Source organism: Nostoc sp. (genome assembly GCF_036919815.1).
Taxonomy (GTDB): domain Bacteria; phylum Cyanobacteriota; class Cyanobacteriia; order Cyanobacteriales; family Nostocaceae; genus Nostoc.
Genome location: NZ_JBALCE010000041.1, coordinates 1 through 54,075 on the forward strand (window position 1 = coordinate 1; position 54,075 = coordinate 54,075).

General features: G+C 42.0%; 41 protein-coding genes. 19 read left to right on the plus strand and 22 right to left on the minus strand.

Features of this window, described 5'->3' with window-relative positions; translation table 11 throughout:
* The first annotated feature begins 194 nt into the window (after positions 1-194).
* Positions 195-3,011: a DUF3131 domain-containing protein gene (locus tag V7K15_RS11070; protein ID WP_334905549.1), complete on the plus strand. Its 2,817-nt coding sequence runs from the start codon at positions 195-197 to the stop codon at positions 3,009-3,011.
* Positions 3,012-3,255: 244 nt separating this feature from the next.
* On the opposite strand, the gene V7K15_RS11075 is transcribed toward V7K15_RS11070, so the two are convergent.
* Positions 3,256-4,596, minus strand: coding sequence for a DEAD/DEAH box helicase (locus V7K15_RS11075; RefSeq protein WP_334905550.1), 1,341 nt, complete (start codon positions 4,594-4,596; stop codon positions 3,256-3,258).
* Positions 4,597-4,863: 267 nt separating this feature from the next.
* Between V7K15_RS11075 and infC the strand changes: the two genes are divergently transcribed.
* Positions 4,864-5,331: a translation initiation factor IF-3 gene (infC, locus tag V7K15_RS11080; RefSeq protein ID WP_292793660.1), complete on the plus strand. Its 468-nt coding sequence runs from the start codon at positions 4,864-4,866 to the stop codon at positions 5,329-5,331.
* Positions 5,332-5,558: 227 nt separating this feature from the next.
* Here infC and V7K15_RS11085 read toward each other — a convergent pair whose 3' ends face one another.
* Positions 5,559-6,176, minus strand: coding sequence for a TetR/AcrR family transcriptional regulator (locus V7K15_RS11085; RefSeq protein ID WP_334905551.1), 618 nt, complete (start codon positions 6,174-6,176; stop codon positions 5,559-5,561).
* A 398-nt stretch (positions 6,177-6,574) separates the two neighbouring features.
* Between V7K15_RS11085 and V7K15_RS11090 the strand changes: the two genes are divergently transcribed.
* The 4 genes from V7K15_RS11090 to V7K15_RS11105 all read left to right on the plus strand — a co-directional run bounded on the left by V7K15_RS11090 (position 6,575) and on the right by V7K15_RS11105 (position 11,816).
* A complete protein-coding gene (locus V7K15_RS11090) occupies positions 6,575-7,882 on the plus strand; it encodes an ABC exporter membrane fusion protein (RefSeq protein WP_334905552.1) in 1,308 nt (435 codons plus the stop codon).
* Positions 7,879-9,054, plus strand: a complete 1,176-nt coding sequence (gene devC / locus V7K15_RS11095; RefSeq protein WP_334905553.1) for an ABC transporter permease DevC — start codon at positions 7,879-7,881, stop codon at positions 9,052-9,054. Before V7K15_RS11090 ends, devC begins: the two co-directional genes overlap by 4 nt.
* A 175-nt stretch (positions 9,055-9,229) precedes the next feature.
* Complete coding sequence (locus V7K15_RS11100; RefSeq protein ID WP_334905554.1) at positions 9,230-9,928, plus strand: DevA family ABC transporter ATP-binding protein; 699 nt, start codon at positions 9,230-9,232, stop codon at positions 9,926-9,928.
* Positions 9,929-10,286: 358 nt separating this feature from the next.
* The gene (locus tag V7K15_RS11105) at positions 10,287-11,816 is read left to right on the plus strand and encodes a YifB family Mg chelatase-like AAA ATPase (RefSeq protein ID WP_334905555.1); all 1,530 of its coding nucleotides are present in this window, start codon (positions 10,287-10,289) and stop codon (positions 11,814-11,816) included.
* Positions 11,817-11,894: 78 nt separating this feature from the next.
* Here V7K15_RS11105 and trpD read toward each other — a convergent pair whose 3' ends face one another.
* The 18 genes from trpD to V7K15_RS11195 form a co-directional block, all read right to left on the minus strand.
* A complete protein-coding gene (gene trpD, locus V7K15_RS11110; protein ID WP_334905556.1) occupies positions 11,895-13,010 on the minus strand; it encodes an anthranilate phosphoribosyltransferase in 1,116 nt (371 codons plus the stop codon).
* 133 nt (positions 13,011-13,143) lie between these two features.
* Entirely contained in the window at positions 13,144-14,382 is a 1,239-nt protein-coding gene (gene trpB / locus V7K15_RS11115; RefSeq protein WP_334905557.1) for a tryptophan synthase subunit beta, read from the minus strand.
* A gap of 50 nt (positions 14,383-14,432) precedes the next feature.
* The gene (locus V7K15_RS11120; protein ID WP_334905558.1) at positions 14,433-15,707 is read right to left on the minus strand and encodes a tyrosinase family protein; all 1,275 of its coding nucleotides are present in this window, start codon (positions 15,705-15,707) and stop codon (positions 14,433-14,435) included.
* Positions 15,708-15,838: 131 nt separating this feature from the next.
* Positions 15,839-16,672: a tryptophan synthase subunit alpha gene (gene trpA, locus V7K15_RS11125; RefSeq protein ID WP_334905559.1), complete on the minus strand. Its 834-nt coding sequence runs from the start codon at positions 16,670-16,672 to the stop codon at positions 15,839-15,841.
* 51 nt (positions 16,673-16,723) lie between these two features.
* Positions 16,724-17,161 (minus strand): hypothetical protein, encoded by a 438-nt coding sequence (locus V7K15_RS11130; RefSeq protein WP_334905560.1) that lies wholly within the window; start codon positions 17,159-17,161, stop codon positions 16,724-16,726.
* On the minus strand, positions 17,148-17,978 hold the full coding sequence (trpC, locus tag V7K15_RS11135; RefSeq protein ID WP_334905561.1) for an indole-3-glycerol phosphate synthase TrpC: 831 nt from the start codon (positions 17,976-17,978) through the stop codon (positions 17,148-17,150). The genes V7K15_RS11130 and trpC overlap by 14 nt, the downstream gene beginning before the upstream one ends.
* 193 nt (positions 17,979-18,171) lie before the next feature.
* Positions 18,172-20,376: an anthranilate synthase gene (locus V7K15_RS11140; RefSeq protein ID WP_334905562.1), complete on the minus strand. Its 2,205-nt coding sequence runs from the start codon at positions 20,374-20,376 to the stop codon at positions 18,172-18,174.
* A 380-nt stretch (positions 20,377-20,756) separates the two neighbouring features.
* Complete coding sequence (locus V7K15_RS11145) at positions 20,757-21,953, minus strand: 3-dehydroquinate synthase (protein WP_334905563.1); 1,197 nt, start codon at positions 21,951-21,953, stop codon at positions 20,757-20,759.
* Positions 21,950-22,594, minus strand: a complete 645-nt coding sequence (locus V7K15_RS11150) for a DsbA family oxidoreductase (RefSeq protein ID WP_334905564.1) — start codon at positions 22,592-22,594, stop codon at positions 21,950-21,952. The genes V7K15_RS11145 and V7K15_RS11150 overlap by 4 nt, the downstream gene beginning before the upstream one ends.
* Before the next feature lie 139 nt (positions 22,595-22,733).
* A complete protein-coding gene (gene tyrA, locus V7K15_RS11155) occupies positions 22,734-23,801 on the minus strand; it encodes a bifunctional chorismate mutase/prephenate dehydrogenase (RefSeq protein WP_334905565.1) in 1,068 nt (355 codons plus the stop codon).
* Between the two features lie 18 nt (positions 23,802-23,819).
* Complete coding sequence (locus V7K15_RS11160) at positions 23,820-25,109, minus strand: glycosyltransferase family 4 protein (RefSeq protein ID WP_334905566.1); 1,290 nt, start codon at positions 25,107-25,109, stop codon at positions 23,820-23,822.
* 215 nt (positions 25,110-25,324) lie between these two features.
* Positions 25,325-26,467 (minus strand): scytonemin biosynthesis PEP-CTERM protein ScyF, encoded by a 1,143-nt coding sequence (gene scyF, locus V7K15_RS11165; protein ID WP_334905567.1) that lies wholly within the window; start codon positions 26,465-26,467, stop codon positions 25,325-25,327.
* Between the two features lie 174 nt (positions 26,468-26,641).
* Positions 26,642-27,991: a ScyD/ScyE family protein gene (locus tag V7K15_RS11170; RefSeq protein ID WP_334905568.1), complete on the minus strand. Its 1,350-nt coding sequence runs from the start codon at positions 27,989-27,991 to the stop codon at positions 26,642-26,644.
* Between the two features lie 18 nt (positions 27,992-28,009).
* Complete coding sequence (locus V7K15_RS11175; RefSeq protein ID WP_334905569.1) at positions 28,010-29,335, minus strand: ScyD/ScyE family protein; 1,326 nt, start codon at positions 29,333-29,335, stop codon at positions 28,010-28,012.
* Positions 29,336-29,484: 149 nt separating this feature from the next.
* Positions 29,485-30,453, minus strand: coding sequence for a scytonemin biosynthesis cyclase/decarboxylase ScyC (gene scyC, locus V7K15_RS11180; protein ID WP_334905570.1), 969 nt, complete (start codon positions 30,451-30,453; stop codon positions 29,485-29,487).
* 25 nt (positions 30,454-30,478) lie between these two features.
* Positions 30,479-31,540 (minus strand): tryptophan dehydrogenase ScyB, encoded by a 1,062-nt coding sequence (gene scyB / locus V7K15_RS11185; RefSeq protein ID WP_334905571.1) that lies wholly within the window; start codon positions 31,538-31,540, stop codon positions 30,479-30,481.
* Positions 31,541-31,845: 305 nt separating this feature from the next.
* Entirely contained in the window at positions 31,846-33,726 is a 1,881-nt protein-coding gene (gene scyA, locus V7K15_RS11190; protein WP_334905572.1) for a scytonemin biosynthesis protein ScyA, read from the minus strand.
* A 105-nt stretch (positions 33,727-33,831) separates the two neighbouring features.
* On the minus strand, positions 33,832-34,086 hold the full coding sequence (locus V7K15_RS11195; RefSeq protein ID WP_334905573.1) for a hypothetical protein: 255 nt from the start codon (positions 34,084-34,086) through the stop codon (positions 33,832-33,834).
* A gap of 1,410 nt (positions 34,087-35,496) precedes the next feature.
* On the opposite strand from V7K15_RS11195, the gene V7K15_RS11200 reads away from it, so the two are divergent.
* The 7 genes from V7K15_RS11200 (at position 35,497) to V7K15_RS11230 (ending at position 45,027) form a co-directional block, all read left to right on the plus strand.
* Positions 35,497-37,473 (plus strand): scytonemin biosynthesis sensor histidine kinase, encoded by a 1,977-nt coding sequence (locus tag V7K15_RS11200; RefSeq protein WP_334905586.1) that lies wholly within the window; start codon positions 35,497-35,499, stop codon positions 37,471-37,473.
* A gap of 138 nt (positions 37,474-37,611) precedes the next feature.
* Positions 37,612-38,511 (plus strand): response regulator transcription factor, encoded by a 900-nt coding sequence (locus tag V7K15_RS11205; protein ID WP_334905574.1) that lies wholly within the window; start codon positions 37,612-37,614, stop codon positions 38,509-38,511.
* Between the two features lie 129 nt (positions 38,512-38,640).
* Positions 38,641-39,531 (plus strand): EboA family metabolite traffic protein, encoded by an 891-nt coding sequence (locus V7K15_RS11210; protein WP_334905575.1) that lies wholly within the window; start codon positions 38,641-38,643, stop codon positions 39,529-39,531.
* A gap of 139 nt (positions 39,532-39,670) precedes the next feature.
* On the plus strand, positions 39,671-40,579 hold the full coding sequence (locus V7K15_RS11215) for a TatD family hydrolase (RefSeq protein WP_334905576.1): 909 nt from the start codon (positions 39,671-39,673) through the stop codon (positions 40,577-40,579).
* Between the two features lie 117 nt (positions 40,580-40,696).
* Entirely contained in the window at positions 40,697-41,629 is a 933-nt protein-coding gene (gene eboC / locus V7K15_RS11220; protein ID WP_334905577.1) for a UbiA-like protein EboC, read from the plus strand.
* Between the two features lie 700 nt (positions 41,630-42,329).
* Positions 42,330-43,556 carry a metabolite traffic protein EboE gene (gene eboE, locus V7K15_RS11225; protein ID WP_334905578.1) on the plus strand — a complete coding sequence of 409 codons (1,227 nt, stop codon included), beginning with the start codon at positions 42,330-42,332 and terminating at the stop codon, positions 43,554-43,556.
* A 100-nt stretch (positions 43,557-43,656) separates the two neighbouring features.
* Positions 43,657-45,027 carry an alkaline phosphatase family protein gene (locus V7K15_RS11230; protein ID WP_334905579.1) on the plus strand — a complete coding sequence of 457 codons (1,371 nt, stop codon included), beginning with the start codon at positions 43,657-43,659 and terminating at the stop codon, positions 45,025-45,027.
* Positions 45,028-45,193: 166 nt separating this feature from the next.
* Here the strand turns inward: V7K15_RS11230 and V7K15_RS11235 are convergent, their stop codons facing one another.
* Positions 45,194-45,649: a hypothetical protein gene (locus tag V7K15_RS11235; RefSeq protein ID WP_334905580.1), complete on the minus strand. Its 456-nt coding sequence runs from the start codon at positions 45,647-45,649 to the stop codon at positions 45,194-45,196.
* Between the two features lie 113 nt (positions 45,650-45,762).
* On the opposite strand from V7K15_RS11235, the gene V7K15_RS11240 reads away from it, so the two are divergent.
* The 4 genes from V7K15_RS11240 to V7K15_RS11250 all read left to right on the plus strand — a co-directional run bounded on the left by V7K15_RS11240 (position 45,763) and on the right by V7K15_RS11250 (position 48,438).
* Positions 45,763-46,122, plus strand: coding sequence for a VOC family protein (locus V7K15_RS11240; RefSeq protein ID WP_334905581.1), 360 nt, complete (start codon positions 45,763-45,765; stop codon positions 46,120-46,122).
* A 6-nt stretch (positions 46,123-46,128) separates the two neighbouring features.
* The gene (locus V7K15_RS29965) at positions 46,129-46,371 is read left to right on the plus strand and encodes a hypothetical protein (RefSeq protein WP_442949664.1); all 243 of its coding nucleotides are present in this window, start codon (positions 46,129-46,131) and stop codon (positions 46,369-46,371) included.
* 36 nt (positions 46,372-46,407) lie between these two features.
* Positions 46,408-46,866, plus strand: coding sequence for a Uma2 family endonuclease (locus V7K15_RS11245; protein WP_442949665.1), 459 nt, complete (start codon positions 46,408-46,410; stop codon positions 46,864-46,866).
* Between the two features lie 210 nt (positions 46,867-47,076).
* On the plus strand, positions 47,077-48,438 hold the full coding sequence (locus V7K15_RS11250; RefSeq protein WP_334905582.1) for a recombinase family protein: 1,362 nt from the start codon (positions 47,077-47,079) through the stop codon (positions 48,436-48,438).
* A 384-nt stretch (positions 48,439-48,822) separates the two neighbouring features.
* On the opposite strand, the gene V7K15_RS11255 is transcribed toward V7K15_RS11250, so the two are convergent.
* Positions 48,823-50,004, minus strand: coding sequence for a hypothetical protein (locus V7K15_RS11255; RefSeq protein ID WP_334905583.1), 1,182 nt, complete (start codon positions 50,002-50,004; stop codon positions 48,823-48,825).
* A gap of 731 nt (positions 50,005-50,735) precedes the next feature.
* Between V7K15_RS11255 and V7K15_RS11260 the strand changes: the two genes are divergently transcribed.
* Positions 50,736-52,355, plus strand: a complete 1,620-nt coding sequence (locus V7K15_RS11260) for an ArnT family glycosyltransferase (protein WP_334905584.1) — start codon at positions 50,736-50,738, stop codon at positions 52,353-52,355.
* Positions 52,356-53,758: 1,403 nt separating this feature from the next.
* Positions 53,759-54,075, plus strand: a 317-nt coding sequence (locus tag V7K15_RS11265) for an AAA family ATPase (RefSeq protein ID WP_334905585.1), incomplete at its 3' end; no start/stop codon positions are given.

Genomic DNA, 54,075 nt, shown 5'->3' on the forward strand with positions numbered 1-54,075 from the left:
AAATGCTCTAAATTGGTTTAATCATTGTGGTCTGTTTTTTGAGCCTATTAGATAGCTCTTCTTGTGGTGAATTTGATCGCAAACTGCTGTAATTACGCCTACCTACTTACCAAAAGAATAGACCTGATAAAGCTCGATTTATGAATTATAACTGTACAGACGGGCTATAACGCTCCTAACTCTTTCTTTGCAATATGATATACAAACCCCCTCAACAAAAGCTGTTGAGATGGATTGCATTGTTCCTAGTAGGGACATTTCTGCAATTGTTGTTCTACATTCCGATACCAGTTTTATCCCAATCCAATAGCTGTAGCAATATTACAGCCCCGCTCACACCAGAGGAACAAACTTATGCTCGTGCTGCTTGGCAGTATTTTGTGAAAAATTATCAGCCAGCAACGGGATTTACCAATTCTACCGGGGGTTATCCTTCGGGTACACTCTGGGATATGGGGAATTACCTAATGGCATTGAATGCTGCACGATGGTTGAATTTTACTGACCAAGCAGACTTTGATGTTCGCCTGAATAAGTTTTTGACGACTCTTAACAGCTTGAAGTTATTTGAAGATACTTTGCCCAATAAAGTCTATAACGCAGCCACCGCACAGATGGTTGATTATGGCAATAATCCATTGGAGCGGGGTATTGGTTGGTCTGCTTTGGATGTCGGGCGAATACTGGCGGCGTTTGATGTCATCCGCACCTGTCATCCTCAATATAATGATTGGCTCAAAGGAATTGTAACAAAGTGGCAAGTAGCGCGATCGCTCAAAGATGGACAACTTTTTGGCGCGACTGTTCTCCCAGACAACAAAACCTTACTGGTGCAGGAAGGACGACTTGGCTATGAAGAATACGGCGCTAGAGGTTATCAACTTTGGGGTTTTTCTGCACCCAAAGCTATTTCCCTAGAACCGTTTAAGTTAGTTGAAATTAATGGTGTACAAATTCCTGTTGATACGCGTGACTTTAAAAGCACCAATGCTAATAATTATGTTGTAAGTGAGTCTTATATCCTTGATGGGATTGAATTTGGTTTGCAAGGTGAGTTAGCTGATTTTGCTGCCAGAGTCTTAGATGTGCAAAAACGGCGTTTTGATACCACAGGCCAGTTGACTGCCGTTACAGAAGATAATATTGACCAAACACCCTATTTTCTTTACAACACTGTCTACGCTAACGGTGCAACCTGGGCAACAATCACCGATGCTAATCAACCTTATCCACAGTTTCGCAGCATCAGTACAAAAGCTGCTTTTGGTTGGCGTTACCTTTTTCCAGATAATGCCTATGCCCAAAAAGTTTTTGATGCAGTTAAGGATCTCCGCAGTCCTGATGATGGTGGTTATTATGCTGGGATCTATGAAGAATCAAAACAACCCAATAAAGCTTTGACAGGTAATACTAATGGGTTAATTTTAGAGATTTTATACTACAAAGCTAGGGGAAATCACCCTTTAATTGCTTCCACTTCTGCAAGTGTGTCTACTAGTAAGCCCAGCGAAAATGCTTCTCCTGCAACACCTGCAAATCAACCAAATTCTCCTGGTAAGCCCAGTGAAAAAACTTCTCCTGCAACACCTGCAAATCAACCAAATTCTCCTGTTACACCTCCGATCGCAGCCCCTGCGAACAATTCTAAAGTTATAGAAGTGACCGTTGCACCTATTCCACCAGTGGATAGTCCCCAGTCATCATCTAACCTGAAACTAGATCGATCGCTGACGATTATTGAACGGCGCTATGCAGATGCGGCTTGGGGATACTTTCAAGCAAATTATCATTCTAAGAGTGGGCTGATAGACGATCGCAGTGATTTCAAAGGTGCAACTCTCTGGGGATTAGGAGATTATCTGGCAGCACTCCATGCAGTGCGATCGCTCGATATAATTACCCCGAAAGAATTTGACGGGCGTACCCGACATCTTTTGGCAGCCTTGACAAAGTTACCGTTATTTGCTGGTGAATTGCCAAGTCGGGGTTATGATACGCGATCGCTCCAACCAATAGATTATGGTGGAAATCCAGTTCCAGAAGGAAACGGTTGGTCAGCTTTAGATTTAGGTAGAATGCTGGCAGCGCTTTACAACTTAAAAATCTGTCATCCAGAATACACGGCTGCCGTCGATAAAATTGTGCTGGATTGGTCATACTTGCGTGTAGTGCGTGAAGGTATTCTCTCTAGTGCTACAACCGCCAAAGATCAAGATGGGCGAGTTCGGATCCGCGTTAACCCCGAAACCCGCTTAGGATATGAGGAATATGCAGCTCGTGGTTTTCAATTATGGGGATTTAATGTTGAGCATTCTGCTGTTGGTGGTGAATATCAAACTGCCTCAGTAGAGGGGGTGAAAATTCCAATCCAACGCCATCGCACCGATACTAACTCCAAAGTTAACCAATACACAGTTAGCAATCCTTTCTTACTCTATGCATTGGAGTTTGGACTAGATCCACAAATGCGATCGCTCTTTGAACCAATTTTTCAGGCGCAAGCTGAACGTTACCGTCGCACCGGCATCTTCACAGCCTCAGCCACCACTTTAATTGATCGTAAACCTTACACTATTCACAGCTCAATTAGTCAGTCTTGGGTGGCTTTAGGAGATGACGGGAAACCTGTACTAAAGGGGCGATTAGTAAGTACAGCAGTAGCTTTTGCCTATCATGCTTTGCTTCCAGAAAACAAGTACAGTCAAGAGTTACTGCAAGGAACGACTGACTTATATAATCCATTAATTGGATTTTATGAGGGCTTCTATGAAACCACGGGTAAAACAGCAATTGGTTTCACCAGCAGCACCAACAGTATGATTTTACAATCCTTGCTTTATGAAGTGACGAATCGACAACCCTTAATTCGTCCGACTACCACCATGAAATCTCCTTGGTGGCAAGAAGTTACTAAGGGAGATTCTGGGCGAGGTTTACCTAACACTGCCAGACAACAAACCAAGTTAATTTCTGATAGTTCTGGAAATTACTGGGTTTCAGGTAGAAGTTAGCTCACAACTATACTTTTCCCTCAAAACTATACCTATCAACCGTTTCAGTCTTATTTTAAGTATGTTGTCTATTTGTTAAGAAAGATCCGGGTAATGGATAGCCCTACAAGGGAAGGGGGAAAATTCAAAGTCTCTAACTTTTCTTGTGGGGTGGGCGACACGAGAGCCCGTGACCAAAGGCAGACAAGATGTCCACCCCACAAGATTGGGTAATTTATTTCTTAGTAATCCCTAAGAACAAAGATCAGCGATCGCGTTTAGCAGAACGGCGCGATGTGGACGAACGACCACCAGGCTGATCGCCATTCGTTGCAGGTGGCGCTGGCTTACGTTTTGCGGAAGTCGGTGGTGACAGTTTAGCAGTACGAGCCGGACGCTTGTCACCTCCGGGTTGGGGTCTGTGTTGGCGTCCATTTGGGATTGGTACTGGCTCAGTGTCGGGGTTGAGCGCAAAGCCAGCGACCACTTCCTTCGGCAAGCGCTGCTCGATCAGTTTTTCAATATCTGCTAATAGAGGGTATTCATCGATGCAGACCAGTGATACTGCTTCACCTGACGCGCCAGCGCGACCAGTGCGACCAATGCGATGAACATAATCCTCCGGTACATTGGGCAGATCGAAGTTGACTACATGCGGTAGTTCGCTGATGTCAAGACCCCTAGCAGCAATGTCTGTCGCCACCAATACTTGTAAGCTGCCATTCTTGAACTTTGCCAGAGCGTTGGTACGCGCCGGCTGGCTCTTATTACCGTGGATTGCCAGTGCTTGAATCCGGTCTTCAGCCAACTGTTTAACCAAACGGTCAGCGCCATACTTAGTGCGAGTGAACACTAGCACTTGATACCAATTATCTCGCCGAATTAGGTGAGCTAGTAATTGGCGTTTTTTGTCACGGTCTACCTGATAAACTTTTTGGGCTATTGTGTCGGCGGTAACGTTGCGACGTGCCACCTCAATCATCGTTGGGTGATTTAGCAGTCCGGCGGCGAGGGTTTTAATTTTGTCGGAGAAAGTAGCGAAAAATAGTAAATTCTGTCGCTGTTTGGGCAGAAGTGAGAGAATGCGGCGAATATCATGAATAAAGCCCATGTCCAGCATTCGATCTGCTTCATCCAACACCAAAACCTCAATATGTGACAGCTTCAGCGTGCCCTGGTGTACGTGGTCTAGCAGTCGCCCTGGAGTAGCGACCAGAATATCCACTCGGCCTTTCAAACGCTGTTTTTGGAGATGAATACTGACTCCGCCGAATATCACCATTGAGTTTAGGTTCAAATACTTGCCGTACTCGCGCACGCTTTCTTCCACCTGTGCGGCGAGTTCACGAGTCGGGGTGAGAATCAGCGCCCGGATCGGCGGATATCCATTAGACGTACCTTTGCTCTTGTCGGACGACAACCGATGCAGAAGCGGCAGGGTAAAACTAGCGGTCTTTCCAGTCCCAGTTTGTGCCCCAGCTAGCAAATCGCTACCCGACAATACAGCAGGGATCGCCTGCATCTGAATTGGCGTGGGTTCGGTGTACCCTCGCTCGGTAACGGCGCGGATAATTTCATTGGACAAGCCGAGAGTAGAAAAAGACATAAGACTCCAAAAATAACATCGGCCTGTCGCCAATGCTGGCGTTAGTCTTAGGCGGACGGATAAACTATCATTGAAAGGCTGGATGGGCAGTAGCGCCAAGACTCAGAGCGTGTGCCGCAATTTTGCATTCTAACAGATTGCAATCGATTGTGTCGTTAAAGTTGCTCTGATTCAGTGTTGTGTTAAATTAGCATTAGCATTACTTGCTTGCAAAGTAAAGTGTTGAACAACTAGGAGAAATTCATTATCGCAATCCAAAAGCAACTGATTAATTCGCAAATCAAGTCACCTCACGTCTTCTTGATTGACCATGAGAATAACAATCGTGGTCTGATCGACACCAAGGAGGCCCTACAGCTAGCCGAAAGTTTAGAGCTTGACTTAGTTGTAGTCTCCGAAGGCAAAGACGCTCCAATCGCCAAGATTCTCAACTATGGCAAGCTTCAGTATCAAAAGAAAAAACGTCAGAGTCAGAGTGCTAGACCCACGGTAAAGGAAGTTCGGTTCGGGCTAAACGTGGGTGTAGCTGATTACAATTTACGTATTGAGAAAGCTGTTCAGTGGTTGAGTAAAGGCGATTCGGTGAAGTTTGCCATTCGTTTACGAGGTCGAGAACATCAATATCGTGACCAAGCTGGAGAACTACTAGACCGGATTGCAAACGATCTCAGTCAAGTAGGTAAAATCCAGTCGTTGGATAAACGCTCACTAATTGTTCAAGTTATTCCTGCCTAGTTAATCTAGCGATCGCCAGAGGATGCATTTGACCAAATAATTACTAATTCATAATTCTTAATTAAACACACTGTACAGCAGCCCAGACTAAATCAAAAATTTAGTGGTCAACAAGACAGTGGAGAGTAGTCAGCAACCACTGATTCTAATTATGAATTATTAATTATCAATTATGAATTATTTTGACCTTGCGACTGAACAAGCGCCAAGCGCCGATATATAACCAATCAATCGGCGCAATTGGTGATTAAATGTGTCAAGGCATCAATCAAGCGATCGCTTTCCATTGGTATAATATCTTTCCCATGCATCACATTCTGAGTAATATGAAAATTAACTAATGTCCCTAAAATAATCCTCGCTGTTGCCTCTGGATCACTAATATTCAGTTCCGGGTGAGCAGCCAAGTATTGAGTGATCGTTTCCAACATTGGTTTAATCATCGCCCGAACACAAATCTGAGTTAATTCTGGAAAACGACCAGATTCCCCAATTAGCACTCGCATAAATGCACTGTGTTCCTGGTCGTTATTCATCTGTTCTAATAATTTGGTTCCGAATTGGCGCAGTACGATTTTTGGTTCTCCCTCCATAGGTTCGGTGTCAAACAGAGAGCTAAACTTCTGATTTGCCAATTGCTCTATCAGTACTTTAAAAAGTCCTTCTTTATCTTGAAAGTGGCTATAGACTGTGGCTTTAGAAACACTCGCTGCTACTGCTACCCGATCCATACTTGTGCCAGCATAGCCATTTTGCAGGAACTCCTGCATTGCCCCTTGCAGAATTTGCTCTACTTTATCAACGGAATTATCTCGAGCAACTTCGTCAGCTTTGATGCGTACCATTTTTAATCATCCTCTCTTATAAAGAATTTTAATAAACCACGTCTATCTTGAAACCTGTAGTTCTTCGGTGATGAAAAGGATTTGCCCTCATCCCCCAACCCCTTCTCCCAAATATGGGAGAAGGGGAGCCAGAATTTCAAAGTCCCTCTCCCAAGTAGGGAGAGGGATTTAGGGTGAGGGCGAAAACTACGGTTCTCAATTTAGATGAGGTTTAGCTGCGGCAATTTACCCTACGCCATTAATCCCAGTTGTGGCAAGCATTCTGGTGCATAACTCCGGGCAAACTGATTAAATTGAGAATTTTCGCTTTTTACTCTTGACTAAACTACTCCGTTTAGTTTAGCATAAATTGAACTGAACAGTTTAGTACAAGTTGTGAATGGGAAAAGGTGAACACTATGGTATCGAACTGGAAATTAGAGGATTTAAAATCTTCTCAAAATCTTTGGCGATCACCCACAACACTAGCAATAATTGCATCTTTGGCAATAGGTGGAGCTAGTGTTTATACGGTGCTAAAGTTTCAGGCTACGGCTAATGAAAAGCAAGCAGCGCCAGTAGTTGTTCAACCAGTAGTAAAAACAGTTACAGCATTGGGACGCTTAGAACCAAATGGAGAAGTGGTAAAACTGTCTGCAACTTCTTCGACTGAGGGGAGTTTGCTTGAGAAACTATTGGTGAAAGAAGGCGATCGCGTCAAAGCTGGACAGGTAATAGCAATTATGGACAGTCGCGATCGCTTGCAAGCAAGTTTGGTTGAAGCCCAAAAACAAGTTCAAGTTGCCAAATCCAGCCTTGACAAGGTAAAATCGGGAGCAAAACAGGGAGAAATTGGAGCAAAACAAGCTGCTGTAAACCGTCTGCAAGTCGAACTAGAGGGAAATATCAAAACTCAACAAGCCACAATTGATCGTCTAGAAGCGGAATTGCAAGGACAACAACAGAGTTTACAAGCAACTGTGGCTCGCGTAGCAGCCGAAAAGCGGAACGCTGAAGTAGATGTGCAACGCTATGACGCTTTATACAAAGCAGGGGCAATTTCCAGTCAGTCAGCTGATCAAAAACGGTTGAGTGCAGAAACTTCTACTCAGCAGGTAATCGAAAACCAAGCCAACAAAACAAGAACTGTAGCGACTTTAGAACAGCAGATCAAGGAAGCCAAAGCTAACCGCAACCAAACCCTCGCTAGCTTGCAACAGCAGATTAACGAAGCTAAAGCCACCCTCAACCAAACGGCTGAAGTCCGTCCTACAGATGTTGCAAACGCCCAAGCAGAGGTAGATAGCGCTCAAGCTACTGTGCAAAAAATGCAAGCACAACTGGATCAAGCATACGTCCGCGCACCTGAAGCGGGGCAAATTATGAAGATTAATACACGAGCCGGAGAAACTGTTTCTAATGACGGGATTGTGGAATTAGGTCGAACCGACCAGATGTATGCAGTTGCAGAAGTTTACCAAAGTGATATTAACAAAGTGCGATCGGGGCAACGAGTCAAGGTAATTAGTGATTCCCTCCCCGGAGAATTACAGGGAACCGTCGATTGGCTGGGGATGCAGGTGCAGCGACAAAATCTGATCAACAGTGACCCCTCCAGCAATATTGACGGCAGAGTAGTGGAAGTTCATGTGCGACTAAATCAGGCTTCTAGCATCAAAGCTGCCAAGTTTACCAATCTGCAAGTCAAGGCGGTAATTGAACTATGATTGGATTTATTCAACAACTGCGGCAGCGAACCCCCTTGGGATGGCTGCAACTAAGTCATCAAAAAAGCCGTCTTTTGGTGGCATTGTCCGGCATTGCTTTCGCTGATGTTCTGATGTTCATGCAACTAGGGTTTCAGACCGCTTTATTTGAAAGTAATACTAAGCTCCATCATAGTATGCAGGCTGACATTTTCCTACTTAGTCCTCAAGCGCGTAACGTGTTAAATCTGTCCACCTTTACGCGGCGGCGGCTGTATCAAGCAATGGATGTACAGGGGGTGAAGTCAGCAGAAGCAATGTATATTAACATTGTCGATTGGAAGAATCCTCAAACACACGAAAAGACATCTGTGCTAGTTATCGGGATCAATCCTGAAAAGCAAGCGTTTGATTTGGCGGATGTGAACAGCCAGATAGATCAGGTGAAGCTACCAGATACCGTCCTGTTTGATCGCGCCTCCAGAGGAGATTATAAAGAAGCGATCGCTCAAGTTGCACAAGGGAAACCTGTGACGACTGAAATTGACCGTCGGACGATTACTATTAGCGGCTTATTTTCAATTGGAGCATCCTTTGGGGCTGATGGCAACCTAATTACCAGCGACCAGAATTTCTTGCGGCTATTTCCCAAGCGAGAAGCCAGCAGTGTTAGTTTAGGTATGGTTCAACTACAACCAGGCTATGATCCAAAACAGGTGAAAACAGCTTTAGAATCTCATTTAGATCATGATGTTAAAGTGTTTACGAAAGCAGAATTTATCGAATTTGAAATAAATTACTGGAAAACAAATACAGCCATCGGGTTTATCTTCAGCCTGGGTGTAGCAATGGGGTTTATGGTAGGCGTGATTATCGTCTATCAAGTTCTTTCTACAGATGTGAATTCTCATATCAAAGAATACGCCACATTCAAAGCAATGGGGTATAACAATCTCTATTTATTAGGTGTGGTATTTGAAGAGGCGATAATTTTGGCAGTGTTGGGCTTTATCCCAGGAGCGATCGCACCTTTAGGACTTTATTATTTAACTCGTAATGCCACCAATTTACCAGTTTACATGACTTTAGCACGAGCCTTAACGGTATTAGCGCTGACTATGATTATGTGTATAATTTCTGGTGCGATCGCCACTCGGAAATTACAGTCCGCCGACCCCGCAGATATGTTTTAGAAAATGGGCATTGGGCATTGGGCATTGGGCATTGAGCAAAACAGTTCCGAGTTCCGAGTAAAGAAGTGAGATTCCCCACTCAGCACTCACAACTCAGCACTGATCAGGGGCATTGGGCATTGGGCAATTATTCAATTCCTAATCCAAAATCTAAAATCTAAAATCTAAAATTAGTATGCCTCCTGTAATCTCTGTTAAAAATCTCAACCATTACTTCGGTCATGGTCAACTCCGCAAGCAAGTTCTGTTTGATATCAACCTGGATATTAACGCCGGCGAAATTATTATTATGACTGGGCCTTCTGGTTCTGGTAAAACTACACTTCTCACCTTATCAGGGGGCTTGCGTTCTGCTCAATCTGGGAGTTTACAGATATTGGGAGAAGAACTTTGTGGTGCTAATACAGCAAAACTTACCCAGGTGCGACGCAATAACGGTTATATTTTCCAAGCGCACAACTTGCACGCTAGCCTGACAGTACTCCAGAATGTCAGAATGGGCTTGGAAGTGCATAATAATATTTCGTCGGCAGAAATGAAAACCCGGTCAGCCCAGATGTTAGAAGAGGTAGGATTAGGCGATCGCCTGAATTATTATCCTGATGATTTATCTGGGGGACAAAAACAAAGAGTTGCGATCGCTCGTGCTTTAGTTGGTCGTCCTAAAATTGTCTTAGCAGATGAACCCACCGCCGCCCTTGACAGTAAATCGGGACGAGATGTGGTCAACCTGATGCAAAAACTAGCTAAAGAACACGACTGTACCATTCTCTTGGTTACTCATGACAATCGCATTCTAGATATTGCCGATCGCATCGTCTACATGGAAGATGGCAAGTTAGTAAATGACCGTGCTGTTGTTGCAAGCACTTAGGAATCGGTGCAAAAATCCCACATTTTTAAGCATAGCAACTTAGCTCGACTTTATCCATTTTTTGGCAACGCTTTAGCTGACGCTGAAAGCTTTGTATGACCGTAGTTTTACTTTTTAGTTTTCACCTAAAATCAGTGATATGGAAAAAGTTTTTGCCAAAAAGCTAGGGTTTTGCCGATACCAGAGATCCAAGTTATTAATTTTGGATAAAGTCGAGCTTAGTACAACACTTCATTAATATCATAGCGAATTCTCTGCGTGCCTCTGGGTTTAAATTGAAATCGTCTGTGTAGTTTCACCAATGCCAATCTACCGACTTATCTGCTAGAGATTTGAAAGGTTTACTATTATATAATAAATGCTTGCTAGAGTCTGGAGTGCATCAATTGTAGGCATCGATGCCGTCAAAGTAGGCGTAGAAGTCGATGTGTCAGGGGGATTACCGGGAATTGTTGTCTTAGGACTGCCAGATTCAGCAATTCAAGAATCAAGGGAAAGAGTCAAAGCAACGCTGAAGAATGCCGGGTTTGCCTTTCCCATGCGAAAAATTGTGATCAATTTAACTCCGGCAGATTTACGCAAAGAAGGCCCGTGTTTCGATTTGCCTATTAGTGTAGGAATTTTGGCGGCTTCTGAGCAAGTTAGCGCTGATTTGTTGGGAGATTATCTATTTTTGGGCGAAGTCTCTCTGGATGGCAGTTTGCGTCCGGTGGCTGGTGTCTTGCCGATCGCAGCAGCAGCCCAAAAGATGGGAATTGCAGGTTTAGTTATCCCTGCTGATAATGCTCAAGAAGCCGCAGTGGTTGAAGGCTTGGCTGTTTACGGCTGCAAACATCTGTCTGATGTGGTGGATTTTTTAAATAATCCGGGGCGTTACAAACCTGTGCAGATGGATGTCACAAGGGAGATAGCAACATTATCCTACCCTGGTGCAGATTTGCATGATGTCAAAGGACAGGCTCACGCGCGTCGGGCTTTAGAAATTGCTGCTGCTGGTGGGCATAATTTAATTTTTGTTGGGCCGCCTGGTAGCGGGAAAACCATGTTAGCACGGCGCTTACCAGGAATTTTGCCGCCTCTGAGTTTTGCCGAATCTTTAGAAGTGACTCGCATCCATTCGGTGGCTGGTTTATTGAAAAATCGTGGTTCGTTGGTACGCGATCGCCCTTTTCGCAGTCCCCATCACTCGGCATCTGGGCCTTCTCTTGTGGGTGGCGGTAGTTTCCCTCGTCCTGGAGAAATTTCATTATCTCACAGAGGGGTACTTTTTTTGGATGAACTTACAGAATTTAAACGAGATGTTTTAGAATTCCTACGTCAACCTTTGGAAGATGGCTACGTGACGATTTCCCGCACCAAACTATCAGTAACGTTTCCCGCACAATTTACTTTGGTGGCGAGTACTAATCCTTGTCCTTGCGGTTACTATGGCGATACCATCCAACAATGTACTTGTTCTCCCCGTCAACGTGAGCAATATTGGGCAAAACTTTCTGGGCCGTTGATGGATCGGATTGATTTACAAGTTGCAGTGAATCGCTTAAAACCAGAAGAAATTACCCAACAGCCTACTGGAGAAGCATCAACATCAGTACGGGAACGGGTGCAACAAGCAAGCGATCGCGCAATTACCCGCTTCCAAGAAGAACCAAGTCTGCGTTGCAATGCCCATATGCAAAGTCGCCATCTTCAGAAATGGTGCAAGTTAGATGATCCTAGTCGCAATTTATTAGAAGTAGCAATTAGAAAATTAGGTTTATCGGCAAGAGCAAGCGATCGCATTCTCAAAGTAGCACGAACTATTGCAGATTTAGCCGGAGAGGATGAGCTAAAAACCAATCATGTAGCGGAAGCGATTCAGTATCGCACAATCGATAGAATGCAGTAGTAATAGCTATTTTTCCAATTTTGAGCAAATAAGTCGCGCTGTGCCAGTTGCCTAAGTCCTGATTCCTTTGCAAGTCCCTTAACGCAAAAATTCAGCAAGTTGTTCAAGTTTTGTCCAAGCCGCACCGCTTTGGAGAATTTCCTTAGCAAGGGCAATACCTTTAATACAACCTGTTAAAACATCAGTTTCCCGATGAATGGCTTCACCAACTTGCAGTGCCAGGGCTGTATTTAAAGCGACCACATCCTGCTGCGCTTGAGTGCCTTTCCCTTGGAGAACTGCCTTCAAGATTTCAGTATTTTCTTGGACATCTCCACCGTGCAGTGCCGTAGTGGGTGCAAAACTTAAACCAAGTTCTTGAGGATTCAGCGTTAGAGAACGGACTTTTTTATCTTGGAGTACAGCCAAGTCAGTGACATCTGCTAAACCAGCCTCATCTAAACGTTCCCGTCCATGAAGTGCGATCGCTTGCTGACATCCTAATTGGGATAAAGCTTGAACAATCTCCTCTAATAAAAGCGGGTCATTCACGCCAATAATTTGCCCTGTTGGTCGCATGGGATTTACTAGCGGTCCGAGTAAATTAAAAACAGTCCGCACTTTCAAAGTTTTTCGCAAAGTAGCGATCGCTTTAAGTCCAGGATGCCAGCCGGGAGCAAACAAAAAGGTAATTCCCACCTCACCCACTGCGGCTTGTACTTTCTCAGGAGTGGCGTTGAGATTTATACCCAAAGCTTCCAACACATCAGCCGATCCAGTTTTGCTGGATGCGGAACGATTGCCATGTTTGGCAACTTTTACCCCGGCGGCGGCGGCAACAAAAGCGACAGCAGTGGAGATATTAAAGGTTGAAGCGCCATCTCCACCAGTTCCACAGGTGTCAATTAGGGGTACTGGGGACTGGGGACACTTCGACAAGCTCAGTGCATCGCTGGTGACTGGGGACTGGGATTGCAAGACGGTGGCCATGCCAACTAATTCTTCGGCGGATACGCCTTTGGCTTGAATTGCGGCTAAAATCGCTCCTGATAGGACATGAGGAATGGTATCTGTGAGCCAACCTTGCATTAAATCCCCAGCTTGGAAAACCGTCAACGATTGTCGATTCAGCAACTGTTGCAATAAAGCAGGCCAGTTATAGAACTCAGAAGAGATGAAGATATTATCAGGTGGGGTTTGCGTTACAGCGATCATATTCGTTATTTATTATTATTGGACTAGTGGTTTGTTTCATTAGTTCTGAAGGGAAAATAAGTTTGTAGTCAGGACTTTAGTCCGGGATTTTTAGGCAATAAAGTGCTTACTACAAACTCATTAACATGAATCACTAGGGAATAAGAACTTTTGCTACAGTTTGTACATCCTTGTCACCTCTACCAGAGCAATTGATGACGATGCGGGGATTGCCTTCTAACTGGGGACAAAGGGTTTCTAAATATGCGATCGCATGAGCCGTTTCTAAGGCTGGAATAATCCCTTCTAGTTGTGAAAGTCTTTGAAATGCATCCAACGCCTGTTTATCAGTAACACTGTAATATTCGGCGCGACCAAGATCCTTTAAATAACTATGCTCAGGGCCAACGCCGGGATAGTCTAATCCGGCACTAATTGAATGGGCTTCGATGACTTGACCATCATCATCTTGCAGTAAATAGCTCATTGCACCGTGCAACACACCTATTTTTCCTTTTGTCAAGGTAGCAGCGTGCTTTTCTGTATTTACACCTTCACCCGCCGCCTCAACTCCAATTAGCCGCACCGAAGGTTCATGCATAAACTCATGGAACAATCCAATTGCATTGGAACCTCCACCCACGCAAGCCAGTAAAATATCTGGTAATCCTCCCCATTTCTCCTGAGATTGAGCGCGAGTTTCTACACCAATTACCGCGTGGAAGTCACGTACAATCATTGGGTAGGGATGGGGACCAGCAACAGAACCGAGGATGTAATGGGTTGTTTCCACATTCGTCACCCAATCCCGAATTGCTTCAGAAGTCGCATCTTTGAGAGTTCCCGTACCTGCCTCGACTGGACGAACTTCTGCCCCCATCAACTTCATCCGAAACACATTCAGAGATTGGCGTCCCATATCGTGAACGCCCATGTAAATCACACATTTCAAACCAAACCGCGCACACACAGTTGCAGTCGCTACACCATGTTGACCTGCACCTGTCTCTGCAATAACCCGTTGCTTACCCATGCGTTTAGCTAGCAACACCTGAGCTAAAGCATTATTAATTTTGTGAGCGCCTGTATGATTTAAATCTTCACGCTTTAAATAGATTTGCGGCCCTGTGCCATCTGGTCGAGCATAGTTTGTTGTCAGGCGTTCAGCAAAATATAATGGGCTGGGTCGTCCTACATAGTCACGCAGTAAATTTTGCAGTTCTGCTTGGAAACTCGCCTCGTTGCGATATTGATCAAACGCTGCTTCCAATTCAGTTAATGCAGGCATTAAGGTTTCGGGGACGTACTTACCGCCGAACCTTCCAAACCTGCCTAAAGAATCTGGTTGGATTGCAGATGAAATCCTAGTGTTAATGTCTTGTATACTTACCATTGGTTAAAATCCTTTTACGTTCAAGTATTTTTTACTCTCGTTCTAAAAAGTTAGAACTTATGCCACTGTTGAAAAAACTTATGCCACATCTGAAAATTTCTTGGCGTTTGATTTTCAGAGGTTTCGTAGGTATAGCCCAGTTTTCTGTGATTCAAAACGTCTATAGGCCGTACCAAATCGTCGAAGTCAAAATTTGGTAATAGGGATACTAAATCTCCTAACAGCGTGGCTTTAGGGGTAGACATACCGCCGTCCCAAGGCCACATTAGGTCTTTAAGATTGTGTCCGTAAGGCTGACTATGACCATCGGGAGGATAAAAATCGCTACCTTTATGACCGTTTTCTTGCCATTCAGCCCAGAGGCGGTCTACGTTCGCATGATGCAACCAAAATACTGGGTCATAAGGCGAACTTGGTATATTGCTCATAGTACCCAAGCCCTTAAATTTTACGGGTCTTGTGCTTGCGTCTATCTGTACCCCACCAACTAAACCATGAATGTAGTTGTGTATAAATCCTCCTGGGGTGACTTTACCCTGCTCATCTACAGAGATAAATCCTTCCAAAGCAGGGCGAAATAGAGAATAGTTATTAAGAGCCAGGGCACGCTCAATATCTTTTTTGGGCACAGGGTAATCACTGCCAGGAGGTAGTCTTAGAAAGCGGACAAGTGATGTACCTAATGATGTTCCGGTATCTAGATCAATGTTTAATGCTGGATTCATAACCCAGCCATTTGCAGCAGAAAAAGCCCCAGGCACAGGGCCGCCTGTAAAATTTCCCTGATTTGGAATTTTGATGGTTACTCCTTGACCGTTAGAACCAAGAAAGTCATCGTTAAAAACCACATCAAGTGATTTGGGGTCTGTCCAATCCCAGTATGGGAGAGTAACAGTTGGGTCTACTGCTTGCAGAGCTTGTTCAAATCTGCGAATATATTCTCGATGCCAAGGGAAAAATGCGGCATTTTCATGAGCAAGTTCTTGAACGGAACCATTGGAATGGCCTTTATGGTTATGAATCAAGCGTGTTGCCCCTATATGTATGGCAACGAATTGGTCGTAAATACTGACCTTGCTACCTGCCGGAATTACAGTTTTTAAGGTTTTGATAGCCTTGACAAATGCAGTTTTCTCTGCCGGGGTCAGGTCAGTTACGTTCTTTCTGACAGCTAGGTGAGCCTGTTGTCGTGGAAAATTGTAATCCCAATGGTATTTGTATTGTCTGTGGTCAGTGCGATTATGGGCGAAGACTGTAAGCGCACAGGCGCTAACTAGAAGGACGCTATAAATTAATATTTTGACGGATTTCAGCAGGAGTTTCATTGTCTTAGGGATTTGCAAGAAATAAATTATCCAAGAAAACGAACCACAGAGGCGCAGAGGGCACGGAGAAAGGAGGAAGAGAGAGAAATGAAGAAGTCAGGAGTCAGAACTCCCTAAGTTGGGGGGTGAATTTATCTCACCTCTTGAAGAGATGGAGTTTCGCGCGGACTTTCTGTAATGGCTGTTTTAAGTTCTTGACAAAGTTTTTCTAGTGCTTGCAGTCCTTGAGTTGGGCTACCTTCAGCTAACCGTTTAACAAAGGCACTACCAACAATCACTGCATCTGCACCCCATTCTCTTACCTGATGTGCTTGTTCTGGATCTGAGATGCCAAAACCAACGCCAATGGGTTTATCGGTAACGCTTCGCAAATCTGTAATTAAATGTTTTACGCGGTTTTGGAGTTGAGAACGTATACCTGTAACTCCTGTAACGCTCACTAGGTAGATAAAACCCTGAGATTGACGAGCGATCGCTTTAATCCTATCTTGAGAACTGGTGGGAGCTACGAGTAAAATTACCTCAATTCCGAAAGATGCAGCAGTCTGGATTAATTCTTCTGCTTCTTCTAAGGGTAAGTCTGGCACTACAAGCCCTTGCACCCCAACTGCGGCAATTTGCGCCAAAAATGACTTAATACCCCGGTACAAAATGGGATTGTAGTAAGTAAATAGAATTATCGGCGCTTTTAGGCTAGGACTGACAGTTTGCAACATCTCTAGCACTTGTTCTAATTTAGTGCCTTTTTGCAAAGCGCGGGTTGCTGCTGCTTGAATCACAGGCCCATCTGCCAGAGGATCGGAGTAGGGAATGCCCAACTCGATAAAGTCAGCACCATTGCGATCTAAGATGCGTAAAGCCTCGGCAGTGGTTTCTAAGTTAGGATCGCCTGCTGTGATAAAAGGGATTAAAGCACACTGTTGGCGATCGCGTAAAGTTTGAAAGGAATCGGAGATAGAAGTCATACTGAAAAATAGTTAATGATTAGTTAATATTTCTGAAAGAATCAACAAGTCTCAATTAACGATAGTCACGCTACATTTTTTGTCATCGAGTCTTTGATACTCGTAAACGAGTCTTTTAACTCCGTGAATGAGTCTTTTAGCTCCGTTCATCCACCTTTGATACTCGTGAATGAGCCTTTTAACTCCGTTCATCCACCTTTTATACTCGTGAATGAGCCTTTTAACTCCGTTCATCCACCTTTGATACTCGTGAATGAGTCTTTTAGCTCCGTTCATCCACCTTTGATACTCGTGAATGAGTCTTTTAACTCCGTTCATCCACCTTTGATACTCGTGAATGAGCCTTTTAACTCCGTTCATCCACCTTTGATACTCGTGAATGAGCCTTTTAACTCCGTTCATCCACCTTTGATACTCGTGAATGAGTCTTTTAGCTCCATTAATGAGTATCAGAGCTTCATTTTTTAAGCTCTTATCAGGACTCAGCACTCAAAAGATTACGCACAGCTTGTTCTACATCGCTTTGTTTAATTAAAGACTCTCCGACTAAAACTGCACGGACACCAGCCTCAGCAACAAGAGATAAATCAGCAGGTGTATATAATCCAGACTCACTGACAACGGTGATATCCAAACTTTGTAATTGTTGTTGACGCTGTGCTAAAAGTTGCTGTGTTGTTCCTAAATCAAGGGTAAAATCTTCTAAGTTGCGATTGTTGATTCCTACTAAATGTAAGTCGTCAAGCTTTAGCACTCGATCCAGTTCAGCCAAAGTATGAACTTCCACCAGTGCATTCATGCCTAAGTCATGAATTACTCGCAGAAAATCTTGAAGTTCTCGATCTGATAAAATAGCCGCAATTAATAATACTGCATCTGCACCCGCAGTCCGTGCTAAATAAATTTGATAAGGATTAATGATGAACTCCTTGCACAGTAAGGGTAATGAAACGTGCGATTGCACACCACGCAGATTGTCAAAACTGCCCTGAAAGAACTTATGATCAGTGAGGACTGATAGACAAGCTGCACCACCTCGTTCATAAGCTTGAGCGATCGCCACTGGGTCAAAATCTGCGCGGATAATCCCACGGCTAGGTGATGCTTTTTTTACCTCGGCAATTAAGCTCGGTTGGTTGGGATTTTCCTGTAAAGCAGTTAGGAAATTTCGCACAGTGGGGGCTGCATTTAACTGTTTTCGTAAGGAGGCTAAAGGCAGTTCTTGCTGCATTTGTGCAACTTCTTGCTTTTTATGCAACACAATTTCTTCGAGAATATGGCGGGAAGTAGCAACTTGGTTAGTCATAAACAGCTTAAGGGAGTGAGGAAATAACTAATTATTCTCGTATTCTCGTTTATTCTCGTTCCCAGATTCCATCTGGGAATGCATTATGTGCAGGCTCTGCCTGCCTGATATGACTAAAAACATTCTTAATTTGGTATGAGGCGGAGCCTCAAGGATCGCATTCCCATGCTCTGCATGGGAACGAGGCAAATGACTAATGACCAATGATTAATGACTCTTTGGTTTGCGTATATGCAGACACCACATTTTTAATGATTTCCAGACCAACTTCTCCGGCTAAAGTCATGATTGATTCTGGATGAAACTGAACGGCGGCGATGGGAAGTGTTTGATGTTCAATGCCCATAATTACGTCGTCATCAGAAATCGCTGTTACTTTTAGTTCTTTTGGCAAATGTTGCGGTAGGGCAAACAATGAGTGATATCTACCCACTGCAAAGGATTCTGGTAAGTTTTTGAAGGTTACAGAATCGGAATCAGTAACGAAAATCCGTGAGGATTTACCATGTTGAGGATAGTTGAGAACTCCCAACTCTCCACCAAAAGCTTCAACGATGCCTTGCAGTCCTAGACAAACTCCGAAAATGGGAATTTTGCGATAAAGAATAGCGCCAACAGTCTCTGGAACCCCAAAATCACTTGGTCTACCAGGTCCCGGAGATAAAACAACTAAGTCAGGTCGTTCTGTATCAAAAAGTGAATCAGAGAAACCGTGACGTAATGTGGTGACGATCGCACCAGTTTGGCGAATGTAATTGGCTAGGGTATGAACAAATGAGTCTTCATAGTCTATTAATAAGATGCGTTTGCCAGCTTCCGCACTTGGGAGGATTTTAGTTAATTTTATGGAACTGGACTCATCAACTTTCTGACTCGTTTGCTTAACACGCCGAATCGTCTCAAATAAAGCAGCAGCTTTGGTAATTGTTTCTTCTTCTTCTGCTTTTGGTATGGAGTCATAAAGGACAGTAGCACCAACTCGTACTTCAGCGATGCAGTCTTTTAATCGAATTGTCCGCAGAATTAATCCAGTATTTAAATTGCCATTGAAATTTAAATAGCCAACTGCTCCACCATACCAACGTCGAGCGCTCTTTTCATGCTGTTCAATGAAATTTATTGCGGCTTTTTTGGGTGCGCCGGTGACTGTAACTGCCCAAGTATGGCTCAAGAATGCATCTAAGGCATCAAATTGCGATCGCAGTATACCCTCAACATGATCTACTGTATGAATTAAATGGCTGTATAATTCAATTTGGCGACGGCCAATCACTCGTACTGAACCAGGTTCGCATATTCGGGATTTGTCATTGCGATCGACATCAGTACACATCGTCAACTCAGCTTCATCTTTGTGGGAGTTGAGTAACTGACGAATTTGCACGGCATCATCAAGAGCATCTTGTCCCCGGGTAATAGTGCCACTAATCGGACAAGTTTCTACTCGCCTACCTTCAACCCGCACAAACATTTCTGGAGATGCACCAATCAGATATTCTCCACCTAAATTAAAAATAAACCCATAAGGACTAGGATTTATTTCCTTTAAGGTTTCAAATAGTTTGCTGGGTTCCTGTTCATAACCTTCAAAAAAGTTTTGACTAGGAACAACTTCAAATAAATCACCTCGGCGGAAATAATCGAGTGCAACCTCAACTTTTTTGGCATATTCGCCTACTTGATGGTCAGCAGTTTGATTTGGGAGAAAATGTTTTCCGCGATAATCTACAGATTCACCTGTTCTAGGTAGATTCTTCGTGTTGCCGTGCGCTGTTTCAAATTCATATTGAAGACGAAATGCGCGTTGCTGATAATAGTCAACAACTATCAATTCATCAGGCAGATAAAGCACTAAATCACGCTGATCTGTAGGACGTTCCAGACGATGATTAATTGGTTCAAATTGAAAAACTAAGTCATAACCAAATGCGCCGTACAATCCTAAATGCTCGTCTTCTTGACTAGAAAAAGTATGTAGTATTTCGCGGACAACTGTAAATGCTGAAGGTTGTTTGCTACGTTCTTCTTCAGCAAATAATTTTTTTTCCGGTTTAACAAAGCCTACAATATGGCTATTATCTTGGGTAACTTTTTCAAGTTGTTTCGATTTTGATAAGCACTCTAGGAGTAATGGTAAAAGGACTTGACCGCGTTCATTTAGCGCTATCAAAGTGAAAGCATTCTCCTGTGTAGTCAATTCCAATGGTGGATTGACAAATCCGATCGCCCATCTTTTGTATCTGCCTGGATATTCGTAGCTACTCCTTAGCAAGCCTCCACGCTGAGAATTTAAGCGGAACAGAATATCTTCGAGGGCAGCGTCGATCTTAACTTCGGTGATCGAGCGAGAAACACTTACACCGCCAAGGGTTTTGTAAGAACGGGAATCAAAAATCATGGGTAATATCTCTATACTAATTATTAGTTAATCATTTTTGTTAACTTACTTTGAGTTATTCCTATTTAGTTAGGTATTTTTGGATGAACAAGAAATTTAGATGATTTATTGCCAATTTAAATCAACCTACTTTCATCAGCTTATTTTTTTCAAAATATGTAATTAAAACCTTTTTGCTTCTTATTTAAGAGTACTAGATATCAAGCAGATAATATATTGAACAATTTTTAGATTAGGTGTCAATTTATTCGCTTTTTATACTGCTTTTTTAGTACACTTGCTAAGAAAACTATTTGAAAACCTCCGCCTCCCTCAAAAGTAGTAGATCATCTGATCAAACATCAGGGTTACTCTACGCTTCCTTCAGCTACCTAGAGCGTTTAAAACTTAATTCTAAATTCGCGCAACAGCGATATTGCTTGCCGATACAAAAACAAATCAACCTTGTGAACCTCAATTCTTTTTCCAATCCCTTGTAACAGCGTCAAAGTTAACTCCCCTCCCAAATGTTCACGGAATTCAGTTAAACCTTGAAACAAACAATGAGGATCTTCTAGTTCTGATAAATTCTCAGCGAGTTCTGGCACATACAACGTAAAACCCAACGCCAAGAAAGTATTTAATATCCGTTGCCACTCTGAAAAATCTAGCAGTCCTACTAAATAAGAATAGGTGCTATCCAAAGCAATACCGATCGCAACGGCTTCGCCATGACGCAAGCGATAATTTGTCAAATGCTCCAGTTTATGAGCCGCCCAATGTCCAAAATCTAGGGGACGAGACGAACCCATTTCAAAAGGATCGCCGCTATTGGCAATATGTTCTAAATGCAACTGGGCGCAACGATAGATAACTTGTTGCATAGTATCCATGTCTCGTCGTCCAAGGGCTGCGGTGTGAGAATGGATAAAATCAAAAAATGAAGCATCCTTAATCAGCGCCACTTTGATTGCTTCTGCGATTCCAGAACGCCAATCGCGATCGTCTAGAGTTGTCAAAAAGGCAGAATCATTTATAACTGCATAAGGTGGCGCAAATGTGCCGAGAAAGTTCTTTTTACCAAAGGCATTGATGCTGTTTTTTACGCCAACCCCAGAATCATTTTGCCCCAATACCGTCGTCGGCACCCGAATTAGACGAATTCCCCGATGAGCAGTTGCAGCTGCATATCCTACCAAATCTAATACCGCCCCACCCCCGATCGCTAATATGTAAGAGTGGCGACATAATCCGGCTGCTTCAATGAGTTGATGGATTTGCTCTAATAAAGTGGGATCGTTTTTGGCAGCTTCTCCTCCCGAAATTATCATAGGTTCAGCTGCGATCGCTAGCACCTCTGCATAAAACTTGGTATACGCGACTAATTGGTTCACCAATTCTGGTTGATACTTTAATATTCCTGCGTCTACCACTGCAACTATTTTCTTCGGCTTTGTCTCCCCATCGGCTGGAATCACTTGCGCTAAAGTGGGATTTTTCAACTCAAATAAATTTTGGGTAAAGTAAACCTCGTAGTTAAAAGTAACCGAAACACGTTGATGAAGTAATCTACTTTTTTGCTTGATATCAACTATCATATTTTTGCAGGTATATCTAAAAGTGTAGTACGATTCAAAGTTTCCAGGAACACCTCTACGGAGTGAGAACCATTTACCTGGACTTTGTTATTGATGATCAAAAATGGCACGCTGTTGATCCCATTTAAGCGAGCAAATGTAGATTCAGCAACAACTACATCAACCACATTACGATCATTTAATTGTAACTTTAATTCGCTAGGATGCATCTGATATGCTGTACCAATGGCAACAATAACGTCAATATTTCCGATGTTCAAACCATCTTCAAAGTAAGCTTTATAAATAGCTTCTACGACATCGTTTTTTACCTTTGCAGGTGCAAGTGCAATCAGTTGATGAGAAAGCTTAGTATTAACAGCTAAACGGATTTTGTCAAAATCTAGCTTAACTCCAGCGGCCTCACCGGCTCGTTGGGTATAATCCAACAGATGTTTGATTTCTTCCGCTTTCATACCTTTTCTATTTTGCATAAAGCTCCGAAATTCATACCCGTCAGCAGGAACAGTATTGTCCAGAAGAAAGGGATGCCATCGGATATTTACTTCTTGTTCTTGCGATTGTGCCAGTGCATCAAATAGATGTTTTTTCCCAATCCTGCACCAAGGGCAAACGGTATCATGAAAGATGTCTATCAGCATGGTTTTTGTTACTCAAATGCTAATATTTGTGTGCATTTGTGGTTTAAAAAGAAAGAATTCAGAGTTAAATTTTGTGTGACTGGTGGATAGTGCAGTGGTAGCGAGTCAGACGCTACGCGAACGCTATCGAGCGTCTGAATTATTCTTTAAAATCTCCTTGGAAAGCCCTTGTATTTAAAGGCTGGATAAAAGTGTTAATTTTCTCTTCAAAAAAGCTTTGAGTATTTTCAAATTCTTTAATTAATGCGTCTCTATCTTTCCTGGCTACCAGTCTCGCCAAACGGCTGTAAGTCTTAGCTAAAAAGCTAATTGCATTACACCTCTCTTCTGTAGCTAACATAATATCAACACATAAATTAGGACTCTGAGAAAACAAACGTTTAACAATATCAATCTCTTGACGGTAGTTAGGAGTTGACATTGTTAAACTCTGCTCTATATCAATTATTGCTTCTGCTAAGAAAACGCCAAGACTAAATCTACAAAAATGTTGTGTTGCTTGAACAACAACCATTATTTTATCATGTTCTTCAGGCGTGGAAATAATTAACTCTCCACCTTGACTTTTAATCAAGTCTAATAACCATTGAAATGAATCATCGTTTCGGCCTGGACACACCACCACTTTTTCCCCAAAAAATGATTTAATATTTGGCCCGAACATTGGGTGTAAACCCATGACTGGGCCAGAATGGTGTTTGAGCATTGCTTGAGTTGGCTGTGCTTTAATACTTGTGATGTCACACAAAGCAGTATTTGGGGCGAGATATTTAGCTGCACGCTTGATAACATCAATTGTATATTCAATAGGAACGCTTACTAATACTAATTCTACCTGACTCAACAGTTTATCTGCATACTCCCAATCTTCGTGTTCGAGAACCCTAACATTGTGACCTACTACTGAAAGCTGTTCTTTAAATAATCTTCCCATCCTGCCCTGTCCACCGATGATCGTAATTTGTCGGGGGCTGACATGATTTGTGGGATATTTAGCAATTAGAGTAGCATGACAACTATTTAGCACACTTGCCCAAACGGACTCAGGAATACCAGCTTGAGCGAGTAGGGGAGCGACATCAGCCAGTTGTTCATCTAAAGAAGGTTGTTCTGATGCTGCTAATAATGATATGCGATCGCAAAGTAAGGCAATCAAGTTTTGGTCAGTTTTTTTAAGCCGATCTGAATAAGAGGATTTCAAAAGCATTTTTCCCGTCCCCAATTTTCAAATATCAACAAGTGATTCCTTAGAACTCATTTCCGGCAAGATATCCAAAGTTGTTGCTCGTTTAGTAATCACATCAGAAAATAATTCTTCATACCGATCTAGCGCTTGCTCAAAGGAATAGTTTTCTACCGCAAATTTTCTTCCTTTGCACCCTAATTGTGCTGCTAATTCCGGCTGATTATATAAATCCAATACCGCAGCAGCTAAAGCAGCTGCTGACTCTGGCTCAACGATAATACCACCGCCACTTTCTCGGATAGCTTTGGCAGCAGTACCCACAGAGGGAACTGAACCCACAATTGGGCGACCACTAGCTAACAACAGTGGTATTTTAGAAGGCATATTGAAGGAAATTATATTGCACTTTTGCACAATCAACCCGATATCGGCGGCTGCTAACATTTGCGGGAGTTTTTCTCGCGGTTGCAATGGTAAAAGCAAAACGTTATCTGCCCCACAAGCAAGACAGTGTTTTTGCAATCTTTTGAGAGCTTGGGATTCTCCGGCTACGACAAAGACAATTTCTTTTAGATGACGCAAGCGAGCTGCTGCTTCTATTACTGTTTCCAAACCTTGAGTGAGAGCAATATTACCTGAATAAAGCACTACAAATTTACCATCGAGTTGATGGTTAGCTCTCCAAGAGTTATTCTCTGGCGGTAAAGGGCGGATAAAATTTAGATTCACCCAATTTGGAATACAGGCAATTTTATTAGCGGGTACACCTTTATTTATTAAATTATCTACAAAGCCATCAGCAATCACGCTAATGCTATTTGCAGTTCGGTAGGCGAATTTCTCTAAAGCTTCTAGAGCGAGAATCATCAACTTATTTTTAATTAGCCCAACACGCACAGCAGCTTCCGGGAGGATATCTTGCACATTCAGCACAACTGGACAGTTGTATAGCCAAGCTATTAAAGTTGCAGGTAAGCAAACTAGTAACGGCGGTACTGTTAAGAGAATTAAATCAGGTCGCTCGCCCTTGAGAGCTTGTGGCAAACTTGTAAAGACAAAGCTCAACTCTAGGAGTAACCTATCTAGAAGGTTAGGTTTAGACTTAATCCGCAGGTAACTACGCTGAATGGTCACACCATTTTTCTGTTCAGTAACGTATAACTTACCCCGATAGCGATCGTAAATCTGACGCTGAGGATAGTTAGGCATACCTGTAATTACCCGCACTTGGTGCCCTCGCTTCACCAGCCCTTCTGCTAGTTCAGTCATCAAAGGTGCAATACCAATTGGCTCTGGATGGTAGTTGTATGAATAAATTAAAATTTGCATGAACCGTTAATGTCCTGAAAGCACCTTGATAATGTTGACCTTGTTGTGTTACCCAATTTTTATCTCCCTTGTTCGTCGGGGAGCCAATAGGGTGTGTTACCGCAAAGGGTAACGCACCGAAATTATTTAGATGGTGCGTTATACCCTTGGCTAACGCACCCTACAAAACTGTTATTCAAGCATCAGAACTTAGCACTGTTTTTGCAGTTTATTCTCTAAGCTGAAACTGACTTTTGTTGCCCACGTTTTCTCAATGTGACGGTAGCAGCCCCAAATCCAAGCAATGCTAAACCCAATGTTGAACTAGGTTCTGGCACTTGCCTTCTGTCCTCTACGTTTAAGACTTGAACGCGACCTTGAAAGAAATCGCCCACATAAAGCTTGCCATTTTTGTAGCTTGTGCCACCAGTCCAGTTAAATGTGCCTGGTGTGAGGTCGAGTGGGTTGCCAAAAGGTAGTTGACCTAGTTTTGGGGGTGTTGCGGCGGCAGGTTTACCAAATGCCGTCAGGAAGTTACCCTTTTTATCAAATACCTGGACGCGGCTGTTGATAGAATCAGCCACATAAATATTCTCAAATTCATCCACTTCTAAGCCGATGGGCTGATTAAACTCCCCATTTCCATTACCTTGTTTACCAAATGTCAAGATCGGTTTACCCTGTGGATCGAGTACTTGGACGCGGTTGTTAAACTGGTCACTAACATAAAAATTGCCACTGACTGGAGAAATTCTTAAACCTGCTGGTCCTTGAAACTGCCCAGGTTTAGTGCCAGAGGTGCCAATAGTGCCAATTAACTTGCCGTCTTTAGTGTATTTATTGATCTTGTCGCCGCTAAAATCACCAATATAGACATTGCCAGTTTTATCGAATGTCACACCAGATGGCCCAAAGAAAGCTCTACCCGGTATTAGACCGCCAAACTCACCAAAGGATTTAATAAACTTACCCTGAGGATCAAAGAGATTAATCCGGTTGTTGAAAACATCACCTACATAGAGATTCCCAGTTTGCGGATCGATTTCTAGAGCCGATGGTTCGTCAAATTGTCCAGCCCCTTTGCCGCCCTTGCCGATCGCTCCAATATAATTACCTTGAGGATTGAATACTTCAACCTTGTTACCGATGTTTGGGTTAAAAGTGCCGTCCGGGTTAAGACCGCGACCATTACTTATAAGGGTATTCCCAGAGCCATCCACGGTTATGCCTTGGGGGACAAATAGCTGCCCAGGACCAAAGCCGGCGCTACCAATAGTTCTGTCGTAAGTTAATGTTACAGCCTTGGCTTGAGCTACTGTTGCCAATACCATCAATCCAGTGCCGAGAATGCCGATTGAGAAATTTTTGACTAATCCCATGAGTTTTAAGTCCTGGTTGTATGGGTTATACTCGTTCCTAGACTAATTTCGTTCCTAGTCCCAGTTTGGGAACTCGGAAATTTAGGCTGCTGCCTCCTCTTTGAAATGCAACTTTCTATGTGAGGCAGCAGCCTATTCTGTAACCATTTCCTGACAGAGCCAGGTAACGAGGAATCAGACAGTGTGTGCTTTAGCTAATTCTTTACTGCCTTTACGTTTCAACATTGAAGTTGCACCTAAGATACCGACAGCTATCAGACCTATTGAAGAACTAGCTTCGGGAACTACTTTGGTATCCACTCGAACAACCTCACCTAGTCCTGGACCGACACCGCGATTGGTAATATAAATCTTGCCATCAGGACCAACAGCAATTCCATCAGCCGAATCTAGCCCTTGACCTGCTGCAACGAGTGTTGTGCGAGTGCCGTCAGGACTAACTTGGATCAGAGAACCAGGTAGATTTGTGATGTCACCCCCTAACTGGGACTTGTCGCTGAACTGTAAAACCAGCAAATTACCCTTCTTATCAAAGGTTAGGTCTGTGATGTGCGTAAACCCATCCAGAAAAACTTCTGGTTTTTCATCCTTACCGATGCGGAAAATCCGTGATTTACCTGCTGGATAAGGAAAACCCGTATATTCGCCAACGTATAAAGCTCCATCAGGACCAATTGTGCCACCTGTGGGTACTGCCTGAATTGCTATTTTTCCTCCTGGAAGCTCATCTAATAGCCCAGGAGGTAGTTTTAATCCTGGTGGTAAGACGGAGTTACTAACGATGGTTTTAGGAATTGCGATCGCCTGGGACTTACTTCCGTCAAGTTTAATTTTATAAGCAGTATTCCCACCCCCGTCAACAACATAAGCACTATCACCATTAACCGTTAGGTCATAGGGATTGGTAACTACATCCCCCTTGTCTGGATTTTTGGTGATTTCATACTTGGCAAAGTCAAAAATACTCTTGAGAGATCCCGTCTTCAAGTCAGCTTTGTATAGTTGTCCTAGTAACGGTGTATTCAAAACTTTATCGGCTGTTGATGGCGGGAAAGTAGCAAGTTGCTTTTGTGGGAGTGGGAATTGAGAAGCAAGGTTATGTGTTGCTAAATCACGGTTTCCGGGATAACCAGCAAACCCCGTCAAAAGATAAGCATTCCCTAGAGAATCGAATTGTATGTCTTCAATACCAGCGCCTTGGTTGCCAGTGGGTTGTTCTGCTAGAGATTCAAAGTTGGTAAGTAAACGCTGTTTGGTGCCGTCTGGTGTAACTTTGACCAGTGAACTAGTATTACCAGCACAGATAGGCTGAAACAGCGTACTCGGAGATGGTTGGCAATTTCCGTTTCCTCCAATACCAGGCTCGGCTACGTAGAGACTTCCGTCAGGGCCAAAGCTAACACCTCGTGCATTACTGATTCCATCGACAATTGTCGTTAGGGTTGCAGCTTGTACAGATGGTGCTCCACAAATAGCAGCAAAACAAAATGTAGCAGATGTAAGAACAAATGACTTGATTTTCATATTTTTGGAGATTGAGAATTAAATAATTTGTTTGTGGAAATTTTCCTCAAGAAAGAATTCAGAAGGAATTTTGTAGTACTGTTGAGCCAGTAAGGTTTTGGGGCTTCTCTTCTTGTGCAACCAACCAACGCTCAAAGCAGCGATCGCTAATACGCCTAAAACTGAATCAGGTTCAGGGACAGATTTGATATTTTCAATTCTGAGAACTTGTCCTTGACCTGGGCGATCGCCTCGGTTTGTGACGTATACTGCACCATCGGAACCAATAGTCAGGGCGCTAGCCGACTCTAATCCATTGCCACTCAGAAGAGTTGTGCGTGTTCCATCGGTAGCTATTTTGATTACAGAAGCATCAAGATTACCCTTCCAGGCTGACTGATTGGCATACTGCAAAGCATATAAATTACCCGCAGGATCAAATTGCAAGTCTGTGAGTTGGGTAAAACCATCTGCATAGACTGTTGACTTGCCATCAGCACCAACTCGATAGATTTTCGCTCCACCTTCTGGGAAGGGAAAACCAGTAAATTGGCTCACATAATAAGCGCCATCAGGGCCTTTGGTTACACTTGAGGGTACTGGTTGACTTGCAAACTGCGATCGCGCCATTTCACCTTGAGATGGCACCTGTGCCGGTTCATTGGATGGGGTATCAGAAGGTGGAAAGATGGGATTAGTCAATATGTCTTTGGAAAATCTGGTAATAGCTTGCAAATTCCTGCCATCAGTATTAACACTGAGCAAGTCGTTTGCACCTGCATCAACCGCAACAAAATGATTGCCATCTATTACAAAACCCAAGGGATTGCTATCTACATCACCACCATCAGGATTTTTGGCGAGTTCATAGTTAGCTAAATCGGCAATACTCGTCCAAGAATTGCTATTAAAGTCAGCAGCAATGATTTTACCGAGGTCAGTTTTACCTAACTTGCGATCGCGAAAGGCTGGATTAGCCCCATACCCAATCAGAACATAAGGCTTACCTGTCGCATCAAATTGGATATCACGAGGACCTGCGCCTCCAGTACCATCTGGTAATGCTAAGGAAGGAAGTCCTGTAAGTATCCGCTTGGTCTTACCATTTTCAATTTTGGTAACTGCACCACTTTTGCCATAGCATAGAGAGTTGCCTTGACCACTTGGTGGTGGAACACAAGCGCCACTTCCCCCTATTCCCGCCTCTGTAACATAGAGATTACCATCAGGGCCAAAGCTCAAACCACCGGCATTATATAGACCGTCGGCGATTACCGAAAAAGATGCAGCTGAGGCAGCTTTCATTCCCGAAAAAGCGGCAACACAAAAAGTGAGGAAAGTAATAGTAAGTTGTTTCTGTTTCATGTGTTGCAATTTCGCTTTTTAGTAGAGCTTAGCTTTGGGTAAAATCTTGGGGAATTGAGGGTTGAATTTTAAACGCAGAGGTAGACGTTCTGCGGCTTGCCGTTCGCGGAGCGTCCCTTCGGGAGGCTACGGTGAGGAACGCTAAGGTTTTAATTAGTAACTAGTGATTCTTGAACTTTTGGCAAATAGCTCATTCCCCGATCAAATGATTTGAGGTTGCCAGCTTTAGCTTCGAGCAAACGTTTGATGTTCATGCTCTCAGCCCCAAAATCTTCAATCTGAAGTTTGCCGTGGGTTACAGAACCATCTGCTTTCCAGAATGTAATCCGATGCAGAATAAAACCAGAAGCCTCTGGGTCAGCGAAAGCATAAGCGGTTGGAATAAGTAATGCTACAGAGCGCTGATAATATTCATAATCTGGATAAAAGTGTTCTTGTTCAAGCAAGTAGTATTTACTCAAACTATGAGAGCGCACAGATACTTTTACTTTCTGGTCATATTCATCTTTGAATTCACCTGATTCCGAAGTAATCTCACCATCTGGTCGCAGTAAATGCGCCCACTCATCTACGTTTTGTAAGTCTTTTAAGTATTCAATGCCAATTTCAATTGGAGCATCAACATAGATGGTGTCAGTATCGATGAAGTGGCTTCCTTTGGCTGCTGCGATCAGACCAGCCTTGCGTTCCAAGTTACCTTTTAGAGAACGACATTCCGAAGTGTGGACTGTATGAATTCCCTGCATAATCATCTGAGTCTGCCGTTTGGGATCGACAAAGCTCAACCAGTGAAAGTACACACCTTTTTCATCTGTCCCTGGCTGAATGTAGTCTGTAGGAAATAGCAAAACAGGATAAACCTGAAAATATTTTTGATACTCTAATCCACAGTGCCATTCAATGCCGTAGAAAAGCGGGTTTTCTAGTTTTTTAACGTGATAGTAAAGATTTTTGTGATAACCAGATGCAGTTCCGAGCCAAGTATCTTCGTCAATTTGCTCTTGCATTCGGCTATAAAGCGTCCATTCGTCCAAGTTTTTTAAACTACAAAGGTACTCAAAGGCGCTCTCTGGTGAAGTAGCAATATAAGCTGATGTAGCAAAAGTATTTTTTTCCACTGTTCACTCCTAAAGATAATAACAATTAAGCTGCGATCGCTTTAGTCTTGATTCGTTTACCGCTCTGAATCCGGTCTTCTGCTAATCGTCTAGCAGCATCGTTGGTAGTAATTCCCTGCTCTTGAGCAATATCAAAAATTGCTAATAGCGTGTCATAAATGTTATGCACTTGCTTGAAAGCTTTTACTTCGTCATAACCAATCATTTCGTTATAAACATTAATTAGCCCTCCGGCATTAATTACATAATCAGGGCTGTAAAGAATCCCTTTTTTTGCAAGCATTTGACTATGCAGTAGCTCATTTTCCAATTGATTATTAGCTGCACCGGCAATAATAGAAGCTCGTAGTAAAGGAATTGTCTGACTATTAAGAATTCCTCCTAAAGCGCAAGGAGCAAAGATATCTACATCAAGAGCGTAAATTTCGCTTGGTTCGACAATAGTTGCCCCAAAAAGCCGTTTTACTTCTTCGGTTTTGGCTGGATTTACATCGCTAACGTAAAGCTTGACATCATGCTCATGTAAATGGCGGCAAAGATTTTTGCCAACATTTCCTAAGCCTTGAACTGCAACTTTCATCCCATCAAGTCTTTTGCTTTGCCAACGAGATTCTACAGCAGCTTTAATTCCTAGAAAAACTCCTAGTGATGTTATGGGAGCAGGCCCGCCGGACTTTTCTGATACTCCAACAACATATTTAGTTTCTTGACTGATTGTTCGGACATCATCAGGGGTAATATTAACATCTTGTCCAGTAATAAAACGTCCATTCAGGCTATCAACAAAACGTCCGTAAGCTCTCAACAGATCATCTGTTTTATTTTCAGGATTAGCGATAATAACTGCTTTGCCGCCACCCGCCGGAATGTTCGCACAGGCAGCTTTATATGTCATTCCTCGACTTAGACGAAGCGCATCTTTTAAAGCAGCTTCCTCATTGATATAAGGCATGAGTCTTGTAGCTCCCATCGCTGGCCCCAAGCTAGTATCATGGATGGCAATAATTGCCTTAATATCGGGATTTTTACCATGACAAAATAAAACTTGTTCGTGACCCATTTCCCTAACAGTTTCAAATAGCAGCATCTTGACCTCAAAGTAATGAACATTACGAAATGTAAAGATATAGACACAAAACCAGTCTCGAATATTAAGATGGGATGAAGTTAAGAATAAAGTAGTGTTCAAAAATTAAAAGTTAAAGTTCCAGTTTTGGTGGGTAGTTATTGGCTGGAAGATAATTTTTGTCGCTTTTAGATTCGTACTTTATCCTTATCCTTTGGTGAGTAGACTAAGAGTGGAGATGTAACAATCAGAGATGTGTTACAAAGTCCGCTTAATTGTGGGTTTTAGTGTCTATAACAATTGAATGAAATTGCCAAGTTTTAGAATCAAACCATTGGAAATGAAACTTGCTTGCCTGAATTTTTAGCGGCACTTGATTTAACTCCTTGTGCAGCCAAACTTTTGTTACGTCCACCAGAAGGTGCTGGGCGGTCAGCGTCAATCACTACATCAATGAGAAAGGGAACAGTTGATGCGATCGCTTGTTCTAATGCGGCTTCAATATCCGACTCTCTGACGACTACGATCGCTTCTGCTCCCATACCACGAGCAATCATGGCGAAGTTTGTCGGTGGAATTGTTGCGTCTGCACCTTTTAACCCCAATATTTTCATCCCTTGATGACACATGTTGTAACGAGCATCGTTGAGTACAATCCAAATAGCAGGGATTTTGTATTTGACAGCTGTACTGATTTCGTTATTCATCAGCATTGCCCCATCGCCGACAATACCCACAGCCTTACTATTGTTCGCCAGCGCTGCACCCAACACTCCGGTCACGGCGTGACCCATTGCTCCAACTCCGGTGCTGACTCGGTACCGATTGGCTTGGACAAATTGGAGTAGATGAGTTGACCAAGTAAAGGAGTTACCGCACTCTGCCATGACTACGGCATTGCTACCCTCAACAATGATCTTTTGAATTGCTGCCATCAATACTTCTGGTCGTACTGGATAATCTACGTCTGTAGCAGGTTCGATTGCTTTATGTTCTGGACGAGGTAGGGACATTGTGGAATCAGGAGCATCTGGCAATTGCTGCAACAACTCTTGTACAAAGGCTTTGATATCAGATCGAACCCCAAAAGTTTCAGCGTGTGGATAGGCCACTCCAGGTACTTCCGGGTCAATATCTACGTGTACAAAACCTCCTTTTGGAACCAGTGCCGAATTCCAGAAGGAAGTCGGTTCACCAAGGCGGGTTCCCAATACAAGTGTGCGTAGTGGAGGTTGCTGTTCCATATAAGTGAAGACAGAAGCATGACCGCCTAAACCTGTAACACCCACAAACTGGGGATGATCTTCGGGGAAAATACCTTTACCACGGGGTGAGCAGATAACGGCGGCTCCAGTTTTTTCAGCGAGTTGGCGGATTTCGTCTGCTGCATCACGCGCACCGAAACCAACCCAGATGGCAAAGGGACCAGATGATAATAACTCTACAGATTTTGCGATCGCTTCTTTTGAAGCAGTCATCGGAAAGGGAGAAACATTAAGTTGGGGTAAAGCTATATCCTCAACTAAACTTGTTTGCACAGCAGTGGGAATGCTCAAATGGGCAACAAATCCGCCTGGTTGTGCCATAGCTAAAGCCAGTTTCCGAAAAATCTGTGGGAGTTGAGCCGCAGATTCAATAGTAATTGCATAGTTGAATAGCGCTCCTGAGGTAAAAATTCCTCCACTAGGCAAGGTGTAAGTGCTGGTTTCTTGAATAGCCCAACGTCCACGCTGCGGTGCTGAGGTGCAAGCCGACAACAAAATCACTTTTGCACCTTCACCACGAGCCGCAAATAATCCAGTGATCGCGTTGGTGATCCCCGGTCCTGCTGTGGTAAAAACTACAGTGGGGCGATTATTGGCAAAATATGCTTCTGTCGCTGCAAATGCGGCTCCTGCTTCATGGCGGAAGTTCAACACCTCTATACTGCTATTGGATAGGGCACCCCAAAGGCTGGCCATTGCACCACCCGCGACACCAAAAGCGTAGCTTACTCCCAAATTTTCCAACATCTGAGCGATCGCACCGGCGACTGAGAGCGTTGGGCTTATTTGGTCGTTTAAAAAAGGCTGAATTCCCTTGCTATTCTCCGATTCATCAAGCTGACGGGAGTCAGAGGTAGATTCTACATATCTGTTTGCTGGAAGTTCCTTGTATGGCTCAGTGGTGATCAGAGGAGAGTTTGAACCAGTATAGTTTTGACTCATTGGTTTCACTTAATTACAGAAAGTTACACAAAGGCTTTTTAGTTTACAATCACAGCGCTAGAAATATTTAATACAAACAACTCTGTTGTTTACTACAGCTATGACCTAGCTTGGTCGATAGTAGGGCTGATTGCTGCTGATTGATGCTTCTGAGCGCAGTACCAAAAAATTTTTACTGGAAGCACACAACAGATGGGGCTGTGCTTCTTGTAACCAGAATAAGGGAGACGAAGACGCTTGTGCAATCAAAAATCCTTTGATCTTGGGTGTCAAATTTTTCGCTTTTCTGGTGATGACTATAGTATTTACAGTAGATTGGCGGGCAAAAACTAAATTATCTAAAGGTGCATAAACTAGCAACTAACCCGAATTCAATCGTGTCTCAGAATCTTTACAAAGCTTAATATAACTAGCTTTCATAGAGCTGATGTACTTACTAAACTGCTTGGGGAAATTCTTAAGTTGTAATGGTGATGATCATGAAAGCCTAATTTGCAATGAAAAATATTTTGATTTAGGTGTCAATTCTTTCGCTTTTGTCGTGATTGCGAGATTTTGAACTTAGTCACTCTCAAAGATTGATCAGATGCGAAACCTTTCCTTCGGAACGCTAATGCAGAAGCGGCACATTACCAAATTTACAATAGAAAATCTTTTGATCTGCTTGTCAATTCTTTTGCTTTAGAACTTATACAACCTTTTATCCGAATTAAAGCATGAGGCAGGGGAATTATAACAGTTTGGCATATTACCAAAAATTCTTTGAGCCAATTATTTGTAACGATAAAGACATCGTTTTTTGACTTTTACCTTTAATTTGATAGATAACGATGGATTAAGTACGTAATTACTTGATAAAATATGTTTTATAAGACATAAAATTTAGCAGTGTGTACTTGGTATAAGATTGTGTTTCTTTATGAAAAAACAAACATAATATTATACTATACGTAAAAATATACCTATTCCCTTGATACAAATGTACTTCTTACGACGGATGACTAAGCATATTATTCTATAGTTAGATACCTGAGAGAGTAAGTTAAGATAAATTAAGCAAATAAGTTAATGAGTAAAATTTGTTCATTTGAAGTTAAGTAATGCACATCCGGTTTATGTTAAAAATCAAACAATTCTACATTAGTACAGCAAGGCGTAAATCCAGCTACTATCTCAATTAGCCAAACTTCCGCTACAGTAGTAGTCTGTCAAGTTGAAATTGATGAGTAAGGAAGTTCTTAGTAAGGACTTTAGTCGTTACTACAAACCCTCAAAATTAGCTTGACAAAGTACTAGTAGTTCGCCAAAGTTCTTGGCGAAGGAAAAGTTAAAGGATAAAAATCTTTATCCTTTAACTTTTCCCCAGTCAAAACCCAGCACTTTTAGATTGGTAAAGCATTCGTTAGTTCTGGTACAGGGCTAGTTTAAATTTCAAATATCTTTTCTACTTATAGATTAAGGGTTTTGAACTCTTATCTAATGAACTTTGTTGACTAATCTGCATTTGATTTGTCTCAATTTTGCGTTTTTATAAAAAGCTGTTGAAGTCAATAAAAAATTCTAAGTTTTTAGTTTTTTTCAGAAAATTTAGTTCGATTATTCAGTTTTATTGGTATGATAAGTTTTGTTAAGGTAATTAGGAATGTTTTCTAAAATCCTAACCAATTTTAGTTTTTAAGAGCAAACACTGCATCAAAGATTTTAGTAAGTTATGACTATTAACTCATTAATAGGTATTGTGCTGATTGATTACCAGGAGTAAAGATGAATATGAATTCTGGCGAATATACACTAACTAGATCAAACAATGAATGGGCACTACAACCAGAAATAGAGATGAAGTTTGCTCACTTCCTAATAAATCACGCTGTAGATGCTGCCTTCTGTTTAGGAGCAAACGCACAGTTTCTTTACGTTAATGATGCCACTTGCGTAATGACTGAGTATTCCCGTGAGGAATTACTTTCTATGGGGCTACATGATATAGATGTAGACTTTTCTCTACACAATTGGTCAGATATTAACTCACATTCCCTTACATTTAAATCTCGCTATCGCACAAAAACAGGTCGGATATTTCTGGTAGAAATATCCATGAACTATGTAAAACACCAGGATATGGAATTTGGCTGTGCCTTTGCTCGTGAGAAAACTGATGAAATAGTAGAACTGAGCGTGCAAAAGTGGACTGATGAATTAAGAGATACTAAAGACAATTTACAACAGGAATTTTCTCAATTAAAGACTAAAGAAGTAGAACTAGAAACATCTCTTTCTTTACTCCGTTCTACTCTCGAATCTACTGCTATTGGTATTGTTGCAGTTAACTTTGAGGGAGATATTCTGAGCTTGAATCAGAAATTTGTGGATATGTGGCAGATCCCGGAGTCGCTAATACTATCCAAGAAATGTCCTCGATGCAAAGCCTTTTTTGAGAACCAACTTAAAGATCCGCAAGCCTTTAGTCGGTTGATTTGGGAAGTGTCTAGCCAATCTGATTTTGAGAGCTACGACATACTAGAGTTGAAAGATGGGAGAGTTTTTGCACACTACTCTAAACCTCAGTGGCTTGAGGGCAAAATTATTGGTAGAGTATGGAGTATTTGGGACATTACTGAATCGAAACAGACCGAAGAAGCATTACGGCTAAACGCAGATAGATTTCGGACTTTAGCAGAAACGACAGATGCCAGCACTTTTCTGATTCAAGGCACGCGGCTTTGCTATATAAATCCGGCAGTAGAGGAACTCACTGGCTACACAAAAGAGGAACTGCTAGGAGGTTTTGATCTTCGCCGACTGATTAAGAGCAAAAAACGCAGGCAGGTACGACAGCAGGGTGAAGCGGCTAACTTTGAATACCAGGAAATGAATATTTTGACAAAAAACGGCACGGAGCGCTGGCTAGCCTGTGCAGTTGCCCAGCTTGATGGAGGGCTAGATTTTGGGGGAAACCCAGTCGAACTGATTGCAGGCATCGATATTACCGATTATAAATATGCAGAATTAGGTCTTAACCAAGCTTTAAAACAAGCAGAACAACTTAGCGAACTTAGAGCGCGTTTTCTTTCTATGGTTTGCCATCAATTCCGAACTCCACTGAATATTGTTTCATTTTCTAATAGTTTACTAAAGGAAGAAGTAGACAAACGTACACAAAAGAAAATACAACCACTACTTGATCACATTCAAAAAGCCACCGAACAACTGAGCCTGATGTTGGATGATATTTTGTTCTTCTCTAAGGCAGAAGCTGCAAAATTAAACTTTGAGCCAAAACAGCTTGAATTAGTTGATTTTTGTAAGGATTTGATTGCACAAATGCAGATGAGTATTAACCCAAACCCAATCAATTTTGTCAGTCAAGATAACTCTGTAAAAGCCTATATAGATAAAAAATTGCTAGAGCCGATTTTGAAGAATTTGCTTGATAACGCAATTAAGTATTCTCCTTCAAATCTGGCAATTAATTTAGAACTATATTGCCAAAATGAGAAATTAGTTTTCCAGGTAAAAGATCAGGGTATTGGTATCTCAATAGTAGATCAACAACGAATATTTGAGCCATTTTATCGTGGCAGTAATATTGATCATATACCTGGTACTGGATTAGGACTATCGATTCTTAAAACCCTTGTAGATTTACATCACGGTCAAGTATCTGTAGAAAGTGAAGTTGGTGTGGGCACTACGTTTACTGTAATGCTGCCATTAATAAAATCAGAGTTTAGCTGTTCTGAGTTATGAGTGTTGAAATGAAGATAGTTGTTAATTAAAACTCAACAATCATAACTCTCGGAATGAAGTAATTAATCTTAGACCTATTTAGATACTTACCCAAGAGTCTAGTAAACAACTTCTGCAAAAAGTTATGGTAATAGAATAATGATGTACGAATCGTCAAAGAAAATTCTCGTCATTGAAGATGATACCGTTACCCGCAATCTTTATTTGAAGGGTCTTGAGGCTAAAGGTTTTGATATGATCGGTGCTAATAACGGTCGTGTTGGTATCCAGCAAGCACAAAAGGACATACCCGACTTAGTAATTTGCGATATCACGATGCCTGATATGGATGGCTATAGCGTTTTAACTACGCTACGCCAAGATCCTCTGACAGCAATTATTCCTTTCATTTTTCTGACTGGCAGCAGTACCAAAGCAAATGTTCGCAAAGCTATGGAATTGGGAGCAGATGATTATCTTACCAAACCCTCGACACTAGATGAATTGCTCAGAGCGATCGCTATTCGTTTACAAAAGCAAGCTAGTCTCCAATACTGGTGTTCTATTCAAGTCGAGAAAGCTCCAAAATCAATATTTGTAGATCATATTACAGCGATCGCTGGAGGTGTTGCCGAAGGCGTTGCTGTTGGTGTTGGCGTTGGCGTTGGCGTTGGCGAAGCCTCTGGTAGAGAAGCCTCTGGTAGAGAAGCCATGATCCCTGATTCGTCAATCTTTCCTTACATACCCCAATTAAAAGAAGTTTTCGACTTTATCGAAGCCCATTATCATCAAGGAATTACTTTGTGTGATGTGGCTCTTGCTGTTGGTTACTCACCTGCTTACTTAACTAACCGAGTAGCAAAACAGACAGGAGAGACTGTAAACTGCTGGATTGTCAAACGCCGGATGGCGGGAGCTCGTTTTTTACTCCAAAATAATAATCAGACAGTCGAGAAGATAGCGAAAGCATTGGGCTATCAAGATGTGTCTCATTTCTCCCGCCAGTTTCGCCAACATCACGGTTTACCTCCCCAGGCTTGGCGCAAAGAACATGCTTAGTAAACCAAAAAGTTTTTCCCAAAAAGCGTTGGTGTTGGCCTTGGCGTTGGCGAAGCCTCTCGTAGAGAAGCCTCTCGTAGAGAAGCCTCTCGTAGAGAAGCCTCTCGTAGTAATGTACAGGTGCTGGTTATGTCACTTTTAATCATGAGTAAGGTAAAAAAATTACTGCATAACTGGCTGTTACAGTCTATTTCAGAAAAAGCTGCTGCTTGGCTGGAACAAAAGCAGACACAGATTGCTAGCGGTGCTTCTGAACAAGTGTTTTTTACCGCTTTTAGTGCTGTGCCGCGTTATCTAGGTAAACAGGATTTGCAGCTAACATTCGAGGACTTGGAAGCAGCACAGGATGTGATTCCCGGTTGGTATCCTGGTCATTGGAGTGTAGATCAAGCAGGTCGCACACTTTTGCTTTTAGCTTTACCCTACGATGATGCTGATCGGTATGTGCGATCGCTCGATCAAGTGTTTTCTACTGCCGATATGGGAGAATTAGTTGTACTTTATCAAAGTTTGCCTTTATTACCACATCTAGAGCTACATTGCCACCGTGCTGCTGAAGGAATTCGCAGCAATATGAGTAATGTGTTCCAAGCCATAGCACTACGTAACCCTTATCCGGCGGATTATTTAGATAACTCTGCTTGGAATCAGATGGTGTTGAAAGCTGTGTTTGTCGGCAGTTCGTTACATCTAATCTGGGGTCTGGAACGCCGTGCTAATCCAGAATTGGCGAGGATGTTGCTAGATTATGCCCATGAACGTTGGGCAGCTAAACGCTCAGTTACCCCTGAACTGTGGCGAGCTGTGGGACAGTTTGCCGATATTGCAATCATTGCAGATTTAGAAAAAGTGCTAGCAAAGGGAGGTCAAGCCGAACAAGAAGCAGCAGCCTTAGCTTGTGCTCAATCGCCTTTACCTGAAGCGCAAGTATTACTCTCCCTTTACCCAGATTTACAGTCATCCATTCAACAGGGTAAGCTGACTTGGAGCAGTTTGAGCCGCGATCGCCTACCAGTCTAAAAATAAAAGAGACTAGGGATTAGGGACTCGGTACTAGGGGAGATGAGGGAGTGGGAGAATAACCCAATGCCCAATGCCCAATGCCCAATGCCCAATGCCCAATGCCCAATGCCCAATGCCCAAATAATTAAACCACACCATGATGTTTATCGATCCTCACATTCATATGTGTTCCCGTACTACTTACGATTACCTAGTAATGCGGGAGTATGGCATTGTTGCCGTCATTGAACCAGCCTTTTGGTTAGGACAACCCCGAACCAGTGCTGGCACATTCAAAGACTACTTCAGCAGTCTTGTGGGATGGGAAAGGTTTCGTGCCAGTCAGTTTGGCATCCAACACTACTGCACAATCGGTCTAAATCCAAAAGAAGCTAACAACGAGGCGCTAGCAGCAGAAGTTATAGAACTGCTACCGCTTTATGCCTGTAAAGAGGGAGTTGTTGCTATTGGCGAAATTGGCTATGACGACATGACAGAAGCAGAGGATAAATACTTTTGTCAACAATTAGAATTAGCCAAAGAACTCGATATGCTAGTGTTGATTCATACCCCCCATCGGAATAAGAAGGCGGGTGCTAGTCGCAGCATGGATCGCTGCCTCGAATATGGCTTAGATCCCTCACAAGTAGTTATTGACCACAACAACGAAGAAACTGTTGAAGAAGTATTAGAACGGGGTTTCTGGGCAGCTTTCACGATTTACCCACAGACGAAGATGGGTAATGCCAGGATGGTGGAAATTGTCCGTCAATATGGATGTAACCGCATTATTGTGGATAGTAGTGCTGATTGGGGTATCAGTGATCCGTTAGCAGTTCCGAAAACGGCTCAGTTGATGTTAGACAGGGGCATTCCTGAAGAATATGTACGAGCTGTTTGTTACGAAAATGCTTTAGCTGCTTACAGTCAAACTGGGCAGATGCAAGCATCAGACTGGCTCAATTCCCAATCGACCGATCAGCGCGAGTTGTTCAGTGGGAATTCTGTATTGCGGGGACAGGAACCAGGAATCAAGTCAGTTTCAGACTATGTGCTGATTGAGTAGAAATTGGTAGTGGGAAGTAGGGAAGAGCTAATTCATAGATGTCTCTTGGATAAATATCTGATTCATCTGTGAATATGCAGTTTATTTTGAGAAATTACTAGGCAAGGAGGGAGATAAGTGAATATTGCAAACTTGAATTTTCAAAGCTGGCGGGGTTATCTGGAATTGATGCGCCCTGCTAATATTGTTACTGCTTGGGCAGATATTCTTGTTGGCTTTGCTGCTTCCGGCTCTGGGATTATTTTTGCTAAATTAATCAATGGACAAACAAATTTTGCCATTCTAATTCCATTAGCTTGGTTGTTATTGGCTACAACTGGTTTATATGGCGGTGGTATAGTTTTTAATGATGTTTTCGATGCGGAATTAGATGCAAAAGAGCGACCAAATAGAGCAATTCCTAGTGGTCGTGTATCTCTTCAAAATGCTACTTTATTGGGGAGTATACTGTTTGCGCTCGGCATCGGAGCCGCTTTTCAAGTATCCTGGTTAAGTGGTGCGATCGCTATATTCATCACTTTTACAGCGCTGTTATATGACTCACTCGCCAAACATCATTCTTTTTTTGGCCCACTTAATATGGGTTTGTGTCGTGGCAGTAACTTATTATTAGGCGTAAGTCTTGTACCAGCAATAGTGTGGGAACGTTGGTATTTAGCATTGATTCCTGTACTTTACATTGCTGCGATTACCGCAATTAGTCAGGGTGAAGTTCACGGAGGTAAGAAGATTACCGGAGTACTAGCACTACTTTTGATTGCATTAGTATTGACGGCAGTTTTAGCTTTAGGATTTTTAACAGAGTATAGAGCGATCGCAGCATTACCATTCGCGGCTTTATTAGCTATCCGAGTGTTACCTAATTTTATTCAGGCGGCGCGTGAACCAGTACCCGAAAAAATCCGAAATGCTGTCAAAGTAGGCGTGTTGTCTCTAATTGTCTTAGATGCAACTGTTGCATCTGGTTTTACTGGTTTGTCTTACGGTTTATCAGTTCTAATTTTGCTACCAATATCAATAAAATTAGCACAACTATTTGCTGTTACTTAAATTTAAATGTACATACCCAGTAATAAGCTGTTCCACATTTAACTTGCATAATTAGGGCGGGCTTTCCGACCCACCCCACAAGAGTTATGTTTAATTCGGTTATGCAAATTAGATGGTTTTCAGCTTACCATTTTAAAAAATCTTATCTTAACTACTTTGAGTCACCTGATTTTCTCACGATTCAATTAGCTCGACTTTATCCAAAATTAATAACTTGGATCTCTTGTATCGGCAAAACCCTAGCTTTTTGGCAAAAACTTTTTCCATATCACTGATTTTAGGTGAAAACTAAAAAGTAAAACTACGGTCATACAAAGCTTTCAGCGTCAGCTAAAGCGTTGCCAAAAAATGGATAAAGTCGAGATTAGAGGATGTTTGAAAAGTCATGATTGATGTATAAAATATTTTTTTACCCCACCCTAACCCTCCCCTTATAAAGGGGAGGGAACCGAATTTTTCTTGTTTCCTCCCAAGATATCGGGGGGATTAAGGGGGGTAACAATTCGATTAAAATCACAACATATCACTTTTCAAACAACCTCTTAGGATTACTATATGCTAATTTTCCTCACCTTTTCTCAGAATAAACTAAATTTATTCACGAGTAGGTATATTGATAAGGTACATCCCAGAATTATAAAAATCCCTAGTTCTTTTCGTAAAATGTGCTTGAAAACCTTATAAGGCAAAAAGCTAGAAAATGAAAATTATCACAAACAGCAACTTTCACTTAACTTATTGCAGTAATATTCATCCTGGCGAAAGTTGGCTAGAAGTTTTCGCTAATTTAGATAAATATATTCCCAAACTTAAGTCACGTTTATCACCTAAAGCACCTTTTGGCATTGGTTTAAGGTTAGCAGATGCCGCCGCAAAACAACTTTTAGAAAGTAATAATTTGGCGAAATTTCAAGCTTGGCTAACTCAAGAAAATTTATACGTTTTTACCTTAAATGGATTTCCTTATGGGGGATTTCATCGACAGGTGGTAAAAGACCACGTTTATACACCAGATTGGTCTACACAGGAACGGCTGAATTACACATTAAACTTGACAGAAATTTTAGCATCTCTGTTACCAGAAGGTCTGGATGGTGGAATTTCTACACTGCCATTATCTTATAAACCTTGGTGGGGAAAAGACCAAGCAATTTTATCGATAGTTCTGAATAAAAGTTGTTTTAACATAGCATCAGTTGTTGTAGAAATGATTCGCATCAGCGAAGAAACAGGAAAGTTACTCCATATTGATTTAGAACCTGAGCCTGATGGATTAATTGAGAAAACCTCAGAAGTAGTTGAGTTTTTTCAAAATTGGTTATTGCCAATTGGCGGGAAGTATTTATCAGAAAAATTAAATATTGAACAGAATTTAGCAGAGAGTAAATTATTAGAACACGTTCGTATTTGCTATGATACCTGCCATTTTTCTGTTGAATATGAAGATCCAAAATCTGTATTTGCCCGTTTAGAATCAGCAGGAATTAAGATTGGGAAGATTCAAATCAGCGCTGCAATTAAAGTAAACATACCTGCTGAAATTGAGAAACGTAGTTTGATAGTTGAGCGTCTACGTCCCTTTGCTGAATCTACCTATCTTCACCAAGTAATAGAACGTCGCAGTGATGGTACACTCCATCACTATCCTGACTTAATAACTGCATTACCACATTTAGAACAATCTCTAGCTGAAGAATGGCGTACTCACTTTCATGTGCCAATTTTTATTCATGATTATCAAATTTTGCAGTCTACGCAAGATGATATTGCTACTGTTTTGCATCTACTTCAGACCAATAATGCCTGCCAACATTTAGAAATTGAAACTTACACCTGGGATGTATTGCCATCAGAAATGAAGATAGATTTGCTGACTTCTATTCAAAGAGAATATGAGTGGGTATTAAAATTAATTCGTAATGAATAAATTAAGATTTAACCTGAGTTTTCTGTTTTAAATTTGTAGAGATGCGTTACGGTGCATTTCTAATTATTTCTTAAAATTGGTATAAGAGAGGATTAAGTTTATGGAGAAAACGGTTGTTCTAAATGTCGTGGGATTAACGCCCAGTTTACTAGGAGAAAACACACCCTTTTTATCTTCTTGGGCGGCTATTGGGCAAGTAGTCCCGATCGCAACAATTTTACCTGCTGTGACTTGTTCTGTTCAAGCTACTTACTTAACAGGAAAATTGCCTGATGAACATGGGATTGTCGGTAACGGTTGGTACTTCCGCGATGAGTGTGAAGTAAAGTTCTGGCGACAATCTAATAAACTAGTACAGGCTCCCAAAGTTTGGGAGATAGCTAAATCAATAGATTCAAGCTTCACTTGTGCCAACCTTTTTTGGTGGTACAATATGTATTCTTCAGTAGATTATGCGATTACGCCGCGCCCGATGTATCCCGCAGATGGCAGAAAATTACCTGATATTTATACCCATCCTGCTGATGTGCGATCGCAAATTCAATCTGATTTAGGTAACTTCCCTTTGTTCGATTTTTGGGGGCCAAAAACTTCAATTAGTTCTAGTCAATGGATTGCTAATTCAGCAAAATGGATTGAGGAACGCTACAACCCTACATTATCACTAGTTTATCTGCCGCATTTAGATTACTGTTTACAGCGATTTGGTGATAATGACAACCAGATTCAAGCAGATTTACAACAAATTGATGCTGTTTGTGGCGATTTGATTAAATATTATCAAGCACGTAATATTCAGGTAATTATTCTTTCTGAGTATGGCATTACCCCAGTCTCCAAAGCAGTGGATCTGAACCGCGTGCTACGGGAAAACGGTTTAATTACTGTGCGGGAAGAATTGGGGCGAGAACTGCTCGATTTTGGTGCTAGCATTGCCTTTGCTGTTGCTGATCACCAAATTGCTCATATATATGTGAATGATCCGGCGTACATCCCGAAAGTGCGATCGCTTATAGAAGCGACTGAAGGTGTAGCGCAGGTATTGGATGAAGAGGGTAAACAAGCCTATCACCTAGATCATCCTAGATCAGGAGAGTTAGTAGCGATCGCCGGGTCTGATGCTTGGTTTACCTATTATTATTGGCTTGATGATGCCAAAGCGCCTGATTTTGCTAGAACTGTAGATATCCACCGCAAACCTGGTTACGATCCTGTAGAACTTTTCCTTGATCCACAAATTAAATTTCCTCAAGGAAAAATTGCTCTCAAGCTACTTAAGAAACAACTGGGTTTTCGCTACCTCATGGATGTGATTCCTCTGGATGCTTCTCTGGTGCGTGGTTCTCACGGTAACATTACCACTTCTCCAGATGAAGGTCCCCTATTTATCACCCATCAAACTCACCTAGTTGATGGAAATCCAATTGAAGCAACAGATGTTTGCTCCTTGATTCTCAAACATTTAAGGTGATTTTTGAAAAAGAAATTACCAGCTAAAGTGGTTGAATCAATACATTTCATTCCCTTCCGTACAAGTAAATGGGGGTTTCAAAGCCTCTCTCTTTTTAGGAGAGAGATCAGAGTGTACGCCATATACAAAGCATCCAGAAAAAGGTAATGATTTGCAAGTTAGCACATCAGTTTCCTGGCGGTAGAGTTCCAGAATTGCCAACGGGTGGTTCAGTATATTCGCAAAAAATATTCAAGCCGATTTTGAGGATATATAAAATAATAACAGTTGCGATCGCTGGATCAATTGGTAAGCCGTGTGTCGCCGCTAGACCCACAAGAGAGATAATCAATCCTGTCAACAAAGGCGAACTCCCTGGATTTTTGGTGTATTCTTTGAGTTGACCGCGAAAACCATCATTGCCACAGACTTCCTCACGCAATACCTTTAATGTTACTTCCCAAAGTGATTTACTTTGCTGCCTGAACGGTTGCCCATTTTTCTCAATCCACAAATCCTCAAAAGCGCCTTCAACTTTGCCATTGTGTTTTTCCAAGTGATTCAAAGCGTGTTGTGCAGGGTCGTAATCTTGTAAAATCTCCCGTGCAACACTCATTTCTGTAAGACTTAATTGAGCATCCATTATTTATCCTCCTTTTTTAGTTTGTCATTTCTTATTAGTTATTCTCCCTTCACTCCCCATAAAGATTCAAACTACGTCAAAATTTAAATAAACGCGATCGCATCTTACCGACAATGCACATTACCCAAAGTCTCCATACAGCAATTCTTGTGACTGACTTAGAACGCTCGGAACAATTTTATGGCAAAGTATTGGGATTAGCCAAAATAGATCGTTCCCTAAACTACGCTGGTGCATGGTATAAAATCGGCGACTATCAAATTCACCTGATAGTTGCACCTACTGTCCCCACGGAAAACCCAAACGAAAAATGGGGACGCAATCCCCACATTGCTTTCTCCGTTGCTGACTTAGACACTGCTAAACAAGAGTTACTCAATTATAATTATCCCATTCAACCCAGCGCTTCCGGTCGCCCTGCTCTGTTTACCCAAGATCCTGATGGGAATATTATCGAGTTGAGTCAGCAGTGAAGGGGAGTGGGGAGTGGGGGAGAAGAACCAATAGACATTCTTCCTCCCGTTGCTGATAATAGTTTTAGAGCTAATTATTCAAGAGGTCTGATTGTGGTCTTTGCTCAAACGAGTCCCCCAGATGTAATAACAACTCGCCTCAGATTAGACGAGTATCGGGCTATGGAAGAAACCAACCCAGAACGCCATGAATACCGCAACGGAGAAATTATTACTATGTCGGGAGGTTCGGAAGCCCACAGTGCGTAGACGCGGAGCGGCTTGTCGTGAGACATCGCCAGCAACTTGTTAATTTACTTAGGGTTTTTGCTGAGAGACACCGATTTTCGTTTGTATAACAGCGACTTGCAAGTTTGGATTCCTGAATATCAGTGTGGTACTTATACCGATTTGATGGTTGTTAATGGCAAACCAGAGTTCAATGGTGAGCGTAATGATGAAATTCTCAATCCTTTACTCATTGTCGAAGTTCTATCGCCCTCTACCGAAGCTTATGATTCTCTTTCAGAGACGCTACGCGAACGAGGCGAAAAGTTCAGAAAATATCGCTCTCTTGGCAGCTTTTGTGAATATCTGCTTGTCAGCCAAAGTGAACCCTACATTGAGCAGTATCACAACAAAGATCGTAATAGTAATGATCGCTGGCTATGGCAAGTTCACTCTAACCTTGAACGGGCGATCGTCCTGCACAGTTTAAACGTAGAAATTCCCCTGACTGAAATCTATCGTCGTATTAATTTTTAAGGGTTGCTATAGCGGTTCTCAGTTGACTGAGGTACAAGAACCCCACCCCCAACCCCCTCCCCGCAAGCGATGAGGGGGCTATGATGTACCTCAGTAGACTAGGAAACGCTATAACTCTCTTACAATAATACCAAGTCAGCCGAGAAATGGCGCGTTACACGCACGTTTTCGCATGGTCATCTCACAAAATCGCATTGTTTCCAATGACAAATGAAAATCATTGCCTACTCTTACACCGATCCGCTACTGGAATCTTCTCCCGATCAAGCCGATTGGGGATGGGAGATTGATCGGGTTTATGAAGATTTGGGCAAGCGAGAGTCCTTCCCTCCGAGACGCTGCGCGAATGGACACGCAGCGCGAGAGTCCTTTGGACACGCTGCGCGAACGCAATTACAACAATTATTCACAGATTGCCAAACTGAAAGGGCAGATTATCTCCTGATTCGGCGGTTGGAAGAATTAGGGGATACTGTAGAGGAAATTAGCGATCGCCTGCATCAACTCGAAGCAATGGGAGTGGCGATAATTGCTACTGAACAGCCCTACACTTCCGAAAATTACCCTCTGGGCGCTGACTTGCTGAATTTGCTACACGCAATCCAACGTCAGCAACGTAGTCGTTGCATCCGTCAAGGACACGCCCGTAATCGTCTCAATCTTGCACCGCCACCCGGCAAAGTTCCCTACGGCTATCGCCGAGGTAAGGGAAAATATACTATAGACCGCAGTACTTCACCAGTAGTAAAAGATTTTTTTGAACACTTTTTACTCTATGGTTCCCTGCGGGGTTCAGTTCGTTACTTGGTGAAAAAATACGGCAAAAAAATCTCTGTAACCACAGGAAGACGCTGGCTGACTAATCAAGTTTATCGGGGGAATACAGCTTACCAAAATGGTGAAATTATCTCTAATACCCATATTCCAATAATTTCTAAAGAAGAAGCAGCCCAAGTTGACCGACTTTTACGCCGTAACAGCCGTTTACCATCCCGAACTGCTAGTGCTAGGCGTTCTTTAGCGGGGTTGGTTGTCTGTGCTGAGTGTCAGTCACACATGACAGTTACCCGTGTCACCCAACGCAATCAAGATCAGGAGTATCTTTATTTACGTTCTACTAGCTGTCCCCAACGCCCCAAGTGTAAGGCTATTCCCTACCAAGAGGTTTTAGAACATACAATTGAAACGGTTTGCCGTGACTTACCCTTAGCTGTAGCAGAGGTGAATTTTCCTCAGTTGGATGCAGTCAAGAATAGTTTAGGACAAGCGATCGCACGTCAGCAAGAAATACTTGCTCAGTTACCCGCTTTAATTGAAACTGGAATTTTAGATGCCGAAACAGCAAAGTTAAGGGCTTACAAACTCCGCACAGAAATTTCTGCACTCGAAGCAAAGTTGGCGACTCTTCCCCCAGTTAACTTGCGTTCTGTTGCTCAAGCTGTTTCTATACCACAATTTTGGTTAGATTTGTCGGAAACAGAGCGACGATTTTACTTTCGAGAATTCATCAAGCAAATTGAGATTATTCTTCAGAATAAAGAATTAAAACTCCGGGTTATTTTTATTTTCTAAGAGGCACAGCAATGGTCATTGGTATGAACTTAAGCTAAAATCTGCTGACTGTATGAGTTTTGCCCTCACCCCCAGCCCCTCTCCCATATTGGGAGAGGGGAGAAAATTCTCCAGTTCCCCTTCTCCCATATTGGGAGAAGGGGTTAGGGGATGAGGGCTTCCACCTTAAGTTGACACCAATGAGCAATGTTCCCTACGACAGATGTCAATACGGTTCGGTTAAGCTGCATAGGCACTTATTGATCCCCCTTAGTCCCCCTTAAAAAGAGGGGGAAATAGAGCCATTATTAGCCCCCCTTTTTAAGGGGGGTTGGGGGGATCAAGTCTTATCCGAACCGTATTGCGACAGATGTGATTCAAATAAATGAAAACTGTTGTAAAACGCTATTTCTGAGACGGTTGATCCTTAGTATACGCAACAGGTTTTGGCCCGGCATTCCGCACATTGATAACTTTATTAAGGATATCAAACCAAAAAGGCGCACCCATAGCAATAGCTAAACCACTAAGTATCCAACCGCAAATTAATCTAAAACCCTGCCAAATTGTGATTAATAAGACGTTTCCGCGATTCGAGTCTCTAGTATCTAATAGCTCAAGCTGTTGATTAATATTTTGCCATCCAATGGGTATAGAAGCATTTCCTAATAGTTTCTCAATTTCCCTTCTGGCTTCTGGATCTTTGATATAATCGGTTCGTTGAGTTGCACTTTGAGTAATTGTAGAGCGGATAACCGAATCCTGTGACAGTCTTTGAATGAGATGAAATGTATCAGTATTGGTTAATATGGCAATTGATATTCCAATTAGAATAGCAACTCCTTTGGCATTACGCTTATAAACACCACTGGTTCGATCCATAGAGCGATCAAACCATGTTTCAACCTCATTTTTAAATTGATTTATTTCTTCTGTAAGGTCGCCAATCTTTATCCTACCACGTTGAGCGAGTACAGCAAGACTCTTGATTAAATTATCAGGTACATCATCAGGTAACTCTTGATTAACAAAATCTCTAAACTTCTGGTCAATATCTCCATAAATTGTTTGAATTGTTTTGTAACTTTCACTATTCTGATCATTAACACCTATTTTAAGTTCTTTGTAAGATGCTAATATCATGTGCAAATTTGTTTGAGAGTCTTCACTCGGATGTTTCACATAATTAACTAACTGGGGAATTTTTAAGGTATCTAATAAAGTAATTGCAAATGTTTCAGAAGGAAGATAGGAAGGTCCACTTTGTTTTTTTCCTAGTGCTTTTTTGTTACTGCTTTTAGGATTTTCCCGGAACTGCCTTTCTATTTTATCCTTTGCTTGTTGATTCAAGCTATTAATCAAAGGATCGTTATAAAGTTTCTGTACCAAATTTCTGGCATTAGTAATATCTGATTTTTCAGTTTCGCTACCACCTGCTAAAAGCAATTCAATTGAATTTTTTAAATGTTTAGCTCTCCATTGTAAACATGTGGTAATCAATTCTTGAATTTCGGAAGCTAATAAGCTCAAAATCAAGTAAATAAAAACTGAGCCGATAGTAATATCCACAACTACAGGTAAAGTCATTGACAAGCTCCTATAATTTGAGAGTTGTATAATAAATGCTTTGACAAAATTGTATAACACAGATATTTAAATTAAATAATCGCTTAATTAAATTTAAAATCCCCAAATTTGCTCAGATCGCTTAAAATCTTGTATTTAGTCATCTTGAGAGGACTTTAGCTATCAGAGAGGAAATTTCTTCTCAGGCGGGATGGGAAGGAAGCGGAAGATTTAAAAGATGTTGGTAATTATTATTCAAAAAGATTACAACTGATTCCTTTAAATGTTCAGCACACCATTGAAACCCTGTAGGAATTATTTACTAATTTTCTAAATTAAGCTATAGCAGTCCTAAATCATTTGTAAAAATAAATTAACCGCAGAGGCGCAGAGAACACAGAGACAGGAATCGGAGATTTTCACGACTCATTTAGGATTGCTATAGCTTTAAACTAAGTAGATAAAAAGCAACCTAAGCATCAAGTTAAAAATAAAATACAGGTTCTTTCACGGACGACTCAACAGGTAATAAATAATTTATTGCCTGTATTATTTTTATCATTTATCCGCTTGAATATTCTTTAACTAAGTAAGATAAATTTTTCAAAAAATAGCGCCAATTAGAGAAAGTTGAGTTAATCTTGGAAACTAGCAATTGTTAATAACATACGTTGTTACTGGGTGGCAACATGGGAGATTCGCTAGATGTCTCTATGTAATCAAACCAGCAAGTAAAATGATTACCAGAGAATATGCAAGAAGGAAGCTTTATTTGGAGTCATCTAGAAAAACAGGATCGCACGGTTGGCAAATGGATTGATTCGGTATGGCTAATAGTATTGCTGTTGGCAGCAGTTTTACTGTTTAGCATCAATCTGGGAGGATTGCCCCTGCGAGATTGGGATGAAGGTACTGTGGCACAGGTTGCGCGTGAAATTTGGCATGCACCAGCAGGTTCAATGCATTGGCTTTACCCAACGCTAGGAGGCGAACCATATCATGACAAGCCGCCTTTGATGCATTTGCTAATTGCTTGGGCTTATTCTTTAGGAGGCGAAAATGAGTTGACAACTCGTCTACCTGGAGCAATTTTAACAGCAACATCTGTACCTTTACTGTATTGCATTGCTCGTGAGATATTTCGCCAGCGTTGGGCTGCTATTTATAGCGCCTTGATTTACCTAACAATGTTACCCGTGGTGCGTCATGGGCGGTTAGCAATGTTGGATGGGGCGATGGTAAGTTTTTTGATGGTGATGATGTTGTGCGTGTTGCGATCGCGCCGAGATTTACGTTATTGTCTTGGTGTTGGCGTTAGTTTTGGGTTGATTTGCCTAACTCAAGGACTGCTAGGTGTATTATTAGGTGCGATCGCACTCATATTTCTCTTTTGGGATACGCCACGACTACTCACCTGTTACTATCTGTGGATAGCAATCTTAATTGGCATTCTCCCCGTAGCCGGTTGGTATGGTGCCCAACTAATTCACTATGGTTACACTTTCGCTCAAATTAGCCTTGCAAACTCATCAGCAAGCGGAATTGGCGCTGTTGTAGAGGGGAATTCTCAACCACCTTGGTACTATGTAATTGAACTTCTCAAGTTCACATGGCCGTGGTTATTATTCTTACCGCAAACTATCCGTTTAACTTGGGAAAATCGCAACCTTAGTTGGGCAAAACTAGTAATGGCGTGGAGTGGTGTTTACCTGCTGGTAATTTCCTTCATGATTACCAAAGTTCCCTGGTATCTATTCCCGATTTACCCTAGTTTAGCCTTAGCTTTTGGTATCCAGTTATCAGAAACGGAAAATTCACCTTTACTCTCATCTTATCCCCGTGCTTGGGTTGCTGGTTTGGCGATACTTGCAGTAGTCGCTTCTGCTGGGAGTATTTATTTCAGTTGGGGTACAACATCGAAAATAGACTTACAACTAATTTTTGCCGCAGTAGCTTTAACTATGACCTTAGCAGCTATTTTAGCAGAACGAGGCGACGGGCAATTTCTGAAGATTTTGTTTTGGGGAAGTTATATTTCGCTGCTGCTGTTAATGAAATCTAACTACTGGGTTTGGGAATTATCAGAAGCCTATCCAGTTAAACCAGTCGCCGCAATGATTGTGCGGGCAAATCCAGCTACGAGGAAGATTTACACATCTTTTCCCTATCATCGTCCCTCGTTGGATTATTATAGCGATCGCACGATCATTCCGGCTTCTGTTGGTGAACTGCAATATTATTGGCACTACAACGGACAACCTTACTTTCTACTTCATGCATCTGCTTTCAACAATCTTCAATTAGACTCAATGAAGCTAGTTGATCAAGCTGAAGGCTGGAAGTTAGTTACAAAAGATACTAATCGATTGTAAATGTAATGTGGGGCATTGGGCACTTGTACTGAGCGAAGTCGAAGTATTGGGCATTGCTTTCTCCCACACCCTAATCTTGCCTCTAATTACCTCTAAGTTTCACAACCCTTAATTTACCTCATACCTCGTTCCCAGTCTCCGACTGGGAATGCCTATTTTGAGTCTCCGCCTCTAATTACCTCTAATGATTTTAAAAAATTTCTGAGTGCAAAAATCAGAAATTATGTTTTCGTTGCCAAACATTAGTTTTAAATACTTTTATAAAATACCCAAAAGTATCTAGCTGCACATATTGGCTATGATCAATAATTTCACTAACTGGCAACTTTTGAGCGTGTAACTTATGACTATTAAAGATCCTAAGGATAATCTTCTGGCGAGGAGATAAATAATTAGAGATTCGGCAAATAAATTAGTGAGATGTATGTTATGGTTTTTATAGGAATCAAAAAAGTAAAAGCACAAAAAGACTTCAAGACAAGTTTGAGGCAAACTCAATAAAGTTTTTTTGCTCTGGTAAGTCCACTTCAATTCGCTACATCTGTTTGCAACGAAAATCTAAAACTAGATTGAGTAGGATAGTAGCCTTTGTAACAACTTGAAGTCAATCAAAATTTATCTGGGTATGAGCCAATAAGAGTTGGCTAACCTAGCTAGAGCATTATCCGCCAAAGGTAATTACTCTTGGAGTCTGGGAAGAAAGACTCTTAGTACAGCCTGACAAATCCATAAAAATCGAGAATATTTACTAACTTAGTCTAAGCGGGAGCAAACATTTTCAACCGCGAACTAAGTTGAAGCACTTGCTGACTTTTGGAACAAAAACTCCAAGCAGAATGGTGTCGTTCCCCAATTTTAAGGAATTTAACCATCCTGTCAAAAGTCACCAAGATATTATCTAAACCAGAGTGTTACGGGTTGCGTGTGCAAGTATTATCGCACTGCACCTGTAGCTACCACTTTTGGGCTGGAATTTATCATGCTGCATTAATCACGAAACGAGAAGCGCTATAGATGTTCTTGGCGACTTGATATCTGCAAAATCAGAAAAGTTATAGCGACCATTTAAGAGTGGATTGCAATGCAAGTTGGTTGTGTGGTTAAAGGGATAAATCTGCGTTGATTTTAATTCCTGCTATAACCACTCTTGAGGATTGAGCAACCATTTGGATTCTGTTACAACAACTGATAATGTTGAAATCAAAGTTTTAAAGGCTTCGTTATTAGGAGATAGAGATTTTTTTATCCCTAAAGCCATCGTTTCGTGGGTAAATATGTTCTGATTTTAACTTTTTTTGCCAGGGTGCAATCGCCAACAGACTCTACTTCCCTAAAACGCCAAGGGTAAACAACTACCATCAAGCTTCAGATTCATCAATAAATCATTGTAGGAAAACACAACCATGACTGACCCAAAGATTAGACAAATAGCTTTCTATGGTAAAGGCGGTATTGGTAAATCTACCACCTCTCAAAACACCCTAGCAGCAATGGCTGAAATGGGTCAGCGCATTCTGATTGTCGGTTGCGACCCTAAAGCTGACTCTACCCGTTTGATGTTACACAGTAAAGCACAAACAAGCGTTCTTCAATTAGCTGCTGAACGCGGTGCTGTAGAAGATATTGAACTCCATGAAGTAATGCTGACCGGCTTCCGGGACGTTCGTTGCGTAGAATCTGGTGGTCCAGAACCCGGTGTAGGTTGTGCTGGTCGTGGTAT

Excerpts from the sequence above, each read along its gene's own strand:
- V7K15_RS11070 (WP_334905549.1), top strand. The coding sequence starts at position 195 with ATGATATACAAACCCCCTCAACAAAAGCTGTTGAGATGGATTGCATTG.
- V7K15_RS11075 (WP_334905550.1), bottom strand. The coding sequence starts at position 4,596 with ATGTCTTTTTCTACTCTCGGCTTGTCCAATGAAATTATCCGCGCCGTT.
- V7K15_RS11085 (WP_334905551.1), bottom strand. The coding sequence starts at position 6,176 with ATGGTACGCATCAAAGCTGACGAAGTTGCTCGAGATAATTCCGTTGAT.
- V7K15_RS11090 (WP_334905552.1), top strand. The coding sequence starts at position 6,575 with ATGGTATCGAACTGGAAATTAGAGGATTTAAAATCTTCTCAAAATCTT.
- devC (WP_334905553.1), top strand. The coding sequence starts at position 7,879 with ATGATTGGATTTATTCAACAACTGCGGCAGCGAACCCCCTTGGGATGG.
- V7K15_RS11100 (WP_334905554.1), top strand. The coding sequence starts at position 9,230 with ATGCCTCCTGTAATCTCTGTTAAAAATCTCAACCATTACTTCGGTCAT.
- V7K15_RS11105 (WP_334905555.1), top strand. The coding sequence starts at position 10,287 with ATGCTTGCTAGAGTCTGGAGTGCATCAATTGTAGGCATCGATGCCGTC.
- trpD (WP_334905556.1), bottom strand. The coding sequence starts at position 13,010 with ATGATCGCTGTAACGCAAACCCCACCTGATAATATCTTCATCTCTTCT.
- trpB (WP_334905557.1), bottom strand. The coding sequence starts at position 14,382 with ATGGTAAGTATACAAGACATTAACACTAGGATTTCATCTGCAATCCAA.
- V7K15_RS11120 (WP_334905558.1), bottom strand. The coding sequence starts at position 15,707 with ATGAAACTCCTGCTGAAATCCGTCAAAATATTAATTTATAGCGTCCTT.
- trpA (WP_334905559.1), bottom strand. The coding sequence starts at position 16,672 with ATGACTTCTATCTCCGATTCCTTTCAAACTTTACGCGATCGCCAACAG.
- trpC (WP_334905561.1), bottom strand. The coding sequence starts at position 17,978 with ATGACTAACCAAGTTGCTACTTCCCGCCATATTCTCGAAGAAATTGTG.
- V7K15_RS11140 (WP_334905562.1), bottom strand. The coding sequence starts at position 20,376 with ATGATTTTTGATTCCCGTTCTTACAAAACCCTTGGCGGTGTAAGTGTT.
- V7K15_RS11145 (WP_334905563.1), bottom strand. The coding sequence starts at position 21,953 with ATGATAGTTGATATCAAGCAAAAAAGTAGATTACTTCATCAACGTGTT.
- V7K15_RS11150 (WP_334905564.1), bottom strand. The coding sequence starts at position 22,594 with ATGCTGATAGACATCTTTCATGATACCGTTTGCCCTTGGTGCAGGATT.
- tyrA (WP_334905565.1), bottom strand. The coding sequence starts at position 23,801 with ATGCTTTTGAAATCCTCTTATTCAGATCGGCTTAAAAAAACTGACCAA.
- V7K15_RS11160 (WP_334905566.1), bottom strand. The coding sequence starts at position 25,109 with ATGCAAATTTTAATTTATTCATACAACTACCATCCAGAGCCAATTGGT.
- scyF (WP_334905567.1), bottom strand. The coding sequence starts at position 26,467 with ATGGGATTAGTCAAAAATTTCTCAATCGGCATTCTCGGCACTGGATTG.
- V7K15_RS11170 (WP_334905568.1), bottom strand. The coding sequence starts at position 27,991 with ATGAAAATCAAGTCATTTGTTCTTACATCTGCTACATTTTGTTTTGCT.
- V7K15_RS11175 (WP_334905569.1), bottom strand. The coding sequence starts at position 29,335 with ATGAAACAGAAACAACTTACTATTACTTTCCTCACTTTTTGTGTTGCC.
- scyB (WP_334905571.1), bottom strand. The coding sequence starts at position 31,540 with ATGCTGCTATTTGAAACTGTTAGGGAAATGGGTCACGAACAAGTTTTA.
- scyA (WP_334905572.1), bottom strand. The coding sequence starts at position 33,726 with ATGAGTCAAAACTATACTGGTTCAAACTCTCCTCTGATCACCACTGAG.
- V7K15_RS11200 (WP_334905586.1), top strand. The coding sequence starts at position 35,497 with ATGAATTCTGGCGAATATACACTAACTAGATCAAACAATGAATGGGCA.
- V7K15_RS11205 (WP_334905574.1), top strand. The coding sequence starts at position 37,612 with ATGATGTACGAATCGTCAAAGAAAATTCTCGTCATTGAAGATGATACC.
- V7K15_RS11210 (WP_334905575.1), top strand. The coding sequence starts at position 38,641 with ATGTCACTTTTAATCATGAGTAAGGTAAAAAAATTACTGCATAACTGG.
- V7K15_RS11215 (WP_334905576.1), top strand. The coding sequence starts at position 39,671 with ATGATGTTTATCGATCCTCACATTCATATGTGTTCCCGTACTACTTAC.
- eboE (WP_334905578.1), top strand. The coding sequence starts at position 42,330 with ATGAAAATTATCACAAACAGCAACTTTCACTTAACTTATTGCAGTAAT.
- V7K15_RS11230 (WP_334905579.1), top strand. The coding sequence starts at position 43,657 with ATGGAGAAAACGGTTGTTCTAAATGTCGTGGGATTAACGCCCAGTTTA.
- V7K15_RS11235 (WP_334905580.1), bottom strand. The coding sequence starts at position 45,649 with ATGGATGCTCAATTAAGTCTTACAGAAATGAGTGTTGCACGGGAGATT.
- V7K15_RS11240 (WP_334905581.1), top strand. The coding sequence starts at position 45,763 with ATGCACATTACCCAAAGTCTCCATACAGCAATTCTTGTGACTGACTTA.
- V7K15_RS11250 (WP_334905582.1), top strand. The coding sequence starts at position 47,077 with ATGAAAATCATTGCCTACTCTTACACCGATCCGCTACTGGAATCTTCT.
- V7K15_RS11255 (WP_334905583.1), bottom strand. The coding sequence starts at position 50,004 with ATGACTTTACCTGTAGTTGTGGATATTACTATCGGCTCAGTTTTTATT.
- V7K15_RS11260 (WP_334905584.1), top strand. The coding sequence starts at position 50,736 with ATGCAAGAAGGAAGCTTTATTTGGAGTCATCTAGAAAAACAGGATCGC.